43 protein-coding genes (2 of these 43 running past the window's edge) are annotated in these 57,671 nt (G+C 65.3%); 18 read left to right on the top strand and 25 right to left on the bottom strand.

Annotated elements, in window-relative coordinates:
• Positions 1–2,308, bottom strand: partial view of a fused MFS/spermidine synthase gene (locus tag AAFG07_RS12005; RefSeq protein ID WP_342727446.1) — the 5' portion only. It extends 254 nt beyond the left edge of the window; 2,308 of the gene's 2,562 nt are visible here — the first part of the coding sequence; the start codon lies at positions 2,306–2,308; its stop codon lies beyond the left edge, outside the window.
• A 232-nt stretch (positions 2,309–2,540) separates the two neighbouring features.
• Here AAFG07_RS12005 and mobB point away from each other — a divergent pair, with 232 nt between their 5' ends.
• From mobB to AAFG07_RS12025, 4 genes are all read left to right on the top strand, one after another.
• On the top strand, positions 2,541–3,068 hold the full coding sequence (mobB, locus tag AAFG07_RS12010) for a molybdopterin-guanine dinucleotide biosynthesis protein B (RefSeq protein WP_342727447.1): 528 nt from the start codon (positions 2,541–2,543) through the stop codon (positions 3,066–3,068).
• 56 nt (positions 3,069–3,124) lie between these two features.
• A complete protein-coding gene (locus tag AAFG07_RS12015) occupies positions 3,125–3,394 on the top strand; it encodes a sulfurtransferase TusA family protein (RefSeq protein WP_342727448.1) in 270 nt (89 codons plus the stop codon).
• Between the two features lie 335 nt (positions 3,395–3,729).
• Complete coding sequence (locus AAFG07_RS12020; protein WP_342727449.1) at positions 3,730–5,385, top strand: OFA family MFS transporter; 1,656 nt, start codon at positions 3,730–3,732, stop codon at positions 5,383–5,385.
• Between the two features lie 89 nt (positions 5,386–5,474).
• Positions 5,475–5,753 (top strand): hypothetical protein, encoded by a 279-nt coding sequence (locus AAFG07_RS12025; protein WP_342727451.1) that lies wholly within the window; start codon positions 5,475–5,477, stop codon positions 5,751–5,753.
• 311 nt (positions 5,754–6,064) lie between these two features.
• On the opposite strand, the gene lon is transcribed toward AAFG07_RS12025, so the two are convergent.
• The 3 genes from lon to corA form a co-directional block, all read right to left on the bottom strand.
• On the bottom strand, positions 6,065–8,440 hold the full coding sequence (lon, locus tag AAFG07_RS12030) for an endopeptidase La (protein WP_342727452.1): 2,376 nt from the start codon (positions 8,438–8,440) through the stop codon (positions 6,065–6,067).
• A gap of 11 nt (positions 8,441–8,451) precedes the next feature.
• Positions 8,452–8,859, bottom strand: a complete 408-nt coding sequence (locus tag AAFG07_RS12035; RefSeq protein WP_342727453.1) for an Hsp20/alpha crystallin family protein — start codon at positions 8,857–8,859, stop codon at positions 8,452–8,454.
• A gap of 179 nt (positions 8,860–9,038) precedes the next feature.
• Positions 9,039–10,055 carry a magnesium/cobalt transporter CorA gene (corA, locus tag AAFG07_RS12040; protein ID WP_342727454.1) on the bottom strand — a complete coding sequence of 339 codons (1,017 nt, stop codon included), beginning with the start codon at positions 10,053–10,055 and terminating at the stop codon, positions 9,039–9,041.
• Positions 10,056–10,320: 265 nt separating this feature from the next.
• Here corA and AAFG07_RS12045 point away from each other — a divergent pair, with 265 nt between their 5' ends.
• A complete protein-coding gene (locus AAFG07_RS12045) occupies positions 10,321–10,596 on the top strand; it encodes a hypothetical protein (RefSeq protein WP_342727455.1) in 276 nt (91 codons plus the stop codon).
• A 1-nt stretch (position 10,597) separates the two neighbouring features.
• Complete coding sequence (locus AAFG07_RS12050; protein ID WP_342727456.1) at positions 10,598–10,789, top strand: hypothetical protein; 192 nt, start codon at positions 10,598–10,600, stop codon at positions 10,787–10,789.
• Here AAFG07_RS12050 and AAFG07_RS12055 read toward each other — a convergent pair.
• The 6 genes from AAFG07_RS12055 to AAFG07_RS12080 form a co-directional block, all read right to left on the bottom strand.
• Entirely contained in the window at positions 10,759–11,520 is a 762-nt protein-coding gene (locus AAFG07_RS12055; protein WP_342727457.1) for a slipin family protein, read from the bottom strand. The genes AAFG07_RS12050 and AAFG07_RS12055 overlap by 31 nt on opposite strands.
• Positions 11,517–12,905 (bottom strand): nodulation protein NfeD, encoded by a 1,389-nt coding sequence (locus AAFG07_RS12060; RefSeq protein ID WP_342727458.1) that lies wholly within the window; start codon positions 12,903–12,905, stop codon positions 11,517–11,519. Before AAFG07_RS12060 ends, AAFG07_RS12055 begins: the two co-directional genes overlap by 4 nt.
• 118 nt (positions 12,906–13,023) lie before the next feature.
• Entirely contained in the window at positions 13,024–13,965 is a 942-nt protein-coding gene (gene dapA, locus AAFG07_RS12065; protein ID WP_342727459.1) for a 4-hydroxy-tetrahydrodipicolinate synthase, read from the bottom strand.
• A 9-nt stretch (positions 13,966–13,974) separates the two neighbouring features.
• Entirely contained in the window at positions 13,975–14,229 is a 255-nt protein-coding gene (locus AAFG07_RS12070; protein ID WP_342712537.1) for a hypothetical protein, read from the bottom strand.
• Between the two features lie 111 nt (positions 14,230–14,340).
• Positions 14,341–14,616: a hypothetical protein gene (locus tag AAFG07_RS12075; RefSeq protein WP_342712536.1), complete on the bottom strand. Its 276-nt coding sequence runs from the start codon at positions 14,614–14,616 to the stop codon at positions 14,341–14,343.
• A 13-nt stretch (positions 14,617–14,629) separates the two neighbouring features.
• Positions 14,630–15,094 (bottom strand): hypothetical protein, encoded by a 465-nt coding sequence (locus tag AAFG07_RS12080; RefSeq protein ID WP_342727460.1) that lies wholly within the window; start codon positions 15,092–15,094, stop codon positions 14,630–14,632.
• A gap of 580 nt (positions 15,095–15,674) precedes the next feature.
• Between AAFG07_RS12080 and AAFG07_RS12085 the strand changes: the two genes are divergently transcribed.
• The 7 genes from AAFG07_RS12085 to ligD all read left to right on the top strand — a co-directional run bounded on the left by AAFG07_RS12085 (position 15,675) and on the right by ligD (position 26,833).
• Positions 15,675–15,764: a K(+)-transporting ATPase subunit F gene (locus AAFG07_RS12085; protein WP_016846764.1), complete on the top strand. Its 90-nt coding sequence runs from the start codon at positions 15,675–15,677 to the stop codon at positions 15,762–15,764.
• A 119-nt stretch (positions 15,765–15,883) separates the two neighbouring features.
• Positions 15,884–17,587 (top strand): potassium-transporting ATPase subunit KdpA, encoded by a 1,704-nt coding sequence (gene kdpA, locus AAFG07_RS12090; protein WP_342727461.1) that lies wholly within the window; start codon positions 15,884–15,886, stop codon positions 17,585–17,587.
• A gap of 24 nt (positions 17,588–17,611) precedes the next feature.
• Entirely contained in the window at positions 17,612–19,723 is a 2,112-nt protein-coding gene (gene kdpB / locus AAFG07_RS12095; protein ID WP_342727462.1) for a potassium-transporting ATPase subunit KdpB, read from the top strand.
• Between the two features lie 116 nt (positions 19,724–19,839).
• Positions 19,840–20,445, top strand: a complete 606-nt coding sequence (locus AAFG07_RS12100) for a K(+)-transporting ATPase subunit C (RefSeq protein WP_342727463.1) — start codon at positions 19,840–19,842, stop codon at positions 20,443–20,445.
• A gap of 39 nt (positions 20,446–20,484) precedes the next feature.
• Positions 20,485–23,196: a sensor histidine kinase KdpD gene (locus tag AAFG07_RS12105; protein WP_342727464.1), complete on the top strand. Its 2,712-nt coding sequence runs from the start codon at positions 20,485–20,487 to the stop codon at positions 23,194–23,196.
• On the top strand, positions 23,193–23,882 hold the full coding sequence (locus AAFG07_RS12110; protein ID WP_342727465.1) for a response regulator transcription factor: 690 nt from the start codon (positions 23,193–23,195) through the stop codon (positions 23,880–23,882). The genes AAFG07_RS12105 and AAFG07_RS12110 overlap by 4 nt, the downstream gene beginning before the upstream one ends.
• A gap of 314 nt (positions 23,883–24,196) precedes the next feature.
• Positions 24,197–26,833, top strand: a complete 2,637-nt coding sequence (ligD, locus tag AAFG07_RS12115) for a DNA ligase D (protein ID WP_342727466.1) — start codon at positions 24,197–24,199, stop codon at positions 26,831–26,833.
• A 414-nt stretch (positions 26,834–27,247) separates the two neighbouring features.
• Here ligD and AAFG07_RS12120 read toward each other — a convergent pair whose 3' ends face one another.
• Positions 27,248–27,412, bottom strand: coding sequence for a DUF3309 family protein (locus tag AAFG07_RS12120; RefSeq protein ID WP_076865768.1), 165 nt, complete (start codon positions 27,410–27,412; stop codon positions 27,248–27,250).
• Between the two features lie 165 nt (positions 27,413–27,577).
• Here AAFG07_RS12120 and AAFG07_RS12125 point away from each other — a divergent pair, with 165 nt between their 5' ends.
• The gene (locus AAFG07_RS12125) at positions 27,578–27,886 is read left to right on the top strand and encodes a polyhydroxyalkanoic acid system family protein (RefSeq protein WP_342727467.1); all 309 of its coding nucleotides are present in this window, start codon (positions 27,578–27,580) and stop codon (positions 27,884–27,886) included.
• 9 nt (positions 27,887–27,895) lie between these two features.
• Here the strand turns inward: AAFG07_RS12125 and treY are convergent, their stop codons facing one another.
• From treY to AAFG07_RS12155, 6 genes are read right to left on the bottom strand one after another with little or no spacing between them, the layout of a single operon-like run.
• The gene (gene treY / locus AAFG07_RS12130; protein ID WP_342727468.1) at positions 27,896–30,679 is read right to left on the bottom strand and encodes a malto-oligosyltrehalose synthase; all 2,784 of its coding nucleotides are present in this window, start codon (positions 30,677–30,679) and stop codon (positions 27,896–27,898) included.
• A gap of 4 nt (positions 30,680–30,683) precedes the next feature.
• Complete coding sequence (gene treZ / locus AAFG07_RS12135; RefSeq protein ID WP_342727469.1) at positions 30,684–32,438, bottom strand: malto-oligosyltrehalose trehalohydrolase; 1,755 nt, start codon at positions 32,436–32,438, stop codon at positions 30,684–30,686.
• A complete protein-coding gene (glgX, locus tag AAFG07_RS12140; protein ID WP_342727470.1) occupies positions 32,435–34,507 on the bottom strand; it encodes a glycogen debranching protein GlgX in 2,073 nt (690 codons plus the stop codon). Before glgX ends, treZ begins: the two co-directional genes overlap by 4 nt.
• Positions 34,508–34,510: 3 nt before the next feature.
• Complete coding sequence (gene glgB / locus AAFG07_RS12145) at positions 34,511–36,658, bottom strand: 1,4-alpha-glucan branching protein GlgB (RefSeq protein WP_342727471.1); 2,148 nt, start codon at positions 36,656–36,658, stop codon at positions 34,511–34,513.
• Positions 36,655–39,960, bottom strand: coding sequence for a maltose alpha-D-glucosyltransferase (gene treS / locus AAFG07_RS12150; RefSeq protein ID WP_342727472.1), 3,306 nt, complete (start codon positions 39,958–39,960; stop codon positions 36,655–36,657). Before treS ends, glgB begins: the two co-directional genes overlap by 4 nt.
• A gap of 10 nt (positions 39,961–39,970) precedes the next feature.
• The gene (locus AAFG07_RS12155) at positions 39,971–41,920 is read right to left on the bottom strand and encodes an alpha-1,4-glucan--maltose-1-phosphate maltosyltransferase (RefSeq protein WP_342727473.1); all 1,950 of its coding nucleotides are present in this window, start codon (positions 41,918–41,920) and stop codon (positions 39,971–39,973) included.
• A 203-nt stretch (positions 41,921–42,123) separates the two neighbouring features.
• Between AAFG07_RS12155 and malQ the strand changes: the two genes are divergently transcribed.
• A complete protein-coding gene (gene malQ, locus AAFG07_RS12160; protein ID WP_342727474.1) occupies positions 42,124–44,073 on the top strand; it encodes a 4-alpha-glucanotransferase in 1,950 nt (649 codons plus the stop codon).
• Between the two features lie 15 nt (positions 44,074–44,088).
• Positions 44,089–45,897: a glycoside hydrolase family 15 protein gene (locus AAFG07_RS12165; RefSeq protein ID WP_342727475.1), complete on the top strand. Its 1,809-nt coding sequence runs from the start codon at positions 44,089–44,091 to the stop codon at positions 45,895–45,897.
• A 42-nt stretch (positions 45,898–45,939) separates the two neighbouring features.
• On the opposite strand, the gene AAFG07_RS12170 is transcribed toward AAFG07_RS12165, so the two are convergent.
• The 8 genes from AAFG07_RS12170 to AAFG07_RS12205 all read right to left on the bottom strand — a co-directional run bounded on the left by AAFG07_RS12170 (position 45,940) and on the right by AAFG07_RS12205 (position 54,723).
• Complete coding sequence (locus AAFG07_RS12170; protein WP_342727476.1) at positions 45,940–46,746, bottom strand: HAD family hydrolase; 807 nt, start codon at positions 46,744–46,746, stop codon at positions 45,940–45,942.
• Entirely contained in the window at positions 46,743–47,231 is a 489-nt protein-coding gene (locus AAFG07_RS12175; protein WP_342729134.1) for a gluconokinase, read from the bottom strand. Before AAFG07_RS12175 ends, AAFG07_RS12170 begins: the two co-directional genes overlap by 4 nt.
• A gap of 54 nt (positions 47,232–47,285) precedes the next feature.
• Positions 47,286–48,038, bottom strand: a complete 753-nt coding sequence (pgl, locus tag AAFG07_RS12180) for a 6-phosphogluconolactonase (protein WP_342727477.1) — start codon at positions 48,036–48,038, stop codon at positions 47,286–47,288.
• A gap of 2 nt (positions 48,039–48,040) precedes the next feature.
• Positions 48,041–49,534, bottom strand: coding sequence for a glucose-6-phosphate dehydrogenase (gene zwf, locus AAFG07_RS12185; RefSeq protein ID WP_342727478.1), 1,494 nt, complete (start codon positions 49,532–49,534; stop codon positions 48,041–48,043).
• A gap of 20 nt (positions 49,535–49,554) precedes the next feature.
• On the bottom strand, positions 49,555–50,538 hold the full coding sequence (gnd, locus tag AAFG07_RS12190) for a phosphogluconate dehydrogenase (NAD(+)-dependent, decarboxylating) (RefSeq protein WP_342727479.1): 984 nt from the start codon (positions 50,536–50,538) through the stop codon (positions 49,555–49,557).
• Between the two features lie 11 nt (positions 50,539–50,549).
• Entirely contained in the window at positions 50,550–53,396 is a 2,847-nt protein-coding gene (locus AAFG07_RS12195; RefSeq protein WP_342727480.1) for a bifunctional transaldolase/phosoglucose isomerase, read from the bottom strand.
• A 218-nt stretch (positions 53,397–53,614) separates the two neighbouring features.
• Complete coding sequence (locus AAFG07_RS12200) at positions 53,615–54,064, bottom strand: DsrE family protein (RefSeq protein ID WP_342727481.1); 450 nt, start codon at positions 54,062–54,064, stop codon at positions 53,615–53,617.
• Between the two features lie 41 nt (positions 54,065–54,105).
• Positions 54,106–54,723, bottom strand: a complete 618-nt coding sequence (locus AAFG07_RS12205; protein WP_342727482.1) for a hypothetical protein — start codon at positions 54,721–54,723, stop codon at positions 54,106–54,108.
• Between the two features lie 508 nt (positions 54,724–55,231).
• Between AAFG07_RS12205 and AAFG07_RS12210 the strand changes: the two genes are divergently transcribed.
• Both AAFG07_RS12210 and AAFG07_RS12215 read left to right on the top strand, forming a co-directional pair.
• Complete coding sequence (locus tag AAFG07_RS12210) at positions 55,232–57,175, top strand: PrkA family serine protein kinase (RefSeq protein WP_092116153.1); 1,944 nt, start codon at positions 55,232–55,234, stop codon at positions 57,173–57,175.
• A gap of 111 nt (positions 57,176–57,286) precedes the next feature.
• Positions 57,287–57,671, top strand: partial view of a YeaH/YhbH family protein gene (locus AAFG07_RS12215; RefSeq protein ID WP_342729135.1) — the beginning only. Its footprint extends 884 nt past the window's final position; only the first 385 of its 1,269 coding nucleotides appear in the window; it begins with the start codon at positions 57,287–57,289; the stop codon falls past the right edge of the window.

Here is a 57,671-nt window from a genome sequence, read left to right on the forward strand (position 1 = left end):
AGTTGAAATATTCGAGGCGCGGCCGATCGTCCGTGAGGCTTGGCACATTTCCGACAAAGGCCGCGAGCTTTTCATCGGCGGCAATGAATGTCGCCAGGAAATCCTCGGGCGAGCGCAGGCCGTTTGCTGTCAGGTCTTCAGCCACCCCCGGCTTGGACATGCGCGTGGCGAGCACGCGAGGATCGATTGTCAGCGGTTCATCGGAGGCGATGGCCACGCCTTCCATTCTGGACGGCAACCACAGGGAGACGTGCTTGAACTGGCCCATCATAGCCTTGAGGATCATCTTCGGAAGAATGCCGCGGTTGAAATCCAGCGGCACCCATTGCGCGAGAACGCCGCCGGGGCGCATCTTCTGCTTTGCCAGCGCATAGAATTCCTCTGTGTAGAGGTTGATGACGCCGGCGTCATGGGGCGGCGGGGGCTCGAGGGTGATGACGTCGAATGTCTCGTTTGTCCCCAGCAGGAAGTGGCGCCCGTCCGCGACGATCTGATGGACCTTGGGGTTTTGATAGAACTGCTTGTTGATCGGCACGAAACGGGGCGCAACCTCGAAAACCGTCGAGGCCAGATCGACCGCGTCGATGGATTGTAGTTCCTGATGGGTGCTGACCGCACCCACCGTGGTGCCGGTCCCGATGCAAATCACGACCGCCGTTTCAACCGGGCCCGGATGCAGCAGAATGGGATAGTGCCCCATCGCGGCCATATAGCGCCGGCCCTCAGGACGGTTGTTGGCATAGCTCTTCGAATTCACCACCAATTGTTGATAGGTGCCCGCCGCCTTCTCGCGATACTCGACCACCGCAAATGTTGCTTGCTTGGTTTCGCGCAACTCGAGGACATTGCCGCCTTCGATCGAGGTCAGGACCCGTTCCAGATAGTGCGGGGTGAAGAGCAGGAGCGCTACGGCGATGATGCTTGCGGCGACTGCCCCTTGCCGCCACAGGCTCCTCTCCCTCAGAAGATCCGATTGCGATACGGTCGTCGCGACAAAGAGCAGGACGTTCAGAACAATCAGTGCGGTGAGCGCGCCCTGGCTGCCCAGATAGGGGATCAGAAGAAACCCAGCCGCCAGGGAGCCCAGCACGCCGCCAATCGTGTTCAAGGCGTAGAGCGTGCCGATTCGACGGCCCAGCGCGCTCATCTGCATCACCGTCAGTTCGCTGGCCAGCGGAAAGCTGACGCCGATCAGCGTGGTCGGCAGCAACAGGGCAACGGCACAGATCAGGAAGAATGAAACATCACCTCCCAAGAGCTCCTGCGCCGGGACTGGAACCAGGCCCGATACGATGGGAGACAGCACGGCTTCCACGGTGCGCGCCTTGCCGAGAATTCCGACGGTCAGGGTGGCCGCAACCGCGATGAGCAGCTGTGTTACGGCGAAGTATCGCAGCAGTTGATCCTTGCGGGGTGCGAGCAGCCTCGCGCAGATCAGGGCGCCGATCACCAGGCCCAACAGGTAAACACCGAGCATCCCGGAGAAGGCGTAGACGCTCGAGGTGCTGACATTGGTCAGGAAGCGGAACCAGACGACTTCATAGGCGATGGACACGAAGCCGGAGCACGCGAAGATCGCGATGAGGATGGACGTCCGGCGATGTCCCGGCCCGGCGGTTTGCGCCGGCGCTTCCGCCGTGACCGGCGACAGCGGGCTTGCGCCGCGCGCGAGGAGCAGGGCGACACCGCCGACGCAGACATACAGGCCTGCTGCGACCAGGCTCGATCCGGTGATCCCCCAGAGGCCCATCAGGGCAAAGCCGACAACCAGGGTGCCGATCGCGGCGCCCAGGGTGTTGAACCCGTAGAGCAGGCCGATGCGATTGGCGAGGTCGGCTTGCGCGCGGGTCAGGAACTTCACGAGGAAGGGCAGGGTTGCGCCCATCAGCATCGTCGGCAGCGACAGGATGGCGAGCGACAGCGCGACCATGAGCGGCAACCGGAATGGGGACTCCAGGTCCAACATGGGCGACAGCCAGCCCACCCATGTGGACCAGTGCGACAGGAACGCGGTTACCGCCAGGGAAACGACCGCGAGCGCGAGTTCGAGAAAGCCGTAGATTTTCAGGGGGCGGCTGACGGTGTCGGCGATCCGGCCCCCGAAAGCGCTGCCTAGGGAGAGACCGAAGAAGAAGCTCGCCACCGTAACGCTGACGGAGACGGTCGCGCTTCCCAGCACGAATTGCAGTTGCTTGAACCACAGGACCTGGAGGATCAGGGATGCCGCGCCCGATGCCAGGAAGATCGCCGTGACCAGAACCCTGTTCTTCAGGCTTATGGCGTCTCGAACACCATCACGATTGGGCACTGGACAGGCCTCCCATTGATCGGGAGAACTGGTACGGCAAATGCCGTTAATATTGCCCTTATGGGGTCCCCTGGCCGCGTTCGCGCTGCCGTGGGCGCAGCTGCTCCAGGGGTTTCCGAAGGCGATCCCCTTGGGGCCCTGATCGATCGCCATCCGCCGGCGGGGCTGGCATGACATTGCGTCAAGGCTGATATAAGCAGCACTGGACGTTATATGTCTGCGGAGATTGCGTATGAAAGTGATAGGCCTCGCGGGCTGGAGCGGAGCCGGCAAGACCACCCTGCTGTCGCGGGTGATCCCCTATCTGCTTGGCCGGGCCTTGCGCGTCTCCGTGATCAAGCACGCCCATCATGAATTCGATGTCGACATTCCCGGCAAGGACTCCTGGGTGCACCGGCAGGCCGGCGCGACCGAGGTGCTGGTGTCCTCGACCCGGCGCTGGGCGCTGATGCACGAGCTGCGCGGCGCCAGTGAGCCGCGACTGCCGGAACTGCTCGCCAAGATGGCGCGGGTCGATCTGGTGGTCGTCGAGGGCTTCAAGCGCGAGCCGGTCAACAAGATCGAGGTGTATCGCGCCGCCAACGGCAAGCCGCTGCTGTTCCCCGACGACCCCCGCGTGGTCGGGATCGCCAGCGACGTCGCGGTCGAAACCGGGCTGCCGGTCGCGCATCTCGACGACATCGAGGACGTCGCCGAATTGATGCTGCGCTCCGCCATTCCGGTCGACGACGTGCTCGCTTCGGCCGCGGCGGAAAGCTGACAGGGTGAGAAGGTGCCGCCGTTGACGATGCATGACGGCTTCGCCATGGTCGAACCATGACCACGATAAAGCTCGACCTCACCGGCCTGAAATGCCCGCTGCCCGCGCTGAAGACGCGCAAGGCCCTGAAGAGCGTGACGGCGGGAGACTGCCTCGAAGTGCACTGCACCGACCCGCTTTCGGTGATCGATATCCCGGCCCTCATCCAGGAGACCGGCGACAGGGTCGAGATCACCGAACGAAGCGACGTCCGGATCGTTTTCCTGATCGAGAAGGCGAATGGAACGATAGATAATTCAAATGCTGCAGCGCCGCGTACGCGCTAGATCCGGCTTGATATCTACCTTTTGCCAATCGACACCTATTTTCCATTCTGCGCGAATTGATAATCTCCTCCCGGGTTGCGGAGATGGAGCTGTGCCCGGATCTGGGCACAGCGACAGACAACGGCCGGCCTGCGTCCGGATCAGGGACGGCAGGGCCGGGCATATCGGGTCGTATTGGGGGTTAGCATTTGCGGAATGCGCGTGGTTGGTCCCGGCGCATCGAGGAAATGTGCGGAGCAGCCGCCTGACGGTGGCCGCAAAGGGCTGAGACCGGGGCTGAGACGGGATCGAAGACGCAGACGCGCCTGACAACGGCGGCTGCAGGGGAGGAGTCAATGACCACAGTGAGCAGCGCCGCGCGCGTATCCGCGGCAGGCGCAGGTTTCCTCGACAAGGACCACACGATCGCGACCGCCGGCTTCAACCGCTGGCTGGTGCCGCCGGCCGCGCTGTGCATCCATCTGTGCATCGGCATGGCCTACGGCTTCTCGGTGTTCTGGTTGCCGCTGTCGCGCGCGATCGGGCTGACCGCGCCGAAGGCATGCCCGGACATTTCGCTGGCGCAGGAATTGTTCACGACGAGTTGCGACTGGAAGGTCGCGAGCCTCGGGTGGATGTATACGCTGTTCTTCGTGCTGCTCGGCGTCTCGGCCGCGATCTGGGGCGGCTGGCTTGAGAAGGTCGGTCCGCGCAAGGCCGGCTTCGTCGCGGCGCTGTGCTGGGCCGGCGGCCTCGTGATCGGCGCGCTGGGTGTCTACACGCATCAGCTCTGGCTGATGTGGCTTGGCTCCGGCGTGATCGGCGGTGTCGGCCTCGGTCTCGGCTACATCTCGCCGGTGTCGACGCTGGTGAAATGGTTCCCCGATCGCCGCGGCATGGCGACCGGCATGGCGATCATGGGCTTCGGCGGCGGCGCGATGATCGGCGCCCCGCTGGCCGACAAGCTGATGAGCTATTTCAAGACCCCGACCTCGGTCGGCGTCTGGGAAACCTTCCTCGCCATGGGCGCGATCTATTTCGTGTTCATGATGATTGGTGCCTTCCGCTATCGCATTCCGCCGGCCGGCTGGCAGCCCGAGGGCTGGACACCGCCGGCCAAGGCCAACGCGATGATCTCGACCAAGAACGTCCATCTGAAGGATGCGCACAAAACGCCGCAGTTCTGGCTGATCTGGGGGGTACTCTGCCTCAACGTGTCGGCCGGCATTGGCGTGATCGGCATGGCCTCGCCGATGTTGCAAGAGATCTTTGCGGGCAAGCTGATCGGCCTGCCCAATGTCGGCTTCAACGCGCTCGATGCTGGACAGAAGGCGCAGATCGCGGCGATCGCCGCCGGCTTTGCCGGATTGCTGTCGCTATTCAACATCGGCGGCCGTTTCTTCTGGGCGTCGCTGTCGGACAAGATCGGCCGCAAGAACACCTACTACACGTTCTTCATCCTCGGCATCGCGCTCTACGCGCTGGCGCCGACCTTTGCCGCGATGGGCTCGAAGCTCCTGTTTGTGCTCGGCTTCGGCATCATCCTGTCGATGTATGGTGGCGGCTTCGCCACGGTGCCGGCCTATCTCGCCGACATGTTCGGCACCCAGTTCGTCGGCGCGATCCATGGCCGCCTGCTGACGGCGTGGTCGACCGCCGGCATCATCGGCCCGGTCGTGGTGAACTACATCCGTGAATTCCAGCTTGCCGCCGGCGTGCCGCGCGACCAGCTCTACAACACGACGATGTACATCCTGTGCGCCATGCTGATCGCGGGACTGATCTGCAACTACCTGATCAAGCCGGTCGATTCGAAGTGGCACATGAGCGACGCCGAGGTCGCCAAGCTGCAGGATGCGAGCGTCAGCGCGGCTGCGGCCGGACCGCACGGTTCCTACGGGATCGGGTTTGGCGGGCTCGACGCCAAGGCGGCCCTGTTCTGGCTGTTCGTCGGTATTCCGCTGGCCTGGGGCATCTACATGACGCTGCTCAGCGCGGTCAAAATCCTCTGATCGCGACCATCATCGCCGCGGGCCGCCGATTCCCGGTGCCCGCGGCATTCGCTCTATTTCATGAACAGAAATCGGATTGGGGGATTTCAATGTTTCGCACCCGGATTTGCCTTGCCGCCGCGCTGCTCGCCCTGGGACTGCATGCCGCGTCGGCCCAGACCGCGGCGCCGGCAGCACCAGCACCGGCCGCCACCACCACGGCCAAGCCGTCGAAGATCAAGCTGACGATGGAGAAATTGAAGGCGATGAAGGAGCAGTGGCGGGCCAACAAGCCCAAGCTCAAGGCCTGCCGCAAAGAGGTGAAGCAGAAGGGACTGACCGGCGATGACCGCTGGTTCTATATCTCGGACTGCATGGCCAAGAGCTAAGGCCCGCACCGACGTGAATGCGTCGAGCATGAAGTTGAGAGAGCGCGCCGCGCGGTACCCCTCTCCCTAACCCTCCCCCGCAAGGGGGGAGGGAACCCCTCCGCCGGTGATTCCCTTACGTTCGGCTCGATGTTGGGCGTTAGCGCTGCGAGATGGTGGCCGCGCGAACAAACCAATCATTGTCGTCCATCCATTGATCCAATGAGGCCATCTGCGTGTGAGGTAAGCACGCTGATCGGGCTCCCTCCCCCCTTGCGGGGGAGGGTTGGGGAGAGGGGTAAGCCCAGGGCGCGATGCTCGATGCGAAGCAATCACTCCGCCGCGGCGGGGGTCGCCTTGGCGGGCTCCAGCGCCGCGGCGATCGCCTCGTCGACGCGCTCCAGCCAGATGAACTCGAGCTTGGCGCGGGCGCCGGCAGGGATGTCGTCGTAGTCGCGCTTGTTGCGCGCCGGCAGCATCACCCGCGTCAGGCCCGCAGCCGCGGCGGCGACCACCTTCTCCTTGATGCCGCCGACCGGCAGCACGAGGCCGCGCAGCGAGATCTCGCCGGTCATCGCGGTGTCGCTGCGCACGGTGCGATCGGTCAGCAGCGAGGTGAGGGCGGTGAACATCGCGACACCCGCGCTCGGGCCGTCCTTGGGCGTGGCGCCGGCGGGAACGTGGACGTGGATGTCGCTCTTCTCGAACACTGCGGGATCGATACCGAGCTGGGACGCCCGGCTCTTCACCAGTGTCAGCGCGGCCTGCACGCTCTCGCGCATCACGTCGCCGAGCTGGCCGGTGATCATCAACGCGCCGCGGCCCGGCGTGCGCGAGGCCTCGATGAACAGGATGTCGCCGCCGACCGGCGTCCAGGCAAGCCCGGTGGCAACGCCGGGGATGCTGGTGCGCATCGCGATCTCGTTCTCGAACCTGGGCTGGCCGAGCAGCGAGACGATGTCCTTCGGTGCGATCGTGACATGGCTGGTGCTGCCGTCGGCGATCTGCACCGCGACGTTGCGCAGCACCTTGCCGATCTCGCGCTCCAGGTTGCGGACGCCGGCCTCGCGGGTGTAGCTCTTGATGATCAGCCGCAGCGCGTCCGGATCGATCTCGACCTGCTCGGCCTTGATCCCGTTGGCCTCGAGCTGGCGGCGCACCAGATAGCGCTTGGCGATCTCGAGCTTCTCGTCCTCGGTGTAGCCGGGGAGGCTGATCAGCTCCATGCGGTCGAGCAGCGGGCCGGGGACGCCGTCGAGCATGTTGGCGGTGGCGATGAAGACGACGCGCGAGAGGTCGAACGGCACGCCGAGGTAATTGTCGCGGAAGGTCGAGTTCTGCTCGGGGTCGAGCACTTCGAGCATCGCGGCCGACGGATCGCCCTGGATGCCGCGGCCCATCTTGTCGATCTCGTCCAGCATCATCACGCAATTGCGCGCGCCGGCCTTCTTGATCGCCTGGATGATGTTGCCGGGCAGCGCGCCGATATAGGTGCGGCGATGGCCGCGGATCTCGGCCTCGTCATGCACGCCGCCGAGCGAGACACGAACGAACGGCCGCGACATCGCGCGCGCGATCGATTGGCCGAGCGAGGTCTTGCCGACGCCGGGCGGCCCGAGGAAGCAGAGGATCGGCGCCTTGCCGCCGGGCGCGAGCTTGCGCACCGCGAGATATTCGATGATGCGGCTCTTGATCTTCTCCAGCCCATAATGGTCCTGGTCGAGGATCTTGCGCGCTTCGGCGATGTCGATCGGCTTCTCCTCCGGAAGGCTCCAGGGCAGGTCGATCAGCCAGTCGAGATAGCTGCGCACCATGCCGGACTCGGCCGCCGCCTCCGGCATCCGCTCGTAGCGGCGCAATTCCTTCTGCGCCTGGCTCTCGGCCTCCGGCGGCATCTTGGCTTCTGCAATCGCCTTGGTCAGCTCGGCAACCTCGGCGGCCTTGCCGTCGCCTTCGCCGAGCTGGCGCTGGATGGTCGCCATCTGCTCGCGCAGGATCGCCTCACGCTGCCGCTCGTCGAACACCGCCTTGGTCTTCTGCCCGATCTCCTGGCTCAGCCTGAGCACCTCGATGCGCTCGGCGAGATGCCGCGAGACCTTGTCCATCCGCGCCACGAGATCGACGGTTTCCAGGATGTCCTGCTTCTCCGCCGGCTTGATGTCCATGTAGGAGGTCGCAAGATCAGCCAGTGTCGCCGGCGAGGTCGTGCCCTGCAGCGCGGCGATCAATTCGGGCGGCGTCTGCGGCAGCAATTGCGCGGCCTCCAGCGCCTGGCGCTGCAGATTGAGGAAGCGCGCCTCGATCTCCGGCGAGGTGGTGGTCGGCTCGGGGATCTGCAGCACGCGCGCCGCCAGGAACGGCGTGCCGGGCAGATAGTCGAGCACGCGCATGCGCTGCACGCCCTGGCAGACCAGGTGGTGGCTGTCGTCGGCCCCGGTGATGTAGCGCACGATGTTGGCGACGGTGCCGACGCGGTAGAGCCCGTCGGGGCCGGGATCGTTGGCCTCGGGATTGCGCTGCAGCAGGATGCCGATCGGCCGCTGCTCGCGCACTGCCTGCTGGGCGGCGGCAATCGAAGTCGCGCGCGCGATCGTGATCGGGATGATGACGTCCGGAAACAGCACGGTGTTGCGCACCGGGACGATGATCGTTGCGTCGCTCGGGATCGGCGCCGAATTGACCGGGCCTGAAGCGTCTGAAGCAGCCATGTCGAAATCCCTCAGCTCGATTTTCCGAGCCGCAGGCCGACGCAGCCATGCGCGGCAAAACGGCTGATGGTGTAGCGGCCGGTCGGCAGCGTGATGCGGCGCTCGAAGCGGCCCTGCGGCAGCTCGAGGCGCAGGATGCGGGCGCTGCGGAGTTCAGCGGGCAGGATGCGGCGGCCGGAGATCACCAGCGTGCCGCCGTCGAGCGCGGCCTCGACCTCGTCGGGATCGACCCCCGGCAGCGCGACCAGGATCAGGATCTCCTCCTCGGTCTCGATCACGTCCATCGGTGGTTCCCAGCTCGGCTCGCTGCCGCCCGCGCTGGGCTGCAAATTGAGGAAGCTCTGGTGCAACCGCTCGGCGCGGGCGAGCGCCTCGATCGCATCCGTCAGCATCCAGTTGATCTGATCCTTGGGCCGCATGGGCACTCTCCACGTCGCATTGGGAGGCGACGTTACCGGTCTTGCAGCCGACCGTAAACCGGCTCCTCGCGCCGCCGGTCGAGGGTAAAATTGTCCGAAATCCCGCGATTTGCGGCAGGGCGCGCGATGCGCCGCCGCACTCTGCCGGGACCGGAATGGCTCGATGTTCGGAACGCCGCCTACAGCCAACCGGAACGCCTGAATCGCCAGAACAGCCCGGCGCATGCAGCCAGCATCAGGCCCATCACGACGAAATAGCTGTACTCCCATTGTAGCTCCGGTATGTACTTGAAATTCATACCGTAGATACCGGCGACGGCGGTCGGCACCGCAACAATCGCCAGCCACGAGGCGAGCTTCTTGGAGATCGCCGTTTCCTGCGCCTGACCGACCAGCAGGCTTGCTTCAAACGCAAAGGCGAGCACCTCGCGCAGCGAGTCGATCCGTTCCTGAATGGTGCGGACGTGATCCGTGACGTCGCGGAACAACGGCCGCATCGTGACGCGCACCATCGGCAGATCGTCGCGCTCCAGCCTGCGGCAGACCTCCACCAACGGTCCGATCGCATTGCGCAGCCGGAGCAGGTCCCGCCTCAGCAGATAGAGCCGCTCGATCTGCGCCCGCGTCATCGCGCTCGCCAGCACCTCCGCCTCCATCGCCTCGACCTCGTCCTGGATCGTCTCGAGCACCGGCGAGTAGTTGTCGACGATGAAATCGAGAATGGCGTAGAGGATGTAGTCCTCGCCCCGGGCAAGCGCGCGCGGGCAACTCTCGCAGCGCTCCCTGACCGGCGTGTAGGACGTCGAGGCGCCGTGTCGGACCGAGACGATGTATCCCTCGCCGACGAACAGATGCGTCTCGCCGAACGCGATGCTTTCACCGTCGAGCTGCGCGGTGCGGGCCACGATGAACAGCGCGTCGCCGTATTGCTCGATCTTCGGCCGCTGATGCGCGTGATCCGCATCCTCGATCGCGAGGTCGTGCAGCTGGAATTGCCGCTGCAGGCTGCTGAGTATTGCCATATCGGGTTCGTGCAGGCCGATCCACACCACGTGATCCGGCTTGTTGCGCCAGCTCGCGGCCTCATCGATCGCGATATTGGCGACCCGTCGTCCCTCGACGTAGACGCCTGCCGCGATGACGCCATCGGAGTGGACGGGCCCGGCGGTTGCGACAGTTGGCGATGCGAGGTTCATGATCTCCACCCTCGACGCGGTTATCGAAATCCGCTTGACGACAATTCACGATCAAAAGGCTAGCACCGAATGGCCGCTGGTCAACACGCGCGGGTCCGTCCTGTTCCGACGGTCCGGGGGCGCCCCGTCACAGCAGGCGGCGCGGCCGGTCTTTATACGGCGCCTATGCCGCACCGCGGCGGGTCCTCTCGAATTCCTACGGCCTTCCCAGCATCTTCTGGCGTGAGGCGGTGCGTTCGCGCGCCGCCTACCAGGAAGGCGGAACATGACCTTGCTCCATGTACACGATGTCCGGCCGCACGGTTCGGCCGGTGCCATGCCGGCGACGCTGCGGCGGACCATCCGGCGGATCGGTCTTGCGTTCAGGACCATCCACCGCGCCATTGCCGCCGCCAAGATCCATCGGCTGCGCAATGAGCTGCTGCTGCATCGCGGCCATGAAGACTGGGCGCGCGCCCATCTCCATGTCGGCATGCTCGGCGGCGATGCCGAGAAATATCCGCGCCCACCGGTCGTGCTCGGCGAGAAGTGGGACTATTGAGATGCGCGCAGCTTCATTCATCGCGGCCCTGCTGCGCCGCGTCGCGGAAGGGATGCTCAAATTCCTCGCCTGGATCGGCGAGGAGCCGATCAGCGGCTACCGGCCCGAGGCGCATTACATGCGTGGTCCGGGTCCGGCGTGGCGGGCCAAGCATCAGCCGGGTCAGGTGGCTTCGCTTCGCCGCGTCAGGTGATCGAGCAGGTTCATCGGGAGCGGGAAGACCACGGTCGAGGAGCGTTCGCCGGCGATGTCATGCAGCGCCGCGAAATAGCGGAGCTGCATCGCCTGCGGCTCCTGGGCAAGGATCCGGCCGGCCTCGACCAGCTTCTCGGCGGCCTGCTGCTCGCCCATCGCGTTGATCACCTTGGCGCGCCGCAGCCGTTCCGCCTCGGCCTGCTTGGCGATCGCCCGCACCATGGTTTCGTTGAGATCGATATCCTTGATCTCGACCGCGGTGACCTTGATGCCCCAGACGTCGGTCTGCTTGTCGAGGGTCTCCTGGATATCGGCGTTCAATTTGTCGCGTTCCGCCAGCATCTCGTCGAGCTCGTGCTTGCCGAGGACCGAGCGCAGCGTGGTCTGGGCAAGCTGGCTGGTCGCAGCCATGTAGTCGCCGACCTTGATGATGGCGCGCTCGGGGTCGACGATGCGGAAGTAGAGGACGGCGTTGACCTTGACCGAGACGTTGTCGCGGGAAATCACATCCTGCGGCGGCACCACCTGCACCATCACCCTGAGGTCGACCTTCACGATCTGCTGCACCACCGGAATCAGGATGATGAGTCCCGGGCCCTTCACCCCGGTAAAGCGGCCGAGCGTGAAGATGACGCCGCGCTCGTATTCGCGCAGGACGCGCACGGCCTGGGTCAGGAAGATGATGACAAGCAGGACGACCGCCGCATAGGTGAAATAATCAAGCATCATGCTGTACCTCCTTCGCCGGCGGAAGCCGGCGCACGCCGTACCACCAGCGTCAAATCGACGATGTTGGCCACCTCGACCGTCTCTCCGGTCTTGAACGCCTCGGTGCTGCGCGCCTGCCAGCGTTCGCCATTGGTAAAGACGTGACCTGATGTCTCGGACCAGTCGAGCACCTCGGCCGGTAGCCCGCGCATGGCTTGCGCACCTGTCCGGAGCGGACCGCTGCGCGCGCGGCGCAGCGCCCCGAGTACGACCAGAATGAGGCCTGCGAACATCGCTGCGACGATGCCGATGAGCGACCATGACAGGTGGTATCCGGGCGCCTCGATCCGGAACAGCATGGCGGCTCCCAGCACAAAGGCGACGATGCCTCCGAGGCCGATCACGACGGTCGGGTTGAAGGCTTCGATCGCGAGCAGCGCCATCCCGACCAGCATCAAGGCGAAGCCGGCGTAGTTGATCGGCAGCATGTTGAGCGCGTAGAGGCCGAGCAGCAGGCAGATCGTGCCGACAACTCCGGGCGCCACGGCACCGGGGGACATGAATTCGAAGATCAGGCCGTAGATGCCGACCATCAGGAGAACGAATGCGATGTTGGGGTCGGTAATGACCGCGAGCACGCGCGAGAGCCACGTGGGATCGATGGCTTCGATCATGGCATCGTTGGTCGCCAGCCGTTGTGTCTTGCCGCCGGCAAGCTCCACCGTCCGGCCGTCGACCTGCTTGAGCAGGTCGGCCGGATCATGCGCGGTGAACTCGATGACATGGGCCTGCAACGCGGCGTTGGCGGAGAGGGTGGCGGCGTCACGGACCGCCTTCTCGGCCCAGTCGGCATTGCGGCCGCGCAGCTCGGCGAGGCTGCGGATGAAGGCAACGGCATCGTTCGTCACCTTCGCCGTCATGGTATCCTTGGTCGTGGACGGGTTGCCGCCGTCCTTCTGGTCCTTGCCGTCCTTGTCCGGGGTGCTGCCCGGCAGACCCGGCATCGGGCCGCCGATCTGCACCGGCGTCGCGGCGCCGATATTGGTGCCGGGCGCCATGGCTGCGAGATGGGTCGCATAGAGAATGTAGGTCCCGGCGCTCGCGGCATGTGCGCCGGAGGGCGCAACATAGCCGACGACAGGAACGGGCGAGGCCAGCACGTCGGTGATGATCTCGCGCATGCTGGTGTTGAGACCGCCCGGCGTATTCAGGCGCAGAATGACGATCTCGGCGTGCCGCTCGGCCGCCTTCGCCAGGCCGTCCTTGACGTAGCTGGCCGATGCCGGCCCGATCGCTCCGTCGATTGAAATGGTCAGGGCAAGACGGTTGTTGTCCGCGGCCGTACCGGGACCAATGGAAACAACCAGAGCGATCGCCACAACGAGAGCCGCCTTGAAGGTCTGCACGGCAAGCACTCCCTTGCCGTGGATATGGGATGCCGTTCCGGAACCTCAATATGGCGCGGTGTCACGGACGTGTGGGCTGATTCCATTGTGCGTTGCGATGGCCTGCGTTGTGGCGCGCTCAGTGCGCGACGGCCAGATATTGGTCGGCGATTTCGGTCATCGCCTGCGCGATCTCGGCCTTTGCCGGTCCGTTGAGCTGAACGATCGGCAGCCGCGTCGCCAGCTGCATGAACCCCAGCAGCGCCAGTGCGAATTTCAGGGCGGCGGGGTGCTCGCGCTCCAGCAGCGTCGCGAGCGGCACCAGCCGCTGATGCAGCTCGCGCGCCTGATACAACCGGCCTTCACGCAGATGCCGAGCCACTGCCACGCACAGATCGGGTGCGACGTTCGAGATCGACGAGATGCAGCCATCGCCGCCGGCGGCCATATAGGCGAGCGACATGGTGTCGTCGCCGGTCAGCATCCGGAATGTCGCCGGCAGACGTGGACGCAGGCGCCTGAGGCGGGCGACATCGCTGCTGCCGTCCCGCAGTCCGATGAAACGCGGCGATGCTGCGAGCTCAACCAGCGTCTCGTCCGCCAGCCCTTTCACCGTCCGCGCGGGAATATCGTGCAGGATCACGGGCAGTGTCGTGGCCGCGGCGACGGCGCGGAAATGCGCGGCCATGCCCTGCGGCATCGGCTTGTTGTAATACGGCACGACCGACATGATGGCATCGGCGCCGGCCGCTTCCGCCGCGCGCGTGAACGTGACGGCACGATCGGTCGCGTTCGATCCGGCGCCTGCGATGATGCGGACCCGCTTGCGCGCGACACGGGCCGCGATGCGAACCAGCTGCGCGCGCTCCGCAGGCTCCAGCGTCGAGCTTTCACCCGCGGTCTCGCCGACCACGAGCGCCAAGGCGCCGGCCGCGATCTGGCGCTCGCACAGCCGGCCGAACGCATCAGTGTCGAGTTCGTCCCGGTGGTTGAAGGGGGTCGGAAGGTCGGGGATGAAGCCCGACAGCCATGTCGCTGAATCCGCTTTCGCAACCGTCTTCGCAATGACCTTCGCAGTCATGGGGGTGGCTCAGGCCACGCGGCTGGCGGGGAGGGGCACGGTCTCGCCGCGCATATCGAGCTCGAGCTCGCGCGACAGCTCGACGATCATTTCGGGGTGCTGGCCGTTCTCGAACAGCGCGTATTTGACAGCCTGGGCGCGGTTGACGAACAGGCCGCCATAGAGGCCGTTCTGCTGCTGGGCGACCCACTGGCCGCGGTGGTTGCGGCCGATGAAGACAATGGTGGACACAGCGCTACACGAGGGAGGTTCGACGAGTTTCACGATTGTAGTCCTTCAGATGGAAGTCACGCGTTCAATGTCTGTTTTGCGGGATATGAAATCGAGCGCGGAGGACGGCCGACTTCATAGGAGCGGCATAGGATTTGAGGGGGCTTAGATGTGCTGGACGATGCCGGTGCCGAGCGCGCACAGCGCGACATAGGCGGTCATCTCGTCCCAGTGATTGAGATTTGCGGCGAACGGCATCTCGCGCTTGACGAGGCCGGCGAGCGCGCAGATCAGCGCCGACATCCACAATAGCGTGACGAGGCCCCTGCCGAAGCCCGCGCCGGCGAACACGGCAAAGCCGATCATGATGGCAAGCCGGAAGCCGAACCGGACCATCACCTGGACCGACTGCAGCTGCCGCGGCAGTTGTTTTGCGTTCACGATGGCGCTGCCATCAGCCGATATTGTCGACGAACAAAGGCTCGTAGAGCGAGCTGATGCCGCGACGGACGGTGGGCACGCTGGTGCGGTTCTCGGGCGCCACGATCCGCTGCGCCTCGACGAAGGCGCTGAGGATCGCGAGCGCGAGATCCGCATGGTGGGACTCGATCGACTGGTCGAGCCAGTCGGGCAGCTCGCGTTCGCGCGACAATGCGCAGTGCCACTCGCCCTCGTCATAGACCAGGCGGCGGATCTGCCATTGCGGCAGCTCGAGATCGAGCAGCGCGATCGCAGCATCAGTCCAGGCGCCGGACTGGATCAGGCGCTCGACACGGGAGGTCTTGCCGCTCTGTCCGGCCGACGGAAAGCGCCGGCAGGTCTGGCTGATGATGTCGGCCATGAACTCGGCGGTGACTGTATAGGCATCGCGCAGCCGGTCGCCGAGATCGGTGGAGGTGTTTTGGGATAGCACGGACATGGCGTCATCTCGTCTTGCGCGCGGCTCAAGGTATTGACCGCAGGCCCAAAATGGCCGGATAGCCATTTGAAAACGAGATGAGGCGAGGGGTGGAGATATAGGGATTCCATAAAGATGGAACGGACCCCTTCACCCTCCCCTGGAGGGGGAGGGTCGCTTTACATCGCGTCAGCGATGCGAAGCGGGGTGGGGTGACGGTCCCTCCGCGTCTGACAGCGCCCGTGCTGAGAGGTCACCCCGTTTCGCATTCCGCTTCGCTCCATGCGAACCGATCCTCCCCCTCCAGCGGAGGGTGAAGCAGTACGCATCTTCGGGGCGATGTGGTGCAGGACGACGACGGAAAGCGGATCGGCGCTTATAGGATTCCTATAACGTCCTTATGCATCACATCTCGAAAACCTATGCCCCGGATGGCACCTCACGGTCATCCGGCGCGGAGCGCTTATACGGTCGTTCCGCGCCCCTCGGATGCATAGGAGTCTCTCATGATGGACATTCTCATGGCGGCGCTCGCGATCGGCTTCTTCGCGGCCGGTATCGGCTACGCCTACGCCTGCGAACGGCTTTAAGGGAGGCGGCGATGATCTTCGATTACTCGCTCGCCGGCCTCGTCTCGCTCGGCCTGCTGTTCTACCTCACCTACGCATTGCTGCGGCCCGAACGCTTCTAGGCGGCCCGCGATGTCAGCGCTTTGCACAATACTGTTGGCCGACGCGGTGCTGACCGGGCTGTTGCTCGGCATGTTCGCGTCGCTGCTGCGCTTCGCACCCATTCGAAAGGTTTGACGCAATGACCGTCATCGGCTGGATTCAAATTATTCTGTTCTGCGCCATCGTGGTCGCGCTGGTCAAACCGCTCGGCTGGTACATGACCCGCGTGTTCAACGGCGAGCACACCTTCCTCTCACCCGTACTGCGCTCGGTCGAGCGCGGCATCTACTGGGTCGGTGGCGTCGACGAGCGGCGCGAGCAGCACTGGCTGACCTACACCGTCGCCATGCTGCTGTTCCATGTCGGCGGCTTCGCCATCATCTACGGCCTGATGCGGCTGCAAGCGGTGCTGCCGTTCAACCCGGCCGGCCAGACGGCGGTTGCCGAGGATCTCTCCTTCAACACCGCGATCTCCTTCATCACCAACACCAACTGGCAGAACTACGGCGGCGAGAGCACGCTGTCCTATCTGGTCCAGATGCTGGGCCTGACCCACCAGAACTTCCTGTCGGCCGCGACCGGCATCGCGCTGGCGCTGGCGCTGATCCGCGGCTTCACCCGCTCGTCGATGCGCACGGTCGGCAATTTCTGGGTCGATGTCACGCGCTGCACGCTTTACGTGCTGCTGCCGATTTGCATCGTCTATGCGCTGTTCCTGGTCTGGCAGGGCATGCCGCAGACGCTCGGCGCCTATGTCGACGCCACCACGCTGGAGGGCGGCAAGCAGACCATCGCGCTCGGTCCCGTGGCTTCGCAGGTGGCGATCAAGATGCTCGGCACCAATGGCGGCGGCTTCTTCAACGCCAACGCCGCGCATCCGTTCGAGAACCCGACCGCGCTGTCGAACCTGGTGCAGATGATCTCGATCTTCGCGCTCGGCGCTGCGCTGACCAACGTGTTCGGCCGCATGGTCGGCAATGAGCGCCAGGGCTGGGCGATCCTGGCCGTGATGGGCATTCTGTTCGTCGCCGGCGTCACCGTCACCTACTGGGCGGAAGCCAACGGCACCTCGGCGTTGCAGGCATTGGGTCTCACCGGCGGCAACATGGAGGGCAAGGAGGTCCGCTTCGGCATCGTCGCCTCCTCGCTGTTTGCCGTGATCACCACAGCCGCGTCCTGCGGCGCGGTCAACGCCATGCATGACAGCTTCACCGCGCTCGGCGGCATGATCCCGCTGATCAACATGCAACTCGGCGAAATCATCGTCGGCGGCGTCGGCGCCGGCTTCTACGGCATGCTGCTGTTCGTCGTGCTGGCGATCTTCGTCGCCGGCCTGATGGTCGGCCGCACCCCGGAATATGTCGGCAAGAAGATCGAGGCGCGCGAGGTCAAGATGGCGATGCTCGCGATCCTGGTGCTGCCGCTGATGTATCTCGGCTGGACCGCGGTCGGCGTCGTGCTGCCGTCGGCGGTGGCCTCGATGGCCAATGCCGGCCCGCACGGCTTCACCGAGGTGCTTTATGCCTACACGTCCTCGACCGGCAACAACGGTTCGGCCTTCGCGGGTCTGTCCGGCAACACCCTGTTTTACAATCTGACGCTCGCGTCTGCGATGTTCGTCGGCCGCTTCTTCATGATCGTGCCGGCGATGGCGATCGCGGGATCGCTGGTCGAGAAGAAGTCGATCCCGGCCTCGGCGGGCACCTTCCCCACCACGGGCGGCCTGTTCGTCGGCCTCGTCATCGGCGTGATCCTGATCATCGGCGGCCTCACGTTCTTCCCGGCGCTCGCGCTCGGGCCGATCGTCGAGCACCTCGCCATGACCGCCAACACCCTGTTCTGATCGAATACGTCCGGAGTGACATCCATGGAAACCATGAAACTGCAGAAGCAGGTTACGGCGTCGAGCATGCTCGACCCGAAGATCCTGGTGCCGGCGATCTGGTCGGCTTTCGTCAAGCTCGATCCACGGCTGATGATGAAGAACCCCGTGATGTTCGTGGTGGAGGTGGTGGCCGCATTGACCACAATCATCTTCGTGCGCGACCTCGTCACCGGCAGCGCCAACCTCGGCTTCACCTTCCAGATCATCATCTGGCTCTGGTTCACGGTGCTGTTTGCCAACTTCGCCGAAGCCGTCGCCGAAGGGCGCGGCAAGGCGCAGGCGGAATCACTGAAGAAGACCCGCACCGAGAGCCAGGCCAAGCTGCTCACCGGCACCGACCGGACCTATCGCATGGTGCCCGGCACCTCGCTGAAGGTCGGCGATATCGTGCTGGTCGAGGCCGGCGACAACATCCCGTCCGACGGCGAGGTGATCGATGGCGTCGCCTCGGTCAACGAAGCCGCGATCACGGGTGAGTCCGCGCCTGTTATCCGCGAGTCCGGCGGCGACCGCTCGGCGGTCACCGGCGGCACCCAGGTGCTGTCCGACTGGATCCGCGTCCGCATCACCGCGGCGCAGGGCTCGACCTTCATCGACCGCATGATCAGGCTGGTGGAGGGTGCCGAGCGGCAGAAGACGCCGAACGAGATCGCGCTCAACATCCTGCTGGCGGGCCTCACCATCATCTTCGTGTTCGCGACGGTGACGATCCCGAGCTATGCGGCCTATGCCGGCGGCTCGATCTCGGTCGTGGTGCTGGTGGCGCTGTTCGTCACGCTGATCCCGACCACGATCGGCGCGCTGTTGTCGGCGATCGGCATCGCCGGCATGGACCGCCTGGTGCGCTTCAACGTGCTGGCGATGTCCGGCCGCGCGGTGGAAGCCGCCGGCGACGTCGATACGCTGCTCTTGGACAAGACCGGCACCATCACGCTCGGCAACCGCCAGGCAACCGCGTTCCGTCCGATCCGTGGCGTCACCGAGCAGGACCTTGCGGACGCGGCGCAGCTCGCCTCGCTCGCCGACGAAACGCCGGAGGGCCGCTCGATCGTGGTGCTGGCCAAGGAGAAGTACGGCATCCGCGGCCGCGACATGCACGAGCTTGCCGCGACCTTCGTGCCGTTCACGGCGCAGACCCGCATGAGCGGCATCGATGCCGGCACCTCGTCGGTCCGCAAGGGCGCGGTCGACGCCATCCTCGCCTATGTCGATGGCGGTTCGCCCCGCACGGTGGCGTCCGGCAACACCGTCCGCGCGGTCGCTGCGACAATGAGCGCTGAAGCGCGCGAGATCCAGGCGATTGCCGACGAGATCGCCAAGGCGGGCGGCACGCCGCTGGCGGTCGCCAAGGACGGCAAGCTGCTCGGCGTCGTGCACCTGAAGGACATCGTCAAGGGCGGCATCCGCGAGCGTTTTGCCGAATTGCGCCGCATGGGCATCCGCACCGTGATGATCACCGGCGACAACCCGATGACCGCGGCCGCGATCGCAGCCGAGGCCGGCGTCGATGACTTCCTGGCGCAGGCAACCCCCGAGGACAAGCTCAAGCTGATCCGCGACGAGCAGTCCAAGGGCAAGCTGGTCGCGATGTGCGGCGACGGCACCAACGACGCGCCGGCGCTTGCGCAGGCCGACGTCGGCGTCGCCATGAACACCGGCACCCAGGCGGCCCGCGAGGCCGGCAACATGGTCGACCTCGACTCCAACCCGACCAAGCTGATCGAGGTGGTCGAGATCGGCAAGCAGCTGCTGATGACCCGTGGCGCGCTGACCACGTTCTCGATCGCCAACGACGTCGCAAAGTACTTTGCGATCATCCCGGCGATGTTCCTCGCGTTCTATCCGCAGCTTCAGGTGCTGAATGTCATGCACCTGGCGAGCCCGCAAAGCGCGATCCTGTCGGCGATCATCTTCAACGCGCTGATCATCATCGCGCTGATTCCCCTGGCGCTGAAGGGCGTCAAGTATCGCGCCGTCGGTGCCGGCGCGCTGCTCAGCCGCAACCTGATGATCTACGGTCTCGGCGGCATCATCATCCCGTTCATCGGCATCAAGGCGATCGACCTCATCGTCGCCGCCCTGGGCCTTGCGTAACCCGTGAAGCGTCATTGCGAGGAGCGAAGCGACGAAGCAATCCATCGATCCGTTCTGCCGAACCGTGGATTGCTTCGCTTCGCTCGCAATGACGGCGTCAAACTAGGAGACCTACAATGCTTAGAGAAATCCGCCCCGCCATTCTCGTGCTGGTCCTGCTGACCGCGATCACGGGCCTCGCCTATCCGCTTGCCATCACCGGGATCGCCGGCGTCATCTTTCCGAAGCAGGCGCAGGGCAGCCTGATCGAGAAGGACGGCAAGGTGATCGGCTCCGCCCTGATCGGGCAGGAGTTCAAGGAGGATAAATACTTCCACGGCCGGCCGTCGGCGACGGTCGCGCCCGATCCGAACGATTCCACGAAGACCGTGCCGGCGCCCTACAACGCGGCCAATTCCGGCGGCTCCAACCTCGGTCCGACCAGCAAGGCGCTGAACGACCGGGTCAAGGAGGACGTCGAGAAGTTGAAGGCGGAGAATCCGACTGCCAGCGTGCCGGTCGATCTCGTCACCACCTCGGCCAGCGGCCTTGATCCCGACATCTCGCCGGACGCCGCGCTGTTCCAGGTGCCGCGGGTCGCCAAGGCGCGCAGCATGTCCGAGGACGCGGTGCGCGAGCTGGTGACGCAGAACACGCAGGGCCGCTTCGCCGGCATTGTCGGTGAGCCCCGCGTTAACGTTCTTGCGCTCAACCTGGCGCTCGACGCGGCAAAGGCGAAATAGGGGAGTAGGCCCGCTCTCGCAGGATGACTATATTGCGGTATGGCCAATCAGCGTGACCCCGATAAACGACCCTCGCCGGATGCGCTGCTGGAGGCGGCGCGCCGCGAGACCGATCGATCGGGGCGGCTGAAGATCTTCATCGGCGCCGCCCCCGGCGTCGGCAAGACCTACGAGATGCTCTCGAGCGCCCACGCCCGCCTCAAGGCGGGCGTCGACGTCGTGGTCGGCGTCGTCGAAACCCACGGGCGGGTGGAGACCGAGGCGCTGCTCAGGGGTCTCGAGGTGATACCGCGGAAGCGGCTGGCCTATCGCGACCAAACGCTCGAGGAGATGGACCTCGACGCGCTGATCGCGCGGCGGCCGCAGCTTGCGCTGGTCGACGAACTCGCCCACACCAACGCGCCGGGCAGCCGGCATCCCAAGCGCTATCTCGATGTCGAGGAGCTGCTGTCGCACGGCATCGACGTCTACACCGCGATCAACATCCAGCACATCGAGAGCCTCAACGACGTCGTCGCGCAGATCACCCATGTGCGGGTGCGCGAGACCGTGCCCGACTCGGTGGTCGATCGCGCCGATGCCATCGAGCTGATCGACCTCACGCCAGACGACCTGATCCAGCGGCTGAAGGAGGGCAAGGTCTATGTGCCCAAGCAGGCCGAGCGGGCGCTGGAGCACTATTTCTCGCCCGGCAATCTGACCGCGCTGCGTGAGCTGGCGCTGCGCCGTACCGCCGAGCGGGTCGACGAGCAGCTGCTCACCCACATGCAGGCCAATGCGATCCAGGGTCCCTGGGCCGCCGGCGAGCGTATCCTGGTCTGCCTGAGCGAGGATCCGCGCGCGGCCGGGCTCGTGCGCTACACCAAGCGCCTGGCCGACCGGCTGCATGCGCAATGGACCGCCGTCAGCATCGAGACGCGGCGCAGCCTGCAACTGAATGACGAGCAGCGCGACCGGCTTTCCGACACCATGCGGCTCGCGGAATCGCTCGGCGGCGAGGCGCTGACCCTTCCCGGCGTCGGCCGCCGCATCGCCGACGACGTCATCAATTTCGCCCAGGCCAACAACGTCACCCAGATCATCATCGGCAAGTCGACGCGTTCGCGCTGGTTCGAGCTGACGCACGGCTCGGTGGTGCACGACCTGGTGCGCCGCGCCGGCAATATCAGCGTCAACGTGATCGCCGGCGACGAGCTGCCGGTCGGCAAGGCGGCGGTGCAGACCGCGCAGCGGCAGGAGCCGTTCAACCCGCGGCCCTATCTGATGGCGCTGCTGCTGACGGCGATCGGGCTCGGCGCGGCCAAGCTGATCCAGCCGTTCTTCGGCATCGAGAATGTCGACCTCGTGTTCATCACTGCGGTGGTCGGCGCAGCGGCGCGCTACGGCCTGTGGCCGTCGCTCTTGGCCAGCGTCGCGGCCTCGCTGTGCTACAATTTCTTCTTCCTGCCGCCGGTCTATACCTTCACCATCACCGACCCGACCAATGTCGCGGCGTTCTTCTTCTTCATGCTGATCGCGCTTTTGGTCTCCAACGTCGCGGCGCGGGTGCGCGTCCAGGCCGACACCGCGATCGGCCGGGTCCGCACCACCGAGTCGCTCTATGCCTTCAGCCGCAAGCTCGCCGGCACCGCGACGCTCGACGATGTGCTGTGGGCGACCGCCTACCAGATCGCCCTGATGCTGAAGGTGCGCGTGGTGCTGCTGCTGCCGGAGGGCGGGATGCTGACCGTCAAGAGCGGTTATCCGCCGGAGGACCAGCTCGATCAGGCCGATCTCGCCGCCGCCAACTGGGCCTGGGGCAACGATCGCCCGGCCGGCCGCGGCTCGGACACGCTGCCGGGCGGCAAGCGATTGTTCCTGCCGATGCGCACCGGCCGCGGCCCGATCGGCGTGATCGGCATCGACGACGACCGCACCGGGCCGCTGTTGACGCCGGACCAGCGCCGGCTGCTCGATGCGCTGGTCGACCAAGGGGCGCTGGCGATCGAGCGCGTGCTGCTGGTCGAGGACATGGATCGCGTCAAGCGCACGGTGGAATCCGACCGGTTGCGCGGTGCGCTCCTGACCTCGATCTCGCACGACCTCAAGACGCCGCTTGCCTCGGTGCTCGGCTCGGCCTCGGCGCTGCGCGATCTCGGCGCCAGCCTGAGCGATGCCCAGAAGCATGATCTGCTCGCGACCGTGATCGACGAGTCGGAGCGGTTGAATCGCTTCATCGCCAATCTCTTGGACATGACCAAGCTGGAATCCGGCGCGATCGTGCCGAACACCGCGCGGCACGACGTCGGCGAGATCGTCGGCAGCGCGCTGCGCCGTGCCGGCAAGATTTTGGTGCATCACCGGGTGTCGCTGGAGCTCGCGGCCGACCTGCCGATGCTGGAGCTCGACGCCGTGCTGTTCGAGCAGGTGCTGTTCAATCTGCTCGACAACGCCGCCAAATACGCCCCCTCGGACACCACGATCTCGATCCGCGGCGCGCGCGACCGCGACAGCATAGCGCTGCAGGTCCTCGATGAAGGCAACGGCATTCCGGCCGCCGAGCTCGAAAGCGTGTTCGACAAGTTCTATCGCGCCGAGAAGGGCGACCACGTCCGCCCCGGCACCGGCCTCGGGCTTGCGATCTCGCGCGGCTTCGTCGAGGCGATGCGCGGCACGATCGCGGCGGCTAACCGCTCCGACCGGAGCGGCGCCGTCATCACCATCCGCCTGCCTGTTACGGCCGACACCAACGCGCTGGACACTGCTGCATGAACGCGACGCCGATCAAGGTCCTGGTCATCGACGACGAGCCGCCGATCCGCAAGCTCTTGCGGATGGGGCTGAGCACGCAGGGCTACGACATCCTCGAAGCCTCTAACGGCAAGATCGCGCTGGAGATGCTGGGCGAGGGGCCGGCGCTGATCATCCTCGATCTCGGACTGCCCGACATCCAGGGCCACGACTTGCTGCGCATGATCCGCGGCCGGAACGAGAGCGTGCCGATCGTGGTGCTGTCGAGCCGCGGCGACGAGGCCGGCAAGGTGCAGGCGCTCGATCTCGGCGCCGACGACTATCTGACCAAGCCGTTCGGCATGGACGAATTGCTGGCGCGGCTGCGCGCGGCGCTGCGTCACCAGCTGCAGGTGCAGGGCGAGCGGCCGGTGTTCCGCTCCGGCGATCTGTCGGTCGATCTGGTGCGCCGGATCGTCAAGGTCGGCGACAAGGAGATCAAGCTGTCGCCGAAGGAATATGACCTGTTGCGCGTGCTGGTGCAGCATGCCGGCAAGGTGCTGACCCACCGCTTCTTGCTGAAGGAATTGTGGGACGAGCTGACCGACGCGCAATATCTGCGCGTCTATGTGCGCCAGCTCCGCCAGAAGATCGAGGCCGACTCCGAGCGTCCGCAATTCGTGCTGACCGAGACCGGCATCGGCTATCGGCTGCGCGCCGCGGATTAGCTCTCGCCGCTGTCGTGCCCCGCGAAGGCGGGGCATCCAGCGTGTAGCCCGGATGAGCGCAGCGATATCCGGGGTATCTCCCGCATGTCGCTGCGTTCATGCGGGCTACGCTCGTGCTGGTCGTTCGGCGATGTCACTTCCGTTGTCATGCCCGGGCTTGACCCGGGCATCCATCCATGACGCGGATGGCCGGCCATGACGCGTCGGTCAACTCATCCAAACAGCTTGAGTTTGGAACTTGAACGGATACCGTAGGTTTTGGTTCCTGACGGCCGCACGGTTGTGGCGGCGGGGGTTTGCGCCGAGGCCTGGATGTGTCGCTGAGAAATCTCACCACCTATCGCAAGAAGCGCGACTTCGAGAAGACCAATGAGCCGTCGGGCGACGTCAAGGTGGTGCCCGGCAAGCAGCGGCGGTTCGTGATCCAGAAGCACGACGCGACGCGGCTGCATTATGATTTCAGGCTGGAGTTCGATGGCGTCTTCAAGTCCTGGGCGGTGACGCGCGGACCCTCGCTCGACCCGCATGACAAGCGGCTCGCGGTCGAGGTCGAGGATCATCCGCTCGACTATGGCGACTTCGAAGGCACCATTCCGGAAGGCCAGTATGGCGGCGGCACGGTGCAACTCTGGGATCGCGGCACCTGGGAATCCGACGATCCCGAGCGCGGCTTCAAGAAGGGCGATCTGAAGTTCACGCTGCACGGCGACAAGCTGCACGGCAGCTGGGTGCTGGTGCGGATGAAGAACGACCGCTTCGGCGGCAAGCGCATCAACTGGCTGTTGATCAAGCACCGCGATGAATACGCCGTCGACGGCAATGGCGAGGCGATCCTCGACGAGGACCGCTCGGTCGCCTCCGGTCGCTCGATGGCAGAGATCGCGGCCGGCAAGGGCCGGGCGCCGAAGCCGTTCATGCTGGCGAAGGGCAACGGCAAGGCCAAGGCGACAATCAAGGCAGATGCGGTCTGGCAGTCCAATCACGGCATGGCCGCGGCGGCGCGCGCCAGGACCAAGGCGCCGGCGCCCCAAGAAAAATTGAAAGCGCAACTGAAGACGAGGCCGAAAGCGCAACCGAAGCAGGTGACGGAGATGCCGGACTTCGTCTCCCCGCAGCTCTGCGCCGCGGTCGAGAGTCCGCCCAATGGCGCGGGCTGGTGCCACGAGATCAAGTTCGACGGCTATCGCGTGCAGCTTCGCATCGAGGACGGCGAGGCCGTGGTGAAGACTCGCAAGGGACTCGACTGGACCGACAAGTTCAGCGCGATCGTGAAGGAGGCCGGCAAGCTGCCGGATGCGCTGGTCGACGGCGAGATCGTCGCGCTCGACGAGGGCGGCATGCCGCATTTCTCGACGCTGCAGGCCGCGCTGTCCGACGGCAAGACCGACCAGCTGATCTTCTACGCGTTCGACCTGCTGTTCGCGGGCAACGAGGATCTCCGGCCGCTGCCGCTCACCGAGCGCAAGGCGCGGCTGCAGGCGCTGCTCGCCGCACGCAAGGGCAAGCTGATCCGCTATGTCGAGCATTTCGAGGAGCGCGGCGACGCCGTGCTGGATTCCGCGCGCAAGCTCGGGCTGGAAGGCATCGTCTCCAAGCGGCTCGACGGCGCCTATCGCTCCGGCCGCTCCGACGACTGGACCAAGGCGAAAATCCGCGCCGGCCATGAGGTGGTGATCGGCGGCTGGAAGACCACCAACGGCAAATTCCGCTCGCTGATGGCGGGTGTCTATCGCGGCGACCATCTGGAGTTTGTCGGCATCGTCGGCACCGGCTTCGGCCAGGACACGGTTCGCCGCATCATGCCGGCGCTGAAGGCTGCGGCATCCAACACCAACCCGTTCGGCGGCAAGGACGCGCCGAAGAAGTCCCGCGACGTGCACTGGCTGAAGCCGGAGCTGGTCGCCGAGATCGAGTTCGCCGGTTGGACCGACGCCGGCAATATCCGCCAGGCGGCGTTCAAGGGCCTGCGCCAGGACAAGCCGGCGCATGAGGTCGAGGCCGAACGGCCGGTCGTAACCAGCGTGGTGAAGCCGATGGCGAAAGCAAAATCCAGCGCGGTCATGGGCGTCGCCATCTCCCACCCGGATAAGGCGTTGTGGCCGGATGCCGGCGACGGCGAGCCGGTGACCAAGCTCGATCTCGCCAATTACTTCGAGGCGGTCGGCGCATGGATGATCGGATATCTCAAGGGCCGGCCGTGCTCGATCGTGCGCGCGCCCGATGGCATCAAGGGCGAGACGTTCTTCCAGCGCCATGCGATGGCCGGTACGTCGAAGCTGCTGAAGCTCGCCAAGGTCTCCGGCGACCGCAAACCCTATCTGCAAATCGACCAGGTCGAGGGTCTGGCCGCGGTCGCGCAGCTCGGTGGCCTCGAACTGCATCCCTGGAATTGCGCGCCCGATGCCTATGACACGCCGGGCCGGCTGGTGTTCGATCTCGATCCCGCGCCCGACGTCGCGTTCTCCGACGTGGTCGACGCCGCCAAGGACATGCGCCAGCGGCTGATTGCGGTCGGTCTCGAGAGCTTCTGCAAGACCACCGGCGGCAAGGGCCTTCACGTCGTGGCGCCGCTGCTCTCAAGTCCGAAGGACAAGGTGACGTGGAAGGAAGCCAAGGCGTTTGCGCAAGGCATCTGCCAGTGGATGGCACAGGACGATCCCGAGCGCTATCTGATTAACATGTCGAAGGCCAAGCGTACCGGAAAGATCTTCCTCGACTATCTGCGCAACGACCGGCTCTCGACCGCGGTCGCGGTGCTGTCGCCGCGGGCGCGTCCGGGTGCGACGGTGTCGATGCCGCTGACTTGGGCCCAGGTGCGCGGCGACCTCGATCCGAAGAAATACACGGTGCGGTCGGTGCCGGCGCTGCTCGCCAAGAGCAAGGCGTGGGACGGCTATGAGGACGCGGCCTCGTCGATCAGGCCGGCGATGAAGAAGCTCGCGGCGCAGTAGCGTCCGTGAAGCTAGCATCCTCCGCTCGTCATACCCCGCGAAAGCGGGGTATCCAGTACGCCGCGGCCTGTCGGCTCAATCATCGGTGCCTCGGGAATACTGGATCACCCGCGAAAGCTTTCGCGGGGTGATGGCACCGCTGCTTGACATCTTGAATTGCGACCCACCCTCATCGTCGTCCCTGCGAAAGCAGGGACCCATAACCACGAATGGTAGTTGTTGGATGATGCCGGAACGACGCGTCCCGTTCACAACATCCGCCGCGGAGTATGGGTCCCTGCTTTCGCAGGGACGACGCTGGGAGAAGCCGCGGCTCATCGGTTCAATCGTCGACGTCTCTGGAATACTGGATCACCCGCTTTCGCGGGTGATGACCGTTGTTGATGCGGATCGTGCGCAACACGCGTCTGGGCGCTAGAGGCGTCCTAGCAATAGCAGGATCAGCAGAATCACGATCACGAGGCCGAGACCGCCGCCGCCATAGTAGCCGGTGCCGTAGAACGGTCCGCCGCCAATGCCGCTGAAGCCGCCAAGCAACGCGATGACCAGAATGATAAGAATGATCGTTCCAAGTGACATCTCAATCTCTCCTCAGCCCACGGGCCTGTCGTCTCTGCCCTTCGGGGGAGGAAACAACCCGCAACTGTGAAGGTTCCGGTTTGAGCGGTGCGATAAAACCATGTGATCTTCCATTTGCGGTGGAACAGAATTACATCAACGGAATCCATGGAGGAGTGCACCGCGATGTCGGCTCCGCTGATCGTTTCGATTCCCCACAGCCTCGGCCGCGACGAGGCCATGCGCCGCCTGAAGACGGGCCTGTCGCGCGCAGCGGCGAACGTGCCTGTGATGAGCGTCGACGAAGAGCGCTGGGAGAATAACCGCATGAGCTTCCGCGTCCGCGCGCTGGGGCAGGTCGCCGCCGGACATCTCGATGTCGAGGATACCCATGTGCGCCTGGAGGTGACGCTGCCGTGGCTGCTGCAACGCTTCGCCGAGGTCGCGCAGGTCGCCATTCAGAAGAGCGGGCAGTTGCTGCTGACCAAGCGCTGACGCGCGGCGCTAGCCGTGCGCGCGTGCTCGTTTCGGGGCTTGCTTCATTCCGGCCGCAGCCTTCGCCTTCAGCACCGCGACCGGCAGCCTGGCGAACAGCGTCGAGAGCTGAATTCTGCTGTCGCCGCCCGGGAGCGCGTATCCAGCGAGGTCGATCTCGCCGTCAAAGGCCTCAGCGCGCGGCCAGCTGCGTCCGCCCTGCGTGAACGAGGCAAATGATTTCGCCACTGCGACGATGACCGCCTCGCGGCCGTGGCGCCGTGCGAAGGCGATGACATGATCGCGATGAGGGCCACTGACCGTGAGCGGCTGGTAGTCGCCGCTGCTGAAGACCTCGGGCAGCTCGTTGCGCAGCCGCAACAGATGCCGCGTCCATGCGAACTTCAGGCGGCCATCGCGCCAGTCTTGCGCCAGTGCGTCCCAATCCGGCGTCTCCAGTGCCCCGAGCATGTCCGCGCGTGCGGCAAAGTCGACCGGACGGCGGTTGTCGGGGTCGACAAGCGATAGATCCCAGCTTTCGGTGCCCTGGTAGAAATCCGGCACCCCCGGCATCGTCGCCTTCAGCGTGATCTGGCTCAGCGAGTTCAGCGCGCCGATCAGCGCGATGCGCTCTGCCAGCGTCGCCAGCGCATCGAGGAATTCAGGCGAGACCGTGCGATCGAGGATCCGCGCGATGAAGGTCTTCACGCCTGCCTCGTACGCTTCGTGCGGATTGAGCCAGCTGGTCTCCTGCTTGCCTTCGCGCGCGGCCTTCAGTGCATAGGCCTGGATGCGCGCGACAAGCGATGCGTCGTCCGGGTCCCAGGCGCCGAGCAGGGCCTGATAAAGCATGTATTCGAACGTCGCCGACGGGGCGCGCATCTCGCCGTCGAGCACCAGATGCGGCGCGTTGAGCACCTTCCAGCGCGCCACCGCGCTGGTCCATTCGCCGGGGATCTCCGCAAGCGCCATGATCCGGGCGCGGGCGTCCTCGCCGCGCTTGGTGTCGTGGGTCGCGGTCGCCGTCATGCCGTGCGGCCATTCGCGCGCGCGGGTCTGCATCATGGCGTGGAAGGTCTCAGGCGCGATCGCGTGGGCCGCCGGATCGCCGCCGACCTCGTTGAGTGCGAGCAGGCGGTGGTAGCGATAGAAGGTGGTATCCTCCAGCGATTTCGCCATCATCGGCCCGGTGAATTGCTGCACCTTCAGTGCAAACCGTCGCACCCGCGGCGTGCTGTGCGGCAGCCGGCCGGGCTTCAGCAGGTCCATCGTCAGGGCATCGCGCAGGAAGTCGAAGATGCCTTCGTCGGCGGCGAACCAGTCGGCGCGGGCGCGCTCGATGGTCGCGCTGATCAGCGCGCGGTCATGCGCGGCTGGTCCCGAGGCGGTGAGATAGGTGCGATAGACCGGGAAGTGCAGCACATAGAGCTCGAGCGCCTGCCGCAGACTGTCGGCGGAGAAGTCGCGGGTCGAATAGTGCCCGCTGGCGATGCGCGCGAGCAGCCGCGCCAGCACGGTGAATTCGCTGGTCAGCAAAGTCTCCAGCACGCGGCGCTTGGCTTCGCGCAGCACCGGCGTCAGGTTCGGCGACTGGTTGCTGATCTGCCGCCAGATCTCGTTGAGCGGATCGAGGCCGCCGCCGTCGACCAGCACCTGACTGATCGTGTTCATCCATTCATAGCCGGTGGTGCCATGGACGCCGCTGAATTTCGTCAGCCTTTCGTCCTCGCCGAGGATCTTCTCGACCACCATGTAGATCGGCTTGGCCTTGGCGCCCTGCGCGGAGCGGATCAGGCGGCGCAGCCGCTGGAAGTATTGGGCGGGATCGCGCAGGCCGTCGATATGGTCGAGCCGCAGGCCCTGCAGCCGGTCTTCCGCAATCAGCCGCTTCACGAGACTATGGCTCGCCTCGAAGGTGGCGGCGTCCTCGACCCTGAGGCCGGCCAGGGTGTTGACGTCGAAGAAGCGGCGATAGTTGATGTCGCTGGAGGCAAGCCGCCAGTGGCCGAGCTTGTAGTGCTGGCGTTCCAGGAGATGATGCAGCGCCAGTGTCTGGATCGGCCGGTCCTCACTGGTGCGATAGGCATCGAGCCCGCGCGCGATGATCTCGGCACTGCCCTCGATCGCCTGGATCGCCGCCTTCAGCGTCGGCGCTTCCTTGCGGTTCGGGTGACGCAGCCCGCGATACCTGGCGGCGAGTTCGAGCAGCGCGCGCCCGGCTGCGCTGTCTTCGGCGCCGGCCTCGCGGACGGTGGTTCGCAGCACCTCGCCATAGCGCTCCGGCGCGATCGGCAGGCGGTGCTCGAAATACCAGGCGGAGAAACTGCCTTCGCTTGCGTCGTAGCGCAGCTCGATCTCGCCACGCTCCAGCGCCTGGCCATAGGACGAGCCGAGGATCGGCAGCAGCACGCCGCCGCGCGCGCGATAGGGCAGGAGGTCCCAGTCGATGTCGAAGGAGATCGCGTGCGGTGACACCGGTCCCCATTCCAGCACATCGAGCCACCACGGATTGTCGGCAAAGTGCACGCCGACATGGTTCGGCACGAAATCCAGGATCAGGCCGAGGTCATGGCGCTTCAGCGCATCGCTGAGCCGCGCAAAGCCTGCTTCGCCGCCCAGCTCCGGATTGAATTTGGTGTGGTCGACGACGTCATAGCCATGGGTTGAGCCCTTGCGCGCCTTCATGAACGGCGAGGCATAGACATGGCTGATGCCGAGCGCCTTCAGATACGGCGCCACGGCGGCGGCGGCATCGAAGTCGAAATCGGCAGTGAGTTGCAGTCGGTAGGTTGCGATCGGGATCGCCGGAGGCATTGTGCTATCCGATGTGCCAGCGCACCGCCCAGCCGGGCAGGTCGCTCGACAACGCGCCGCCCCAGATCGCAGTTCCCTTCGGTTCGGCTGCGCCGATGATATCCCGATCCGACAAATTGGCCGTCAGCCACAACGTGCGGCCGTCGCCCATCCGCCAATGCGCGGTCAAGAGATCGCCCGTGACGCGGTCGCCGCCGAAGCGTGCCCCGATGAGCCGCGGCGTGATCTCGCGCCGGCGCGCGGCGAGCAGGTTGCGCACCAGCGCGAGCCGCGCGCGGGCGGGATCGTGGCCAAGCGCCGCCCAGTCGAGCACGGCCGATCGCACCGTCGCCTCGGCAAGCGGATCGGGAATGTCGTCGCCATACTTGGCGTAGGCCCAGGCGAATTCCCGGCGCCGGCCGGCACGGACGGCGTTGGCGAGGTCGCCTTTGAAATCGCAGAAGAACGGGAAGGGCGTCGTTGCGCCCCATTCCTCGCCCATGAACAGCATCGGCGTGGTCGGCGCGATCAATGTGACTGCCAGCGCCGCCTCGATCGCCTCCGGCTTCGCGATACTTTCGAGCCGATCGCCCAGTGGCCGGTTGCCGATCTGATCGTGGTTCTGCAGGAAGTTGATGAAGCAGGTCGGCGACAGCGTGCCGCTCGGCTCGCCGCGGGCCTTGCCGCCCCAGAACTGCGAGACTTCGCCCTGGTAGATGTAGCCGGACGACAGCGCGCGCGCGAGGTCCTGCTTCGGCGTCTTGTAGTCGCCGTAATAGCCCTGGGTTTCTCCGGTCAGCAGCACGTGCCAGGCGTGATGATAATCGTCGTTCCACTGGCCGCGAAACTTGCCGTGCGGCGGGTCCTCGGCGGCATCGAGCAGGCTTGCAATGTTGTCGCCGTTCTCCAGCACGAGATTGATGTGCCGGCCGGTCTCCGTGGCGAGCTTGCCCGCCGCCTTGCTGAAGTCATGGAGAATGGAGATTTCGCCGGCTTCGACGATGGTGTTGACCGCGTCGAAGCGCAGCCCGTCGAAGCGATAATCGCGCAGCCAGCTGACGACGCTGCCGATCGCAAACGCGCGTACCTCGGGCACGCGGTAATCGATCGCGCTGCCCCATGGCGTATGCGCATCGCTGAAGAAGGTGGGCGCATAGCGGCCGAGGTAATTCCCCTCGGGGCCGAAATGGTTGTAGACCACGTCGAGCATCACCATCAGCCCGCGCAGATGCGCTTCGTCGATCAGGGTTTTGAGGTCCTCGGGGCGGCCGTAGGCGCTATCGGGCGCATACCAGAGCACGCCGTCATAGCCCCAGTTGCGCTTGCCCGCGAAATCCGCCAGCGGCATCAGTTCGAGCGCGGTGATGCCGGTTGCCACCAGATGATCGAGCTTGTCGATCATGGCGCGATAGGTGCCCTCCGGCGTGAAGGTCCCGACATGGGCCTCGAGAATGACGGCCTCATGCCAGGGACGGCCGCGCCACTCGGTCGCGCGCCATTTGAAGGCTGAGTGATCGATCACCTCGCTCGGGCCGAACACGTCGTTCGGCTGGAACGCGGAGGCCGGATCGGGCACGTCGACCTCGTCATCGATGCGGAATTTGTAACGCGTGCCCGCGCGCGCGCCGGCGATCTCGGCGATGTACCAGCCGGCGGCATCGCGCGTGAGCGCGTGCGGCTTGTCGAGCAGGAGGTCGACGCGCTTGGCTGCCGGCGCCCAGAGCCGGAAGCGCGCGCCATCAGCGGTCAGTTCGGGTCCGAAGTGCTGCGCACTACTCATGCGGAGCCTGCGAATGCCAGCACCGAGCGCGGCGGTGCCGTGGCGTCGGCACCGGCTGCAAATTGCTCGGCCGTTTGTTCTGCCTTGGTCGTGTTCAAGACCTGCTGCCAGCTCCTGTATTCCGCCATCCGCGGCATCCTGAACACGATCTCCTGCGGCGCGGCATTGAGCACGATAAAGATCGGCGCCTGGCCCTGTTCCATCGGCCCCAGCACGTAGGCGAGGAACCGGCTTTCCGGGAATTTCCAGTCGGACTCCTTCATCTCCTCCGCTGATGGCGTCAGCCAGATCACGCCATAGCTGCCGTCGGCGCGGCGGCCGTCGAGCCAGCTCTGGCAGCGGATCTGGCCGAAGCGCTGGCGGAGCGCGGTGAGATGACCGATGAAGGCGATGGCGTCGTCGTCCGTGCCGAGGTTCTCCCAACCGATCCAGCCGGTCTCATTGTCCTGGCAGTAGGCGTTGTTGTTGCCGGCTTGCGTGTTGGCGACTTCGTCGCCGGCAAGGATCAGCGGCGTGCCCTGTGCGAGCAGCAGGCAGGCCAGCGCGTTCTTCCTGAGCTGGCGGCGCAGCGCGATGATGGCGGGATCGTCGGTCGGGCCTTCATGGCCGCAATTGTTGCTGTGGTTGTCGTTGGAGCCGTCGCGATTGTCCTCGCCATTGGCCTCATTGTGCTTCTCGTTGTAGCTGAAGAGATCGGCGAGCGTGAAGCCGTCATGCACCGTGATGTGATTGACGCTGGCGCGGGTCGCGCGGTTGTCGTGGTGAAACAAATCCGAGGACGCCGTCATGCGGCCCGAGATGTCGCCGATCAGGCTGCCTTCGCCGCTCCAGTAGCGCCGCATCGCGCTGCGATAGCGATCATTCCACTCCGACCATTGCGACGGAAACGCGCCGACCTGATAGCCGCCGAGACCGAGGTCCCAGGGCTCGGCGACCATCTTCGCGGTCGCCAGCACCGGGTCCTGGCGGATCGCGGCGAGGAAGGGATGGTTGCGATCGAATCCGTTCGGCCCGCGCGCCAGGGTCGTGGCGAGATCGAAGCGGAAGCCGTCGACATGGCAGACCTCGACCCAGTAGCGCAGCGAATCCATCACCATCTGCAGCACGCGCGGATGGGTGAGGTTGACCGAGCTGCCGCAGCCGGTGAAGTCGTCGTAGAAGCGCGGGTTCTCGCGGTTCAGCCAGTAATAGGAGGCATTGTCGATGCCGCGGAAGCACAGCGTCGGGCCCATGTGATTGCCCTCGGCGGTGTGGTTGTAGACGACGTCGAGCAGCACCTCGATGCCGGCATCGTGCAGCCGCGCCACCGTGGTGCGGAACGAGTCGAGCGCATTGTCCTGGGCGTAGCGTGCCTCCGGCGCGAAGAAGGCGATGGTGTTGTAGCCCCAGTAGTTCGACAGCTTCTTTTCGACCAGAGTGCGGTCGTCGATCAGGCCGTGGATCGGCAACAGCTCGATGGTGGTGACGCCGAGCCGCTTGAGATGGTCGATCATCGCCGGCGACGACAGGCCGCCATAGGTGCCGCGCAGGTTCGGCGGCACGTCGTCGCGCTTCTGGGTCAGGCCCTTCACGTGGGCCTCGTAGATGATGGTGTCTGCCCACGGAATGTGCGGCCGGATCTCGCGGCGGCCCCAGTTGAAGGTCTCGTCAACCACCACCGCCTTCGGCATGCCGCGGGCATTGTCGCGCCGGTCGAAGGAGAGATCCTCGCGCGCGCTGCCGGTGCGGTAGGCGAAATGCGCATCGCTCCACACCAGCCGGCCCGCGAGTCGCTTGGCATAGGGATCGAGCAGCAGCTTGTTGGCGTTGAAGCGGTGGCCGCGCTCCGGCGCGTAGGGCCCGTAGACGCGATAGCCGTAGAGCTGGCCCGGCGAGACGTCGTTCAGATAGCAATGCCAGACGTCCTCGGTACGTTCCGGCACCTCGATCCGCTCGAGCTCGCGGCGGCCCTGGCCGTCGAACAGGCACAGCTCCACCTTCTCCGCATTCGCCGAGAACAGCGCAAAATTGGTGCCTCTGCCGTCCCAGCTTGCACCGAGCCGTGCGGACGTACCCCCGGTCAGTCGCATGGATCAGCTTTCCGGTACGAGAAAGATCGCTGCCAGCGGCGGAATGGTCAGGCTCAGCTCGGATGTGGCGCCCTCCGAGGCACGGACCTCGCCGATATTGCCGACATTGGTGCCGCCGTAATGGGAGGAATCCGAGTTGAACACCTCGTGCCACTTGCCCGCGAACGGCACCCGGACGCGATAGTTGCGGTAGACATTGGGCGAGAAGTTCAGGACCACGAGGCAGCGGGCGCGCGCATCATTGCCCTTGCGGATCCAGCCGAACACATTGTTACCGGCGTCGTCGGTGATGACCCATTCGAAGCCGGCCTGGTCGCAGTCGAGCTCGTGCAGCGCCGGCAGCGCGCGATAGAGCCGGTTGAGGTCGCGGACCAGGTTCTGGATGCCGCTATGCCTCGGCTGTTGCAGCAAATGCCAATCGATCGAGTGGTCGTGATTCCATTCGCGCTCCTGGCCGAACTCGCAGCCCATGAACATGAGCTTCTTGCCGGGATGCCCGAACATGAAACTGTAATAGGCGCGCAGATTGGCGAAGCGCTGCCAGTCGTCGCCGGGCATGCGGCCGAGGATCGAGCGCTTGCCGTGCACGACCTCGTCGTGCGACAGCGGCAGGATGAAGTTCTCCGAGAAGGCGTAGTGCAGGCCGAACAGGATGTCGCCGTGATGGAATTTGCGGTGGATGGGATCCTTGCTGATATATTTCAGCGTGTCGTGCATCCAGCCCATGTTCCACTTGTAGCCGAAGCCGAGCCCGCCATATTCGACGGGCCGCGACACCTGCGGCCACGCGGTGGATTCCTCCGCCGCCGTCATCGCCTGCGGGAAGTGTGCGTAGAGCTCGGTGTTGAATCGGCGCAGGAAGTCGATCGCCTCGATGTTCTCCCGGCCGCCATATTTGTTCGGGATCCAGCCGCCGGCGGGACGGCTGTAGTCGAGATACAGCATGGAGGCGACGGCATCGACGCGCAGCCCGTCGATGCCGTAGCGATCGAGCCAGAACAGCGCGTTCGACACCAGGAAGTTGGTGACCTCGGTGCGCCCATAATTGTAGATCAGCGTGCCCCAATCGAGGTGACGGCCCTGCAGCGGATTGGCGTGCTCGTAGAGCGCGGTGCCGTCGAAATTGCCGAGACCGTGCGGATCGTCGGGGAAATGCCCGGGGACCCAGTCGAGCAGCACGGCGAGGCCTGCGCCGTGGCAGGCATCGATCAGCGCGGCAAAATCGTCGGGCGAGCCGAAACGGCTGGTCGGAGCGAACATGCCGGTCGGCTGGTAGCCCCAGGAGCCGTCGAACGGATGCTCGGTGATGGGCAGGAATTCGATATGGGTGAAGCCCATGTCGCTGGCGTAGGCGGGAAGCTGCTCCGCCATCTCGCGATAGCTCAGCCACTCATTGCGGCCCTTGCGGCGCCACGATCCGAGATGGACCTCGTAGATCGACATCGGCGAGCTCAGGGCGTTAACACGATCGGGCGCCGGGCGCGGATGCGGGATCTTGCGCTCGTCGATCACGATCGAGGCGGTCTTCGGACGCACCTCGGCGGCGAACGCCAGCGGATCGGACTTCAGCGGCAGATGCTGGCCGTTGCGCCCGATGATCTCGAACTTGTAGTGGTCGCCGACGCGCGCGCGCGGGATGAACAGCTCCCAGTAGCCCGGGCCGCGCACCCGCATCGGATGCCGCCGTCCGTCCCAGAAATTGAAGTCGCCGACCACGCTGACCCGCCGCGCATTCGGCGCCAGCACCACGAAGCCGATGCCGTCGACGCCGTCGAGCGTCATCGGATGGGCGCCGAGCGTGTCGTAGACGCGCAGATGCGTGCCTTCGCCGAGCAGATAGAGGTCGAAATCGCTCAGGATCGGCGGAAAGCGATAGGCATCTTCCAGTTCGACGACGTTGTCGCCAAAGCGGGCGCGGAGCTGGTAGCGCGTCGAGCCGTTCGGCAAGGGACCTGCGAACAGGCCGGCGTCATGGATTTTGGCCAGCGGCGCCGCCTCACCATGCTCCCCGATCGCCTCGACATTGCTGGCATCAGGCAGGAAGGCGCGCACGACATTGCGATTCCCCTCGGCATGAAGCCCGAGATAGTGGAAGGGATCGGAGTGGCGGCCCTCGATGATGGCATAGGCCTCGGCGGGCAGTTTGGTCATGCAACCTCATGCGGCTGTTGGGCCAGGAGTCTCAACAGGCCAGTCAGTGGGACGCGGAGCCAATCCGGCCGGTTGGCCAGCTCATACTCGATCTCGTAGAAGGCTTTCTCAAGCAGGAAAAAGTTGAGCAGGCGGTCGGCTGCCCTGGCGTCGGCGGGCCACAGCCGCTGGCCGGCCATGGTCTCGCGGTAGGCCGCGAGCAGGGCATCCGCGGCCTGGTCGCGCCATTCGGCCAAAGCGAGGCTCAGCCTGCCGCTCTCGTCGGGGGCGACCTTGAGGGCCCGTTCCAGCGCGACAGTCGCGGCATAGTCGATCGAGCGGATCAGCCCGGCGACGTCGCGCGCCGCCGGTGCCTTGCGGCGCCGCTCGGCGATGGTGCGACCCGGTCCGCCGTCGAAATCGATGATGAAGACGTCGTCCTTGACGACCAGCAACTGGCCGAGATGCAGGTCGCCATGATGGCGGATGCTGAACCCGTCGGTCTCGCGCGGCAGCAGCGCCTTGAGCCGTTCCGGCAGCATGTCGTGCTGGGCCTGCAACTGATCGGCCAGCAGCCGGTCGGCCTCTTTCAGGGAGCCGCGCCGCTGCTTCAGCGTGTCGAACACGCGCTCGGCGCGTGCCATGATCTCGTCGCTCCAGCGCTGCAGGTCTTCGGGCCTGGTCGGTTCGGGCGCGAAATCCGGCAGGTCGCGGTTGCTGGCGAGCGCGATGTGCAGCTCGGCGAGACGCTTGCCGCTGTGCGAAAGGTGGCGCAGGTAAGTCGCATGATCGCCGTTCTCCTCCGGATTTTCGCTCGCCGCCAGCAGGCGCTGCCGCTCGACGAGGCGATCAAGGTGCGCAGCGGCCACGGTCCAGAGGTCGCCCTGGTTGACCACCATGGCGTGCAGCACCGCGATCGCGCTGCGATTGTCACCTTCCACCAGTTCCGATGTGCCGAGCAATGCGGGTGTGTTGGGGAAATTGACCACTTCGGTGAGGAAGCGGCCCATCTCGATCTCCGGATTGATGCCAACCTCGAGCTTCCGGTAGATCTTGGTGACATACTCATTGTCGACCAGCGCGGTCGAATGCGGCTGATCGTTCTCGAAGACGCGGATCCGCTCGGGCTGCCGCACCGGGCGGTCGGAGAAGCGGCTGGTCGGCCGGAATTCGAGCTTCAGGCGCTGTTCGCCCTCGTCGACGGTGAGGTTTTCCCGCAAGTTGCGCAGGAACAGGCCGGTGAATATCTGGTCGGTTGAGACATCGAGCAGCGTGCCCTCGCGCGCGCCCTGACGGACGGCGGCAAAGGCGCGCGGGTTGTAGCGCTCGCGGTCGAAGCGCACCCATTCGATCTGCATCGGCAGCACGTAGCGGCTGGTGTTGCCGCGCTCCGTGGTTTCGAAGAAGATCAGCCAGGGCCGGTTGTCGCCGATGTCGCAGAACGGGATCGCGGACACCAGCGTCGGCTGGATCGCCTTCGCCGAATGCTCCGGGTACCAGCGCGTGCGGGCGAGATGGCCGGGCAGCACGTCATGCTCGAACACGCCGCGCTCCCGCGCCAGCGACGTCCAGGTCGAACCGAGCGGCACGACCAGCGTCTCGAACTCCGGCACCGCCCGCGGCTTCACCGGCTCGGACTTGTCCCGCTCCTGCAGCTGGAACCAGTAGAAACCGTAAGGCGCCAGCGTGATCATATAGGGCAGCTCGCCGATCGCCGGGAAGCGCGTGCGTCCGAGCATCTCGAGCGGAATGCGGTCCTTGAAGGCGGAGAGGTCGAGTTCGGTCGCCTGCGCCGAGCGCGACAGATTGGCGACGCACAGGATCGCCTCGCCCTGGTACTGCCTGACATAGGCGAGCACCGAGCGGTTCTCGGGGCGGATGAAGGTCATGGTGCCGCGCCCGAAGGCAAGCGTCGACTTGCGCACCGCGATCAGCCGCTTGGTCGCCGACAGCAGCGACGACAGGCTGCGCGACTGTGCCTCGACATTGACGGATTCGTAGCCGTAGACCGGGTCCATGATCATCGGCGCGTAGAGCCGCGCCGGGTCGGCGCGCGAGAAGCCGCCGTTGCGGTCCGGCGACCACTGCATCGGCGTCCGCACGCCGTTGCGGTCGCCGAGGTAGATGTTGTCGCCCATGCCGATCTCGTCGCCGTAATAGATGATCGGCGTGCCCGGGAACGACAGCAGCAGCGAGTTCATCAGCTCGATCTTGCGCCTGTCGTTGTCCATCAGCGGCGCAAGGCGGCGGCGGATGCCGACATTGATGCGGGCGCGCGGGTCGTTGGCGTAGGTCGACCACAGATAGTCGCGCTCGACGTCGGTGACCATCTCCAAGGTCAGCTCGTCGTGATTGCGCAGGAACAGCGCCCACTGGGCGGCTGCCGGAATGTCGGGCGTCTGCCTGAGGATGTCGGTGATCGGAAAGCGGTCTTCCTGCGCGATTGCCATGTAAATCCGCGGCATCAGCGGGAAGTGATAGGCCATGTGGCATTCGTCGCCATGGCCGAAATATTCCTGCACGTCCTCCGGCCATTGATTGGCCTCGGCCAGCAGGATCTTGCCCTTGGCATAGGCGTCGAGCTCCTGGCGCAGCCGCTTGATGATGGCATGCGTCTCCGGCAGGTTCTCGTTGTTGGTGCCGTCGCGCTCGCACAGATAGGGAATGGCGTCGAGCCGGAAGCCGTCGACGCCGGTGTCGAGCCAGCGCTTCATCACCTGCACGATGGCGCGCACCACGCGGGGATTGTCGAAATTCAGGTCGGGCTGGTGCGAGAAGAAGCGGTGCCAGTAGAACTGGCCGGCTTCCGGATCCCAGGTCCAGTTCGACTTTTCCGTGTCGGTGAAGATGATCCTTGTATCGAGGTATTTCTGGTCGGTGTCGCTCCAGACATACCAGCTGCGTGCGCTCGAATTCGGCGGGCTGCGGCGCGCGCGCTTGAACCAGGCGTGCTGGTCCGAGGTGTGGTTGATGACGAGCTCGGTGATGACGCGCAGGCCGCGCTTCTTGGCCTCCTGGATGAAGCGCTTGAAGTCCTTCATCGTCCCGAAATCGGGATTGATGTCGCCATAGTCGCCGATGTCGTAGCCGTCGTCGCGGCCGGGCGAGGGATAGAACGGCAACAGCCACAGCGCGGTGACGCCGAGCTCCTGCAGATAGCCGAGCTTCTCCGTCAGGCCTGTGAAGTCGCCGATGCCGTCATTGTTGCTGTCGGCGAACGCCTTGACGTGCAGCTGGTAGATGATGGCGTCCTTGTACCACAGCTGGTCCGCGGTTTCGGTCGCGACCTTCTCCTGGCTATTGACGGAGGAGAATACGTTCATGACGGCTCCTTCAGGCGACACAGCGCAACAGCAACGCGGGATCGCGCGCAGGATCCAGACGCAGGCGGATGCCTCCCCATTCGAGCGCATGACGCGCGCCGGTGACGAGGTCTTCCACGGCCGTGACGGGGCGGCGGGCATCGCCCTGGCCGACCATGACGTCGCCGAGCGGAAGCCAGACGTCGCGGGGCTCGGACGATAACGCAATCGCGGCCGCGATCACATTGCCCTGATCGGCCGCCTCCTTGACGAAGCCGATCACGCCGCCGTCATCGACATTGATAAAGCGCAGATCGGCGAATTGTTGCAGGGCCGGATTTCCGTGCCTGATTTGGTTGAGGGCCGCGATATAGGGCTTGATGTTCCCGGCCTGGTCCCAGTCGCGAACCCTGATCTCGTATTTCTCGGAGTTGAGATATTCCTCGCGGCCGGGCACCGGCGTGTGCTCGAGCAATTCGAAGCCGCTATAGATGCCGTAGTTGCTTGAAAGCGTCGCGGCCAGCGCGAGACGCGACTTGAACATCCAGGATTCGCCGCTTTGCAGGTGGAAGGGCAGGATGTCAGGTGTGTTGACGAAGAAATTCGGCCGAAAGAAGTCGCGATCGGGATACGAGATCAACTCGCCGAGATACTGTTCGAGCTCGGAACGCTGCGTGCGCCAGGTGAAGTAAGTGTACGATTGCGTGAAGCCGAGCTTGGCGAGACCCTTCATCAGTTTCGGCCGCGCGAACGCCTCCGAAAGGAACAGCACGTCCGGATCACTGTCCTGCACCTCGCGGATCAGCCATTCCCAGAATGCCAGCGGCTTGGTGTGCGGATTGTCGACCCGGAAGATCTTCACGCCCTGTTCGACCCAGAACAGCACCACATCGCGCAACGCGCGCCACAGCGCGGCGGCATCCTTGGATTCGAAATCCGGATTGACGACATCGTCCCAGCGCTGCGGCGAATGTTCGGCCGTCCGCATCGATCCGTCCGGACGCCGCTTGAACCACTCCGGATGCGCCGTGAGCCAGGGATGATCGGGCGAGCATTGCACCGCGAAATCGAGCGCGACCTCGAGGCCGTGGGCCTGGCATGCCGCCACGAAGGCGCGGAAGGCGTCGAGCGTGCCGAGCTCCGGATGCACCGCGTCGTGGCCGCCCTCGGCCGCGCCGATCGCATAGGAGCTGCCGGGATCGCCGGCCTGCGCGACGGCGGCATTGTTGCGGCCCTTGCGATGGGTCCGCCCGATCGGGTGGATCGGCGCCAGCAGCACGACGTCGAAGCCCATCGCCGCGATATCGGGCAGCCGCGCGATGCAGTCGTTGAAGGTCGCGTGCATGCCCGGCGTCTTGCCCTGGCTGCGCGGAAACATCTGATACCACGCGCCGCTGCGCGCCCGTGGCCGGTCGGCGGTGAGAGGATAGAGCTGCGATCGCACCAGGTCGCGGCGAAACTGGCTGCCGGCCATCGCCTCCCGCAATTCGGGTGCGAGCAGCGCGCCCGGCTCGCCGGTCTGCAGAAAGATTTCGCACTGCCTGATGATGACAGCGGCCGCGGCCGGGCCACCGGCCTGCGCCCGGGTCAGCATGCCCGCGCCTTCGACGGCATCCAGCGTGTGGTCGCCGCCGTCGCGTTGCTTCTGCTCGAAGCGATGCCGCCAGCTGGCGAATTCGTCGGTCCAGGCCTCGATCGCGTAGCTGTAGCGGCCGGGCCGGTCGGGCGCGAAGGTGCCGCCCCAGCGGTCGTCGCTGTGCAACGTCATCGGCGCGTGTTGCCATTCGCCGTCGCCTTCGTGCCGCCACACCAACGCCGCTGCGATCACCTCATGTCCGTCACGGTAGATGTCGGCCCACACCTCGACAGGTTCGCCCGCGATGCGCTTGACCGCAAAGCGGCCGCCATCAACCGACGGATAGACATCGGTAATATGAAAAGTGCCGTGGGCACTCTCGACAGGCCGGGCGGTTTTGTTCACGGTGATGCCGCCATTGAATAGGCAAATGAAGTCCCCGCGCCGGGAAGGAGGCACGCCAGACCCATATAGAAAGCCGCTCGCCGGGTAATGGTTCCCGGTGGGAACGCCGGATAGGGTAGAGCGTTGAACATCAACTATCCCTTTCCCGTATCTGTACAATTTAGCAACGATCCCAATACCGTTGCGAGCAAGCAGCGTGCCGAATGGACCTTTACGCCAAAGCCCAGACCCTGGGAATCCAGACCGAGTATATCGATGGGAGCGGTCACCGCCGTGTGACAACCCCCGAGGCGCTGACGGCGATCCTCGCGGCGCTGCCGCCCCAGACGCCGCGTCGGATGATCGCCGATCCCGTGGTCGTCAGAGGCGGCCATGGCGGACAGACGCAGCTCGCCGAGACGGCCCGGCTTCCGGTGCAATGGAAGCTCACCAACGGCACTGCGGTGCTCGCGCAAGGCGAGGCGCATGAGCGGAGTGTGACGTGGCCGTCGGGCCTGCCCGAGGGCGTGCACCGGCTGCAGCTCAAGGACGCATCGGGCAGCGAGGAGCTGCCGTTTCTGGTGGCGCCGGACGGCGCATTCGGCGGCGCGTTCGACCGCTGCTGGGTCATCGCGGTCCAGCTCTATGGCGTGCGGTCCGCGCGCAACTGGGGCATCGGTGACTTCACCGATCTGCATGGCCTGCTCGAATTCGCCCATCGGCTCGGCGCCGACGGGATCGGGCTCAATCCGCTGCATGCGCTGTTCGACGATCGGCCCGGCGATTGCAGTCCGTACTCGCCGAACAGCCGGCTGTTCCTCAACGCGCTCTATATCGACGTCGCGAAGATTCCCGAATTCCGCGCCGACGCCGAGACGCAAGCCGCGCTGGCGCAGCTCCGCAGCCGCGACATGGTCGACTATGTCGGTGCCGCGGCGCTGAAATGGCCCGCGCTGCGTGCGGCCTTCGCGGCCTTCAAGGCCAATCCCGGCCTCGGCCGCTGGCAGGATTTCGAGGCCTATCGCAAGGAGCAGGGCGTGCTGCTGTCGCGCTTCGCCTGCTTCGAGGTGATACGGCATAAGTTCAATACGCCGTGGTGGGAATGGCCGGACGAGTGGCGGCAGCCCAATGATGCGGCGTGCGCGAAATTGCGCCGGGCGCGCGACACCGCCACCGAGGTCGAGTTCGTCGAATTCGTGCAATGGACCGCGGACCGGCAGCTCGGCGCCTGCCAGGCGCTCGCGCACAAGCTCGGCATGCGGGTCGGGCTCTATCTCGACGTCGCCGTCGGCGTGCAGTCGGATGGCTTCGACGCCTGGAATGAGCAGGTCGCGATCTCGCGTCATCTCGGCGTCGGCGCGCCGCCGGACCCGCTCAACACCGCGGGCCAGGACTGGGGACTTGCCGGCTTCAACGCCGCGGGCCTCGAGCAGCGCTCGTTCGAGCCGTTCAGGCAGATGCTGCGCGCCTCGATGCACCATGCCGGCGCGATCAGGCTCGATCACGCCTTCGGGCTGAAGCGGCTTTATCTCGTGCCGCGCGGCTTCGGCCCGGCCAATGGCGCCTATGTGCTGATGCCGTTCGAGGCGCTGCTAGCGGCGACCGCGCAGGAGAGCACAGCAAACCGCTGCGTCGTGATCGGCGAGGACCTCGGCACCGTGCCCCCGGGCTTCCGCGAGCAGATGAACGGCTGGGGCATCTGGTCGTATCTGGTGATGATGTTCGAGACCGACGACCAGGGCGTCTTCCGCAACGCCGACTATTACCTGCCGAACGCGCTGGTGACGTTCAACACCCACGACCTGTCGACCTATGCCGGCTGGCGCTCGTTCAGCGACCTCAAGACCAAGCGCGCGCTCGGGATCGATCCCGGCGAGACCGACCAGGGGCGCTGGGATGCGCTCGGCCATCTCGACGACGTGCTGCGCCGTCACGATATCCACCACAATGATTTCTATTCGGTGGTGAGCTTCATGGCACGGACGCGGTCGCGGATGATGGCGGTTTCGATGGAGGATTTGCTCGGCATCGTCGAGCAGCCGAACATCCCGGGCACCGTCTACGAGCATCCGAACTGGAAACGGCGGCTGCCGGTCTCGATCGAGCACCTCGCGTCGGCGATCGACGTCGACGCGCTCAAGCGTGCAACCCGCGAGCGGTCGCACGCAGGCTAACGCGGAGCATGGCGCGTGGCCTCTCGCATCGAAGACTACGGACTGATCGGGGACTGCGAGACCGCAGCGCTGGTCGGCCGTGACGGCTCGATCGACTGGCTGTGCTGGCCGGCGTTCGATTCCGACGCCTGCTTCGCGGCGCTGCTCGGCACGTCGCGGAATGGCCGCTGGCTGCTGGCGCCCGCCGGGGAAATCAGGCAGACCTCCCGCCGCTATTGGGACGATACGCTGATCCTGGAGACGCGGTTCGAGACCGAGGACGGCGTGGTCGCGCTGATCGACTTCATGCCGCCGCGCGGCCATGCCTCCGACGTGGTCCGCCTGGTTCGCGGCATCAGCGGCCGCGTCACGATGCACATGGAGCTGGTGATCCGCTTCGGCTTCGGCGTCGATGTCCCCTGGGTGAAGAAGAACCCGGACGGCGAGGGGCTGCTGGCGATCAGCGGGCGGGACATGACCGTACTGCGCACGCCGGTCAAGACATCAGGCAAGGACCTGACCACGATCGCCGATTTCGAGGTCGGCGAGGGCGACACCGTGCCGTTCGTCCTGACATATGGTGCGTCGTATCAACCGGTGCCGGAGCCCATCGATCCCGAGGCGGCGCTGAAGGATACCGAGGACTACTGGAAGGAATGGTGCAGCCGTTCGACTTATGACGGCAGCTATCAGCGCGGTCTCGTGATGCGCTCGCTGATCACGCTGAAGGCGCTGACCTTCAGGCCGACCGGCGGCATCGTTGCGGCGCCGACCACGTCATTGCCGGAAAAGCTCGGCGGCGCGCGCAACTGGGACTACCGGTTCTGCTGGCTGCGCGATGCCACCTTTACGCTGCTGGCGCTGATGAATTCGGGCTACACCGAGGAGGCGGCCGCCTGGCACAACTGGCTGCTGCGGGCCGCGGCCGGTGCTCCCGCCAACATGCAGATCATGTACGGCATCCTGGGCCAGCGGCGCCTGTTGGAATGGGAAGCCGGGTGGCTGCCCGGCTATGAGGGGGCGCAGCCGGTCCGCGTCGGCAATGCCGCGCATGCGCAGCTGCAACTCGACGTCTATGGCGAGCTGATCGACGCCTTCCACCAGTCCCGTATGGCCAAGCTGAAGCTCGACGAAGAGAACTGGTCGCTCGAATGCACCGTCGTCGCTCATCTCGCCGACGTCTGGGACCAGCCGGATCACGGCATCTGGGAGCGGCGCGGCACGCCCAGACACTACGTGTTCTCCAAGGTGATGTGCTGGGTCGCCTTCGACCGCGCCATCAAGAGCGCGGAGCGGTTCGGCTTCAACGGACCGCTGGTCAAATGGCGGGTGCTGCGCGAGGCCATTCATCGCGACGTCTGCCGGCAGGGCTTCAATCCTGGTCTCGACAGCTTCGTCGAGAGCTACGGGTCAAAGCTGCTCGACGCCAGCCTGCTGCTGCTGCCGTCGGTCGGCTTCCTGCCGCCGTCCGATCCGCGCATCCGCGGCACGATCGCGGCGGTCGAACGGCACATGATGCGCGACGGGTTCGTACTGCGGCACGATCCGCGCGAGGTGTCCGACGAAATCCAGCCGATCGAGGGCGCGTTCCTGGCCTGCAGCCTGTGGCTCGCCGACGCCCATGTGCTGGCGGGCAATGTCGACAAGGCGCAAACCATGTTCGGCCGCGTCGTCGCGGTCGCCAACGATCTCGGGCTGCTGGCGGAGGAGTTCGACTCCGGCGCCGGCCGGCAGACCGGTAACTTTCCGCAGGCGCTGACCCATATCGCGCTGATCAACACGGCGCATAATCTCAGTGCCGCCAGGGCCGACGCCGAGAAGCCGGCGGTGCAGCGGTCGACCTGATCGTGGTTTTTGCTTTGCTCACGATCTTTTTAGAAAGCCGCCTTAAAGGCTCATCGTCAGCACCGTGTCCATCGCGCGCGCGAAACCATCGTGCTCGTTGGTTTCGGTGACATGGGTGGCGCGCGCCTTCACGTCATCGCTGGCATTGCCCATCGCGAACGAGACGCCGCTTCGCGCAAACATCGGCAGATCGTTCTGCATGTCGCCGATTGTGGCGACATTCTCCAGCGCCACGCCGAGGCGCTTCGCGATGCCCTCGACGAAGGTGCCCTTGTCGTGGCCGGGCGGGGTGACGTCGAGATAGTAGGTCTGCGAGCGGACCGCGGTCGCATCATTGCCGACCATCTGCTGCATCTCTGCCTCGCAGCGCTGCAGCAGAGGTGCATCCGAGCTCGCGCCGACGATCTTGCAGGCCTGGTCGAGATAGGGCGTGAAATCGCTGACGATGGTCGGGTCATGCTTGATCGCGCGCTTTTCGTGCGCGTTGTACTCGCCGTCAGGATTCCGGGTCAGCCAGCGGTCGTTGGTGAACAGCCAGATGTCGACGCCGCGCTCGCGGAGCAGGTCGACGCTGCGTTTGGCGATGGCGGGGGGGATCAAATGCTGCTCGATCGGCTTCAGTTGCGGATCGACGATCGAAGAGCCGTTGAAGGCGCCGACCGGCAGCGTGATCGCGAGCGGCGCGACCAGGAAGCCCATCCCGATCGTCGGCCGGCTGGAGACGATGGTGAAGCCGATGCCGGCCTCGTGCAGCCTGCGCACCGCGGTCAGGGCGCCGTCGGTCAGGGTCTTGTCCTTGGTGAGCAGCGTGCCGTCGACATCGGATACGACAAGAGCGATGCGGGTCATGAGTGGTCCAGCTTCAGTTGACTGACAATGTCTTCGACGATGCTGTCGACCGAACGGTCGATCGCAACCGTGATCGGGCGTTCGTCCGGTGTCGGCGGCTCCAGCGTCTTGAATTGGCTGGCGAGCAGGCCCGGCGGCATGAAATGGTCCTTGCGCGCGGCCAGCCGTGTGGCGATCAGCTCCTGCGTGCCGTCGAGGAAGACGATGCGGATATCGTCGCGGCCATGCACCAGGATGTCGCGATAGGCGCGCTTCAGCGCGGAGCAGGCGATGACGGCGCGTTCGCGGACGCCGCAGGTGCGGTCGATCTCATTGGCGATGGCGCGCAGCCAGGGCCAGCGATCCTCGTCGGTGAGCGGCTGGCCGGAATGCATTTTCGCGACATTGCTCGGCGGATGAAAGCTGTCGCCGTCCTCGAAGCGCCAGCCGATCCTGATCGCAAGGCGGTCGGCGATGGTGCTCTTGCCCGAGCCGGAGACGCCCATCACGACCAGTGCGCAGGGGTTTTGCCCGTCACCCAAGAAAGTCACCCAAGAGCATCATCCACGAAAATCCTCCGGCAGCGCGGCCTGATCGATCAGCCAGACGGTTTCGCCCAGCGATCGCGCGCGGTTTGCCGGCAGGTTCTCGCCTGCGAACAGGCGCGTCAAGATCGCGCGCTTGTTTTCGCCCGCGACCTCGAACAGCATCTCGCGGCAGGAGGCGAGGGCGGGCAGGGTCAAGGAGACTCGCGGCACGAACGGCTCGACGTTCGCCTTCGGCACCCCGACCACCCAGCGCTGGGTCTCCTCGACCGCGGGATAGCCCGGAAACAGCGAGGCGGTGTGGCCGTCGGGCCCGATGCCCATCAGCACCAGGTCGAACAGCGGCCGCTTCGGATCGAGCTGTTCGGCGCCGTAGAAGGCCATCAGCTCGTTCTCGTACAGCGCCGCGCTGACGTCGGGATCCCTGAGATCGGCGGTGTCGGTTGCGATCGGATGGACATTCGCAGCCGGAGCGCAGCGGTCGAGGAAGGCCTGGCGCGCCATGCTCATATTGTGCAGCGGGTCCTTGCGCGGCACCAGCCGCTCGTCGCCGATGAACCAGTCGATGCGGTCCCACGGAATTCTTTGGCGATAGTCCGGCGTCGCCAGCAGCTGGTAGAGCGCCTTGGGGCTGGAGCCGCCGGTGAGGCACACCGCGACCCGGCCGCTGTTCTGGTCGATCCTGGCGATCACCCGCTCGGCGGCGGTCTGCGCCAGTGCGGCCGGATCGGCGACCGTGATGATCTTGCGCTCGCCGCTCGCGGTCATGGTCAGCTCAGCTTCCGCCAGCTGCGGCCGTCGCGCGTCAATAGCGCGTTGGCCGCCTCCGGGCCTTCGCTGCCGGCCTTGTAGGGTTGCAGGCCACGCCCGCCGGCAGTCTTCCAGGCATCGAGGAAGGGCTGCACCGCCTGCCATCCGGCCTCGACGCTGTCGGCGCGCTGGAACAGCAGATTGTCGCCGATCATGCAGTCGTAGATCAGCGTCTCGTAGCCGGTCGACGGCTCGGCCTTGAAGTAGTCCTTGTAGCGGAACTTCATCTCGACGCCGTCGATGTTGATGGCCGGGCCCGGCACCTTGGTGTTGAACTGCAGCTCGATGCCTTCGGTCGGCTCGGTCGAGATGACCAGGTAGTTCTGCGACAGGCGGTCGACCGCGGTATCGCGGAACATCGCGAACGGCGCCTGCTTGAACTTGATCGCGATCTCGGTGCGCTTGGTGGTCAGTGCCTTGCCAGTACGCAGGTAGAACGGCACGCCGGCCCAGCGCCAATTGTCGATGGTCAGCTTCAGCGCGGCATAGGTCTCGGTCGAGCTGTCGGGCTTGACGTCCAGTGTCTTGAGATAGTCCTCGATCTCGGTGTCGCCGATCCGGCCGCCGCGATACTGGCCGCGCACCGAGTTGGACAGCGCTTCCTGCGCGCTCTGGATCTGGATCGCGCTTAGCACCTCCGCCTTCTCCGAGCGCACCGCATGGGCGTCGAAGCGCGCCGGCGGCTCCATCGTGACCAGCGACAGCAGCTGGAACAGATGGTTCGGCACCATGTCGCGCAGCGCGCCGGTGGCGTCGTAGAAGCTGCCGCGATGGCCGACGCCGAGCTTCTCGTCGACGGTGATCTGGATGTGGTCGATGTGGTTGCGATTCCAGATTGGCTCGAACATGCCGTTGGCAAAGCGCAGCACCAGGATGTTCTGGACGGTTTCCTTGCCGAGATAATGGTCGATCCGGTAGATCTGGTGTTCATCCATCAGCTTCAGCAGCGCAGCATTCAGCGCCCTGGCCGATGCCAGATCGGTGCCGAACGGCTTTTCGATGATCAGCCGCCGCCAGGCGCCGTTTTCCTCCAGCATGCCGGTGCGTCCGAGCTGCTCGCTGATCGGGAGGAAGGCGTTCGGCGGGGTCGCGAGATAGAACAGCCGGTTGCCGCCGGTGCCGCGCGCCGTCTCGAGCTTGTCGAGCCGTTCGTTCATGGCATCGAACGAAGCGGGATCTCTCGGATCAGCCTCGATCGAGGTGACGCATTCGAACAGCCGCTTCGCGATCGCCTCGTCGACGGGGCGGGTAGCGAACTTGCGCAGCCCCTGCATCAGGCTGTCGGTCAGCTGCTCGCTCGACATGCCCTTGCGGACAATGCCGACCACGCAGAACTTTTCCGGCAGCAGATTGCCGGCGGCGAGATTGTAGAGCGCCGGGACGACGAGCCGGTGTGTCAGATCACCGGTGGCGCCGAAGATGATGAAGGAGCAAGGATCGGGTTTCTTCTGCACGTGACCTTCCGCGGTTCGCTTTAAGATTTCTTCGGCGGCTCCTTGTGGCCGCCAAAGCCTGCGCGCATCGCCGAGAGGATCTTCTCGGCGAAGGTGTGATCCTTGCGCGAGCGGAAGCGGGTGTAGAGCGCAGCGGTCAGCACTTCCGCCGGCACGGCCTCGTCGACCGCGGCATTGACGGTCCAGCGGCCTTCGCCGGAATCCTCGACAAAGCCCGAGTAGTTGTCGAGCGTGTGGTTCTGCGCCAGCGCCGACGCCGTGAGGTCGAGCAGCCAGGACGGGATCACGCTGCCGCGCCGCCAGACTTCCGCGATGTCGGCGATGTCGAGATCGAAGCGATGCTCGGGCGGCAGCGCCTCGATATTGGCGTTCTTCAGGATGTCGAAGCCTTCGGCATAGGCCTGCATCAGGCCGTATTCGATGCCGTTGTGGATCATCTTCACGAAATGCCCGGCGCCGATCGGACCGGCGTGGATGTAGCCCTGTTCGATGCGCGGATCGCGGCCCTCGCGGCTGGAGGTGCGCGGGATGTCGCCGATGCCCGGCGCCAGCGTCTTGAAGATTGGATCGAGCCGGTCGACGACGGGTTTGTCGCCGCCGATCATCATGCAGTAGCCGCGCTCGATGCCCCAGATGCCGCCGCTGGTGCCGACGTCGACATAATGCAGCCCACGCTCCCTGAGCGCCTTGCCGCGGCGGACGTCGTCCTGCCAGAAGGTGTTGCCGCCGTCGATGATGACGTCGCCGGGCTGCATCAGCTTCGACAGCGCCTCGATGGTGGCTTCGGTGATCTTGCCGGCCGGCAGCATCACCCAGGCGGTGCGCGGCGCTTCCAGCTTGAGGACGAAATCCTCCAGCGACGAGGAACCGGTGGCGTTGTCGGCGACCAGCGCCGCGACCGCCTTCGGATCCTTGTCGTAGACCACGGTGGTGTGGCCGTTGCTCATCAGGCGGCGGACGATGTTGCCGCCCATCCGCCCGAGGCCGATCATGCCGAGTTGCATCTTGGCCTCCGTCAGTTCAGCGCGGCCGAGATCGCGGCATCGAGTGCCGCAAGCCCAGAGGTGAGATCGCCCTTGAGGTGCACGCGCAGCGCCCGCCGGCCGCGCTCGGTGAGCACGTCGAAATCGCCGCGCGCCTGCGCCGCCTTGATCACGCCGAAGCTCGCCTTCTGGCCAGGCACCGCCAGGTCCTTGCTGTCGTCGGTCGTGACCTGCAGGAACACGCCGCTGTCGGGCCCGCCCTTGTAGGCCTGTCCGGTCGAATGCAGGAAGCGCGGGCCGAATTCAGCGCAGGTCGCAAGGTGTTTCGCATCGCGCACCTTCTGCCGCATCGCCTGCATGGCGTCGATGGTGTCGCCGTCGCGCTCGATATAGGCGAGCAGGGCGACATAGTCGCCGCGGCCGGAGCGCGAGAGGTGGGCTTTGATCCAGGAATTGAGGTCGCCATTGGCACCGGCCTTGCGCAGCTCCTCGGCGTTCTGCGCGTCGGTGTAGAGCTCGACACCATCCGCCGAGACCACCGGCCGCTCGGCCGGCAGCGACCCGGTCTTCTCGAAGGCTGCCGTCAGCTCACGCGTCTTGATCTTGGCGGCCTCGACGTCGGGCTGGTTGAACGGGTTGATGCCGAGGATCGCGCCCGCCACCGCGGTTGCGATCTCGAAGCGGAAGAACTCCTGGCCGATATGGTCGATCGATTTCATCACGATCCGGACCGCGGGATGTCCGGCGGCTTCGAGCGCGGCGAGCTTGGCCTCATGCGCGGCGTCGTGCTCGCCCTCGGTGCGCAGGTCGATGAAGAAGCGGTCGTTGCCGTAGACCGCGGCATCGCCGATCGTCTCGCCCTCGATCGGGATCAGGCCCTTGCCGTCCTTGCCGGTCGATTCCGCGATCAGCTGCTCGGCCCAGGCGCCGAAATCGGCGACCTCGGGTGAGGAGAAGATCGTCACCTTGTCGCGGCCTTCGAGCCCGGCGATGCCCATCGCCAGCCCGAGCTGGACGCCCGGGTTTTCCTGCGGCGGCACGTCGGCGCCGCAGGACCGCACCATGGCGAGCGTATGGCCGAGCAGGCTGCGGACGTCGATGCCCGCGGCGGCCGCCGGCACCAGGCCGAACGGCGACAGCACCGAATAGCGGCCGCCGATCGCCGGGTCGCCGTAGAAGATGCGGGCAAAGCCCTGCTTGATCGCGACCTTCTGCAGCGACGAGCCGGGATCGGTCACCGCGATGAAGCGATGGCCGGCCTTGTCCTTGCCGATCGCCTTGGCCACCCGGTCGAAGAAATAGTCCTTCATCACGTTCGGCTCGGTGGTGCCGCCGGATTTGGAGGAGACGATGAACAGCGTCTTCGCGATGTCGACATACTCCTCCATCGCGCGCACCTGCGCCGGATCGGTGGAGTCGAGCACGTGCAGCCGCGGGAAGCCGGATTTGTGCGGGAAGGTCTGGGCCAGCACCTCCGGCCCGAGGCTCGATCCGCCCATGCCGAGCACCACGGCGTCGGTGAAGTTCTGGCCCTTCACGCGCTTGGCGAAATCCTCGTAGTCGGCGACGTCGGCGGAGGCTGCGCTGGTCAGCCAGCCCAGCCATTTGTCCTCGTCATCGCCGGTCCAGACCGACTTGTCCTTGTGCCAGAGCCTTCGGATCTTGGCCGAGGCGCGCCATTCCTCGGTGCTTTTCTCGACCGCCTTCTCGATACCGGCGCCGAGCGCCAGCTTCTGATGGTCGATGCCGCCGCCGAGCGAGGTCGCGCGCTTGTGGGCGACCGCGCCGTACAGCTTGTCGGCCGCGTCGGCGAACAGCTTGACGCCGTCCTTGACCAGCTCCTCGGTGATCGCATCGAGCGAGATGCCGGACTTCTCCAGCTCCTCCAGCACGTGGCGGGCGTCCTCGACATTCTCCTCGAGGCTGTCGCGGACCTTGCCGTGGTCGCGGAAGGCATCGAGGGTTGCCGGCGGCACGGTGTTGACGGTGTCGGGGCCGATCAGCTCCTCGACATAGAGCACGTCGCTATAGTCCTTGTTCTTGGTGCCCGTCGAAGCCCACAGCAGCCGCTGCGGCTTGGCGCCCTTGGCGGTGAGCTTGTCCCAGCGCGGGCCTGAGAACAGGCGCTTGTAGTCCTGGTAGGCGAGCTTTGCATTGGCGATCGCGACCTTGCCCTTCAGCGCCGCAAGCCGCTCCTTCTCGGAGGGGTCGTTGGCGCGTGCGATCTTCTCGTCGAGCTGCTTGTCGACGGCAGAGTCGATGCGGCTGACGAAGAAGCTGGCGACGCTCGCGACATGGGAGGGATCGCCGCCCTTGGCGACGTATTTCTCCAGGCCCTTGAGATAGGCCTCCGCGACCTGGCGATAGACTTTCTGCGAGAACAGCAGCGTGATGTTGATGCTGATGCCTTCGCTGATCAGATACTCGACCGCCGGCAGGCCTTCCGGCGTCGCCGGCACCTTGACCATCAGGTTCTTGCGGTGGACGTCCTTCCACAGCCGCTCAGCCTCCGCGATCGTGCCCTTGGTGTCCATCGCCAGATAGGGCGACACTTCAAGGCTGACGAAGCCGTCGCCGCCGTGGCTCTGGTCGTAGACCGGGCGCAGCACGTCGGCGGCGTGCCGGATGTCCTCGACCGCGAGGTGTTCGAACAGGTCGGCGACCGAGCGGTCGCCCTTCTTGAGGGCCTTGCCGATCGCCCCGTCATACTCGTCCGAGCTGCCGATCGCCTTCTCGAAGATCGAGGGATTGGACGTCACGCCTTTGACGCCGTCGGTCTCGATCAGCCGCTTCAGGTCGCCGTTGGCGACGAAGCCGCGGGCAAGGAAGTCGAGCCAGACGGCCTGGCGGTGATTTTCGAGTGCTTTGACGGGGTTCATGGGTGCCTGTTCTCGTTCGATCGAGGGTCGATTTTTGGGTTCCCGGGCAGCTTTCGGGGGCGGAGGCGGATTGTCAACATGGCTGGGGGCCCGGGCGGAATATCAGCATTCCCAAGGGATAACGCCATTCACAACAGTTCGATCCCCTCGGACGCCGGTGCGAGCAGACCCTGATCTCGGCACATTTTTATGACGCGTTGCGGGCGCGCGGCCGCGCGTCAGGGCCGCAGGTAGAGGTAGCCCTGGGATTGGAGCTCGGCGAGGCGGACCACGCCGCCGCGCTCGGCGGCGACGAAGCCGGGAAGCAGGTCATTCAGGCCGATGTTCTGCGATTTCATGGTGTTGCCGCAGGCGACGAGTTCAATCCCGTCCGCCGTGAGCTGCCGGACATGCTTCGTCAGGCCGGGATTGGCGGCCGCCGAATGAAACGCCTTCAGCGCCTGGCCGTGTACCACGAGCGCGATCGTCACATTGCCGGGGCCGCCGGCGCCGTCGAGGTGGTTCTGGATGTTGCCGATCACGAAATTGACCTTGCCGAGGTCGTCGAGGTGATAGACCACCTTCAGCTTTCCCGGGGGTGCGGTCTCAGTAGCGGCGTTCGCCCGCGACGCGGTAAAGGCAGCGCCGATCGCCGAGAGCGTGCCCCACAGGATGCTGCGTCGGTGCATGGCGTCCCTCGCGCAATGATTGTCGACCGGCGCAAAGCCTATCACTTGTGGCGGAGCGCAGCGAGTTCCTTGCGGTCGGTCACAAGTTCGGCGCATTCGCTTGGGTCCGCCCGATCGACGCGAAAGATCTTGTCGTCGGCGCCGGCAAGCAGCTCTTCGCTCGCCTCATCGTCGGGCTTGTTGCGATTCCACATCCTGATGCTGCTCAGGCGTGCGATCGCGGATTTGTCGTCTTTCGACAGCGCCACGGTGATACCGCCGCCCTCGCAATCCACGCTGCATTCGAAGCGAATCTCGTGTCCGGATTCGGTTGCGACCGCGTGGTTGCAGTAACCGCTGGAGTCGAAATTGCCGGGGCGGTGCCGGTAAGCGACGCCAAGCCGGAACGAGTAGTTGGTGGTCTTGTCCTCCGGCGCATCCTCGGCGGCGACGAGCAGCTTCATCGCGCTTACCTTCTGCTTCGGATGCTGCGCCAGATGATTTGCATCGTAGCGCCGCACGAAGCAGGCATAGGCTTTCGCGCCGGGCGGGCCTGCGAACATCCTGTTGTCGAAGGCGGCCGCCTTGGCCTTGTCGACGCCTTCCTGCGCCTCGACGGTTGACGCCGCGCCGGCGCAGGCTGCGGCGGCAAGTGCGACAACAAGGAACGTCTGCTTCATGACCGCCTCGGGAATAGCCCGCGCCTCCAAGGTGTCATCTTTAATGCGCGGCAATGGTGCCGCGTGGAACTGCGCGGGCTCGTTGCCTTAGTCGCGGCGACAAGGAGGCACGTTCAACCTCTCCTGACAGTTTGTTCATGCGAGTCTGTGACGTGCACATCTTGACGCCAAGGCAGGACAGCCACACCTTTTGAGGGAGGCCAACGTTCATCTTCGGGCGGGGAAGTTGCCCCGCTCGGATGTCCGCCTCGGAAGCCTGGGCCCCGGTAAACCACGGATGTGGCTGAGGGGTTACAACCGCTAAAATCAGGTTACCAACGGGGGATATTGATGAACCATTAAGCTTCCTGCCTGTTGATAAGGCAGAGGCTGCACGCGCCGTGCATTGCCGAAATGAGTCGGTCGAGTGTCCAATGGACCCAGCGTGCCGACGCTGATTCGATCCTAGGATGCTCTGGTTGCGACTCGTGTCAGTCGTGCGGCGATACATATCGTGGAGAGAGGGATCATGTACAACGATTCTTTGTTCAACGCCTTCGCAAGGTCGTTTGAAGCGCGAAGCCAGACCGACATGTCGATGGCCGAGTATCTGGAGTCGTGTCGAAGCGATCCGATGCGATATGCCAATGCGGCCGAGCGGTTATTAGCGGCGATCGGTGAGCCCCAGATGATCGACACGGCCAAGGACCCACGCCTTGGCCGTATCTTTTTGAACCGTACGATCAGGTCGTATCCGGCCTTCGCCGGCTTCTTCGGCATGGAGGACACGATCGAACGCCTGGTCGGCTTCTTCCGCCACGCCGCACAGGGCCTCGAGGAGCGCAAGCAGATCCTCTATCTGCTCGGACCGGTCGGTGGCGGCAAGTCGTCGCTCGCCGAGCGCATCAAGGCGCTGATGGAAATTCATCCGATCTACGTGCTGAAGGCGGGTGACGAACTGTCGCCGGTGTTCGAGAGCCCGCTCGGGCTGTTCGACCCCGAGCAGCTCGGGCCGATGATCGAGGAGAAGTACGGCATTCCGCGCCGCCGGCTGAGCGGGCTGATGTCGCCCTGGGCCTACAAGCGGCTCGAGGCCTTCGGCGGCGACATCTCGCAATTCCGCGTCGCGCGCATCCAGCCCTCCCGGCTGCGCCAGATCGCGGTCGCCAAGACCGAGCCCGGTGACGAGAACAATCAGGACATCTCCTCGCTGGTCGGCAAGGTCGATATCCGCAAGCTCGAGACCTACGCCCAGAACGACCCCGACGCCTACAGCTATTCCGGCGGCCTCAACCGCGCCAACCAGGGCGTGCTCGAGTTCGTCGAAATGTTCAAGGCGCCGATCAAGATGCTGCACCCGCTGCTGACGGCGACGCAGGAGGGCAACTACATCGGCACCGAGAACATCGGTGCGATCCCGTTCACCGGCATCATCCTCGCGCACTCGAACGAAGCCGAGTGGCAGAGCTTCAAGACCAACAAGAACAACGAGGCCTTCATCGACCGAATCTGCGTCATCAAGGTCCCGTACTGCCTGCGGGTCACCGAGGAGCAGAAGATCTACGAGAAGCTGATCCAGACCTCCGAGCTTGCCGCCGCGCCATGCGCGCCGGCCACGCTGGAAACGCTGGCCCGCTTCTCGGTGATGTCGCGGCTGCGCAAGCACGAGAACTCGACGCTGTTCGGCAAGATGCGGGTCTATGACGGCGAGAGCCTGAAGGAATCCGATCCGAAGGCGCGCAGCGTGCAGGAATACAAGGACGCGGCCGGCGTCGACGAGGGCATGGACGGCGTCTCCACCCGCTTTGCCTTCAAGGTGCTGGCCTCGACCTTCAATCACGACACCACCGAGGTCGGCGCCGACGCGGTGCATCTGATGTATGTGCTGGAGATGGCGATCCGCCGCGAGCAGCTGCCTGACGAGACCGAGAAGCGCTATCTCGAATTCATCAAGGCCGACCTCGCGCCGCGCTATGCCGAGTTCATCGGCAACGAGATCCAGAAGGCGTATCTGGAATCCTACTCCGACTACGGCCAGAACCTGTTCGACCGCTATGTCGACTATGCCGATGCCTGGATCGAGGACCAGGACTTCAAGGATCCCGACACCGGCCAGCTGATGAACCGCGAGCTTTTGAATCAAGAGCTGACCAAGATCGAGAAGCCGGCCGGCATCGCCAACCCGAAGGATTTCCGCAACGAGGTCGTCAAGTTCTCGCTGCGCTCGCGGGCGCACAACAACGGCAAGAACCCGAGCTGGACCTCCTACGAAAAGGTTCGCGACGTGATCGAAAAGCGGATATTCTCGCAGGTCGAGGATCTGCTTCCGGTTATCTCGTTCGGCTCCAAGAAGGACGGCGAGACCGAGAAGAAGCACGGCGAGTTCGTCGAGCGGATGGTGGAGCGCGGTTATACCGAGCGCCAGGTCCGCCGGCTCGTCGAGTGGTACATGCGGGTGAAGCAGGCCGGCTAGTGCACGATCCGGAAAGCCGGCAGCGGCTTTCCGTCTCGTTCCGTCCCGTCCAATAAAAATGCGATGCGACTGTCATGATCGCATCCGGCGTGAGGCAGATGCAACGTGGTCATGCATATCGTCGATCGGCGGTTGAATCCGGGTAGCAAGAGCCTGGAGAACCGGCAGCGCTTCCTGCGGCGCGCCAAGGCGCTGGTGCAGGGTGCCGTCAAGAAGTCGTCGCAGGACCGGGACATCAAGGATGTCCTGGAGGGCGGCGAGGTGACCATCCCGCTGGACGGCATGGATGAGCCGCGGTTCCGGCGCGAGGGCGGCACGCGCGACATGGTGCTGCCCGGCAACAAGAAGTTCGTCGAGGGCGACTGGCTGCAGCGCCCGAACCAGAGCGGTGCCAAGGGCTCCGGCGCGGGCGAGGGCGACAGCGAGGACGCCTTCCGCTTTGTGCTCAGCCGCGAGGAGTTCGTCGACCTCTTCCTCGACGACCTCGAATTGCCTG

The organism is Bradyrhizobium sp. B097, assembly GCF_038957035.1.
In the GTDB taxonomy this organism is placed as follows: Bacteria; Pseudomonadota; Alphaproteobacteria; order Rhizobiales; family Xanthobacteraceae; genus Bradyrhizobium.

What these genes read in the sequence shown, in the direction of transcription:
- mobB (WP_342727447.1), top strand. Translation starts at nt 2,541, where the DNA reads ATGAAAGTGATAGGCCTCGCGGGCTGGAGCGGAGCCGGCAAGACCACC.
- AAFG07_RS12015 (WP_342727448.1), top strand. Translation starts at nt 3,125, where the DNA reads ATGACCACGATAAAGCTCGACCTCACCGGCCTGAAATGCCCGCTGCCC.
- AAFG07_RS12020 (WP_342727449.1), top strand. Translation starts at nt 3,730, where the DNA reads ATGACCACAGTGAGCAGCGCCGCGCGCGTATCCGCGGCAGGCGCAGGT.
- AAFG07_RS12025 (WP_342727451.1), top strand. Translation starts at nt 5,475, where the DNA reads ATGTTTCGCACCCGGATTTGCCTTGCCGCCGCGCTGCTCGCCCTGGGA.
- lon (WP_342727452.1), bottom strand. Translation starts at nt 8,440, where the DNA reads ATGGCTGCTTCAGACGCTTCAGGCCCGGTCAATTCGGCGCCGATCCCG.
- AAFG07_RS12035 (WP_342727453.1), bottom strand. Translation starts at nt 8,859, where the DNA reads ATGCGGCCCAAGGATCAGATCAACTGGATGCTGACGGATGCGATCGAG.
- corA (WP_342727454.1), bottom strand. Translation starts at nt 10,055, where the DNA reads ATGAACCTCGCATCGCCAACTGTCGCAACCGCCGGGCCCGTCCACTCC.
- AAFG07_RS12045 (WP_342727455.1), top strand. Translation starts at nt 10,321, where the DNA reads ATGACCTTGCTCCATGTACACGATGTCCGGCCGCACGGTTCGGCCGGT.
- AAFG07_RS12050 (WP_342727456.1), top strand. Translation starts at nt 10,598, where the DNA reads ATGCGCGCAGCTTCATTCATCGCGGCCCTGCTGCGCCGCGTCGCGGAA.
- AAFG07_RS12055 (WP_342727457.1), bottom strand. Translation starts at nt 11,520, where the DNA reads ATGATGCTTGATTATTTCACCTATGCGGCGGTCGTCCTGCTTGTCATC.
- dapA (WP_342727459.1), bottom strand. Translation starts at nt 13,965, where the DNA reads ATGACTGCGAAGGTCATTGCGAAGACGGTTGCGAAAGCGGATTCAGCG.
- AAFG07_RS12080 (WP_342727460.1), bottom strand. Translation starts at nt 15,094, where the DNA reads ATGTCCGTGCTATCCCAAAACACCTCCACCGATCTCGGCGACCGGCTG.
- AAFG07_RS12085 (WP_016846764.1), top strand. Translation starts at nt 15,675, where the DNA reads ATGATCTTCGATTACTCGCTCGCCGGCCTCGTCTCGCTCGGCCTGCTG.
- kdpA (WP_342727461.1), top strand. Translation starts at nt 15,884, where the DNA reads ATGACCGTCATCGGCTGGATTCAAATTATTCTGTTCTGCGCCATCGTG.
- kdpB (WP_342727462.1), top strand. Translation starts at nt 17,612, where the DNA reads ATGGAAACCATGAAACTGCAGAAGCAGGTTACGGCGTCGAGCATGCTC.
- AAFG07_RS12100 (WP_342727463.1), top strand. Translation starts at nt 19,840, where the DNA reads ATGCTTAGAGAAATCCGCCCCGCCATTCTCGTGCTGGTCCTGCTGACC.
- AAFG07_RS12105 (WP_342727464.1), top strand. Translation starts at nt 20,485, where the DNA reads ATGGCCAATCAGCGTGACCCCGATAAACGACCCTCGCCGGATGCGCTG.
- AAFG07_RS12110 (WP_342727465.1), top strand. Translation starts at nt 23,193, where the DNA reads ATGAACGCGACGCCGATCAAGGTCCTGGTCATCGACGACGAGCCGCCG.
- AAFG07_RS12120 (WP_076865768.1), bottom strand. Translation starts at nt 27,412, where the DNA reads ATGTCACTTGGAACGATCATTCTTATCATTCTGGTCATCGCGTTGCTT.
- AAFG07_RS12125 (WP_342727467.1), top strand. Translation starts at nt 27,578, where the DNA reads ATGTCGGCTCCGCTGATCGTTTCGATTCCCCACAGCCTCGGCCGCGAC.
- treY (WP_342727468.1), bottom strand. Translation starts at nt 30,679, where the DNA reads ATGCCTCCGGCGATCCCGATCGCAACCTACCGACTGCAACTCACTGCC.
- treZ (WP_342727469.1), bottom strand. Translation starts at nt 32,438, where the DNA reads ATGAGTAGTGCGCAGCACTTCGGACCCGAACTGACCGCTGATGGCGCG.
- glgX (WP_342727470.1), bottom strand. Translation starts at nt 34,507, where the DNA reads ATGCGACTGACCGGGGGTACGTCCGCACGGCTCGGTGCAAGCTGGGAC.
- glgB (WP_342727471.1), bottom strand. Translation starts at nt 36,658, where the DNA reads ATGACCAAACTGCCCGCCGAGGCCTATGCCATCATCGAGGGCCGCCAC.
- treS (WP_342727472.1), bottom strand. Translation starts at nt 39,960, where the DNA reads ATGAACGTATTCTCCTCCGTCAATAGCCAGGAGAAGGTCGCGACCGAA.
- malQ (WP_342727474.1), top strand. Translation starts at nt 42,124, where the DNA reads ATGGACCTTTACGCCAAAGCCCAGACCCTGGGAATCCAGACCGAGTAT.
- AAFG07_RS12170 (WP_342727476.1), bottom strand. Translation starts at nt 46,746, where the DNA reads ATGACCCGCATCGCTCTTGTCGTATCCGATGTCGACGGCACGCTGCTC.
- AAFG07_RS12175 (WP_342729134.1), bottom strand. Translation starts at nt 47,231, where the DNA reads ATGGGCGTCTCCGGCTCGGGCAAGAGCACCATCGCCGACCGCCTTGCG.
- pgl (WP_342727477.1), bottom strand. Translation starts at nt 48,038, where the DNA reads ATGACCGCGAGCGGCGAGCGCAAGATCATCACGGTCGCCGATCCGGCC.
- gnd (WP_342727479.1), bottom strand. Translation starts at nt 50,538, where the DNA reads ATGCAACTCGGCATGATCGGCCTCGGGCGGATGGGCGGCAACATCGTC.
- AAFG07_RS12195 (WP_342727480.1), bottom strand. Translation starts at nt 53,396, where the DNA reads ATGAACCCCGTCAAAGCACTCGAAAATCACCGCCAGGCCGTCTGGCTC.
- AAFG07_RS12200 (WP_342727481.1), bottom strand. Translation starts at nt 54,064, where the DNA reads ATGCACCGACGCAGCATCCTGTGGGGCACGCTCTCGGCGATCGGCGCT.
- AAFG07_RS12205 (WP_342727482.1), bottom strand. Translation starts at nt 54,723, where the DNA reads ATGAAGCAGACGTTCCTTGTTGTCGCACTTGCCGCCGCAGCCTGCGCC.
- AAFG07_RS12210 (WP_092116153.1), top strand. Translation starts at nt 55,232, where the DNA reads ATGTACAACGATTCTTTGTTCAACGCCTTCGCAAGGTCGTTTGAAGCG.